The organism is Streptomyces sp. NPDC045678, from assembly GCF_056432085.1.
The window spans coordinates 113,096-169,555 of sequence record NZ_JBWKJS010000003.1; the positions used below are offsets into that span (position 1 = coordinate 113,096).

Sequence of the window (56,460 nt, forward strand, 5' to 3'; positions counted from 1 at the left end):
ATGCCGGTCATGCCGACGAGGAGCCGCCGTCCACGGGGGCAGCGTCTCCCTCGTCCGCGAGGCTGCTCCGGTTCCCTTCGAACGCGCCGCGAGGCACGCACCCGCTCCCGATCGTGGGCACGGACGAGGCCCGCGGAACGAGGGACTTGATGGCGCACCGGCCGCGCAGGCGCCGGGACGACGGACCGAACCGCACCGGGCCCGACGCATAACCCGAGACCACAGTCCGAGACCACGGCCCGAGCGCATGCTCCGAGACCGCGGTCCTGGGCGTGGGCGAATGACGCCCGCTGTCACGTATCCTCCGCTTTCGCCCGTCCGGGCGAACGAGCAGGAAGAGAATGGACAGCTGGTGTCGCGAATATCGCGCGTGTCCCGCCTGGCCGGGGGGTGGTGCCGGAATGCCGTGCTCCACGAGTGGCGGAACATCGTCGCGGCCCCGTGCCGCAGGCTCCGGGAGCGTGGCCCCCTGGGCGTCTCGCTGGCCGTCGTCGCCTGCGCCGCCGTGATCGGCCTGCACGAGTTCCAGCAGACGGCCGCCGGTGCGGGCGTGGTACGCGTACTCAGCGAGGTACGGGCCGACCAGCCGGTCTGGCTGTCCCTGCTCCGCACGCCCGTCTCCCTGTTCGTGCCCGCGGTGGACCTGTCGGCCTGGGGCGGCCTGCCCCGGCTGTTCCTGGCGTTCGCCCTCGCCGAGCTCCTCTTCGGACGCGTACGGACGCTGGTGGTGGCGTACGCCGTCACGCTCGCGGGAACCCTCGGGGCGCGCGTCATGATCGCCCTCGGTCCCGGCCGGTTCGGACTTCCCGCGGAGACCGCGCACACGGTCGACACCGGGGCCTCGGCGGCGATCGTGGGCCTCTTCGCCTGCACGGCCGTGGCGCTGCGGTCCCCGCTGCTCTTCCTCGCCGCGGTCGTACCGACCGTGGCCGGGTCGATCGCCGAGCCGAACCTGGCGGGCCGTGAGCACCTGGTGGCGGTGGCCGTGGCGATGGTGCTCGGCGCCGTCCTGCACGGGACGGCCGCCCGTTGTCAGTGGACGCTGCCAGTATCGAGGCAGTCGATCAGGAGGTCGGACATGGGCGGGAGTCCGGACAGGACGGTTCTCGAAGCCGACGACCCGCTGGCCGTAGCCGTGACGGGCGCGATCCGCGGCGGTGACGTCGCGACGCTGCGCGAGCTGCTCGACGCGCACCCCGGGCTCGCCACCGCGGGCGTCGAGCGGCACGGCGAGGCGGCGGGCACGCGCAGCCTGCTCCACCTCGCCACGGACTGGCCCGGCCACTTCCCCGCCGGACCCGAGGTCATCGCGGTGCTCGTCGCGGCGGGGGCCGACCCCGACGCCCGGTTCGTCGGCGCCCACCGCGAGACACCCCTGCACTGGGCCGCGAGCAACGACGACGTGGCGGCGGTGGACGCGCTGGTCGCGGCGGGCGCGGACATCGAGGCGGCCGGGGCGGTCATCGGGGGTGGCACTCCGCTCGCCGACGCGCGGGGCTTCGGCCAGTGGCGGGCGGCCCGTCGGCTCCTCGAACTCGGGGCGCGGACGACCTTGCAGGACGCGGCCACGCTGGGCTTGCTCGACCGGGTCGCGGCGTACGTCGAGGACGGCCCGCAGGACACCCGCACCGCCCCCGACATCACCAGCGCGTTCTGGGGCGCGTGCCACGGCGGGCATCCGGCGACCGCCCGCTATCTCCTCGACCGGGGCGCCGACCGCGACTGGATCGGGTACGACGGCATGACGCCACTCGACATCGCGATCGAGGCAGGAGCCGACGACGTCGCGGAGTGGCTGCGAGGAGAAGGCGCAAAGAGACGGCGGGAGTTGAGGTAATCCCCCGACGACACGACCCGGCACCGCTCCCAGGCGGACCCACCTACCCCTCAGGGGCCGCGTAACAGTGCAGCACGACGCGCTGTCCCGGCTCCCACTCCTGCTCGGCGACGCCCAGCAGCCGCCACCCCATGCGTTCGTAGAGCGCGGCCGCCGACCGGTCGGAGGACACGACGTCGAGGACCGGATGCAGCCCGCGCCCCCGCGCCTCCCGCACGACCCTCCCCATCAGCAGGGCCCCGATCCCGTGCCCCCGGGCGTCCGGCGCGACGTAAAGACGGCTCACCACCCCCACCGTCCCGATCACCGCCCCCGCCTCCTCGCACCACAGCCCCGGCGCCTCGTCCCCCGGCCCGGGCCGGGCCAGCCCGACGTGGCCGACGACCCGCCCGTCGAGCTCGGCCACCCACGCGCCGACGGCGTCGGCCCCTTCAAGCCACGCCCCCGGCTCCTCCGGCCAGTTGACCGGGTATCCGTCGGTCTTGTGCACGGCCGCGAGCACACCGACGCAGGCCTCCAGGTCGCGCTGGCCGGAACGTTCCCGCAGCCGGAGGACGGGGTGCCCGTCTGCCGCGTCGGCGGCACGGTCTCGTCTCATCGGAGCATCGAATCACAGCGGTCGGCCGCGTACGGGCCGCACGCCCAACTAGACACTTCGACAACAACGTCGTCAGGCGAGCGCGACCAACTCCCGGTACTCGGAGCTCCACATGTCCTCGTCCCCGTCCGGCAGCAGCAGCACCCGGTCCGGGCGCAGGGCGTCGATCGCACCCTCGTCATGGGTGACCATCACGATGGCTCCGGGGTACGTCCCCACCGCGCCGAGCACCTCGTCCCTGGACGCCGGATCGAGGTTGTTGGTGGGCTCGTCGAGGAGCAGGACGTTCGCGCCCGAGTGGACGAGCCCGGCCAGCGCGAGCCGCGTCTTCTCGCCGCCCGAGAGGACCGAGGCGGGCTTGTCCGCGTCGTCCCCGCCGAACAGGAAGGACCCCAGCACGCGCCGCACCTCGCCGTCGGTCAACTGCGGGGCCGCGTCCGCGAGGTTCTCCCGGACCGTCTTCGTACCGTCCAGCGTGTCGTGCTCCTGCGCGAAGTACCCGAGCCGCAGCCCGGGTCCGGCCACCACCCGCCCCGCGTCGGGGAGTTCGCGCCCGGCGAGCAGCCGGAGCAGCGTCGTCTTCCCCGCGCCGTTGAGGCCGAGGACGACGAGCCGGCTGCCGCGGTCGACGGCCAGGTCGACGCCGTGCAGCACGTGATGGGACCCGTACGCCTTGGCCAGTGCCACCGCGCCGAGCGGCATCCGGCCGCACGGCGCGGGCTCGGGCAGCCGGATCCGCGCGACCTTCTCGTTCCGCCGCCCCGACTCCGTACCGGCGAGCATGCGCTCGGCGCGCCGGTCCATGTTCTTCGCCGCGGTGGCGGTGGCGACGTGGGAGCGCATCTTGTCGGCCTGCGCGCGCAGCGAGGCGGCCTTGCGCTCGGCGTTGGCGCGCTCGCGGGTACGTCGCCGCTCGTCGGCGGCGCGCTGTGCTCGGTAGGCGTGCCACCCGGTGTTGTGGACGTCGATGGTGCCGCGCTGCGCGTCGACGTGGAGGACACGGTTGACGGTGTCGGCGAGGAGTCCGGTGTCGTGGCTGATCAGCACGACACCACCCGGGTATCCGGCCAGGTAGGTGCGCAGCCAGGCGACCGAGTCGGCGTCCAGGTGGTTGGTCGGCTCGTCGAGGAGCACGGTGTCGTGGTGCGCGAACAGGATCCGCGCGAGCTCGACGCGGCGCCGCTGCCCGCCCGACAGCTCGCCGACGGGCCGCCCCAGCACGCGCTCGGGCAGCCCGAGCCCGCTCGCGACCCGGGCGGCCTCCGCCTCCGCGGCGTACCCGCCGTACGCCTGGAAGCGGTCGTCCGCGCGGGCGTAGGCGGCCATGGCCCGCTCCTGCGCGGCCGGTCCCGCGGCTTCGGCCATGGCGGCCTCCGCGGTACGCAGCGCCGCCGCGGCCTCGTCGAGGCCGCGCGCGGACAGGATGCGGTCGGTGACGGTGACGGCGGGGTCGGCGGCGCGCGGGTCCTGGGCGAGATGCCCGACGGAGCCGGTGCGGGTGACGGTGCCGTCGGCCGGGGCGGTCCGCCCCGCGAGGATCTTCATGAGGGTGGTCTTGCCGGCGCCGTTGCGCCCGACCAGGCCGACGCGGTCGCCGGGGGCGATGTGGAAGGAGACGTCGGACAGCAGAAGGCGGGCACCGACGCGCACGTCGACACCTCGAACGGTGATCATTGGATAACGCTCCGCAATAGCGAATGGACACACGGGTGGCGTGGAGGCGTGTGTCCTGGCTAGGAAATGCGGGGCGTAGACATACGACGAGGCTAACGCGGGCGACGCCGCCCCCGCACGCCCATTTCCCGAAGGCACCCACCCCCACCGCCCTGCACCGGCAGAACCCCCACCGCTCCGCGCCGGCCACCCCCACCCAAGGCGACCCGCTCCCGGAACCCCTGCCTCCGCCCGTCACCTCCCACCCGGCACAGACTCGTTCGGGCGGTTCGCGTGGACCGGCGTGGACGGAATCGACGGGCTCTCGCTCGCTTCGCCCGCTGTTCCCGGCCGACGAGTTCCCGGTTTGACCCGATTTAAGGCGTCATTTCCCAGGCTCGCACTCCGTCGCCATGGCTGCGCCCGGAGAGCCTTGCCCGGTAGGCTTTCCGTGTGATCTTCAAGCGCATCGGAAACGGCCGGCCGTACCCCGACCACGGCCGGGAAAGCACCCGGCAGTGGGCGGACGTCGCGCCGCGCCCGGTCCGCCTCGATCAGCTCGTCACCACCAAGGGCCAGCTGGATCTGGAGACCCTCCTCGCCGAGGACTCGACCTTCTACGGCGACCTCTTCGCGCACGTCGTGAAGTGGCAGGGCGATCTCTACCTCGAGGACGGCCTGCACCGCGCGGTCCGCGCCGCGCTCCAGCAGCGCCAGGTGCTCCACGCACGCGTGCTCGAACTCGGCTGACCGACCACCGCAGCCAGGCACTCCAGGCACTCGCCGCAGCCAGCCACGCGCCACGCCCACCGCACCCACCGCACCCACCGCCCACATTGACCCTTTCGGGTTGCACTGCCCCCCGGGCAATGATCATTTAGTAGGCATCGCCGCCCCTCCGCACTACGCTGCGCCCATGAGCATGCTCACTCCCCCCGGCATGGGCGGCAAATACCGCATCACGGGGGACAAATATCCACGGATGCGCCGCCCCAGCGGTCGCCGCAGGATCGTGCTCGCGGTCATCGCGTCCGCCGCGGCCGTCGCCCTGATCGGCTGGGGCACGCTGCAGCTCATCGACGTCTTCACCGGCGGCAGCAAGGCGTCCGCGTCGGCCGCGGGCCACGCCTCCCTGGACTGCGACCGCAAACAGGCAGCCGACACCCCCCAGCACCCCTCAACGCAGAAACAGAAGCAGACGCAGAAGCAGAAACCGCTGCCCACCCCGAAGCAGATCACCGTCAACGTCTACAACGCCACGCCCCGCGGCGGCCTCGCCAAGAACACCGCAGACGAGCTCAAGAAGCGCGGCTTCACCATCGGCAAGGTCGGCAACGCGACGAAGGCGTACGACAAGAAGGTCAAGGGCACCGGGCTCCTCCTCGGCGCCAAGTCGGCCGCCGACACCGCGATCCCCGTGCTCGGCACGCAGCTCGCCGACGCCGAGCACCGGTCCGACGCCCGCAAGAGCGGCGAGGTCGACCTGGTCATCGGCACCCGGTTCAAGAGCCTGGCCAAAAAAGAGGACGCCGACAAGGCCCTGGCCGCACTGGCCAAGCCCGAGCCGACGCCCACCGGGTCCGACAAGAAGAACTGCTGAGAGCCGCTACTCCGCGGTCCCGTACATGCGGTCACCCGCGTCGCCGAGCCCCGGCACGATGTACCCCTGCTCGTTGAGCCGCTCGTCGACCGAGGCCGTCACGACCGTCACCGGCGTACCGGCAAGCTCGCGCTCCATGACCTCGACGCCCTCGGGGGCGGCCAGCAGCACCACGGCGGTCACGTCGTCGGCGCCGCGCTTGATCAGCTCCTGGATCGCCGCGACGAGCGTGCCGCCCGTGGCGAGCATCGGGTCGAGCACGTACACCTGACGCCCGGAGAGGTCCTCCGGCATGCGCGTCGCGTACGTGGAGGCCTCGAGCGTCTCCTCGTTGCGGATCATGCCGAGGAAGCCCACCTCGGCGGTCGGGAGCAGCCGCACCATGCCGTCGAGCATGCCGAGCCCGGCACGCAGGATCGGGACCACCAGCGGACGCGGGTACGACAGCTTCACGCCCGTCGTGCCCGTCACGGGGGTCTCGATGTCGACCTGTTCGGTGCGCACGTCCCGGGTGGCCTCGTACGCGAGCAGGGTGACCAGCTCGTCGGCGAGGCGCCGGAAGGTCGGGGAGTCGGTGCGCTTGTCGCGCAGCGTGGTGAGTTTGTGCGCCACCAGCGGGTGGTCGACGACGTGGATCCGCATGACATCAACAGTAACCGGGCTCGGGCCCCACGCCTCTCGCTGGCATCAACACCGCCATCCGAGGGAAGGTGGAGACGTACGAACTGAGGTGGTGTGGCGCATGACGGAGCACAGTCCGGAAGACGAGACCGACACCGAGCGTCGTCGACGGCGCGCCCAGTTCCTGCGTGAACGCACCGAGGCCATCGAGCTCCGCGAGCGCGTGAAGCCGCGCCGCGCCCGGGCGGCACGCATGCGACAGCAGATGCGCATGCGCACGTTCCGCTGGTAGCGACCCGTCGGCCGCCCGCCCGGCGGAGGGCCCCGCGAGACCCACGGAAAAACGCGACGCGGAACACAGCGGCCGGAAGACCTCTCCTGACGGCGCCGTTTCTGCCACGATTCCGAATGGGCGGGGCTTCGTACCGCACTCCCCGCTCCCCGACCTCGCCGGGGGGAACCCAAAACCGCCAACCGGCACTGCCTATGACCAGTGGGAGAGTCACGGTGTACTTCGCCGCACTGCTCGCGCGCACCGAAGACGGGTGGGAAGCGAGCGACACGGAGCTCGACGATGTGGAGACCCTGTCGGATCTGGCCGACCTGGCCCGTGAAGCCACGGCCGATTACGACGACGACACGGTGCTCGTCTTCATCGAACAGGAAGACGCGTGGTTCGGCGTCGTCCGCATCGACGGTGAGGACGACCCTCGTATCTACGTGTCCGACGCGGCCGCGGCCGCCCGCAGCTCGTACGGGGAGATCCTGCTCACCGACGAGATGCTCGGCCGGGCCCCCGACGACGACGGGGCGGTCGACCTGGACGCCCTGGACCTCGACGGCACGGAGGACGGCGAACCGGAGGCGTCGGACGCCGACGCCGAGGGAGACCCGGAATCCGACGACGACTCCGGTACGCCGGGTGCGCCTCCCGGGCCGCTCGGCGACTCGGAGATCCTCGCCGACCTCGGCGTGCCCGAGAAGGATCTGCTCGGCCTGGAGAGCGGCGACGCGCTCAGCGAGATCGCCGACATCCTCGGAGCGGCGGAGGTGCTGGAGACCGTCCGCTAGGTTCCCCGTGTGACCGACCCGACCACCCCGACCGGCCAGACCGGCCAGACCGGCCAGACCGGCCAGACCGACCCGACAAATCCACCCGCCCCGACCCAACCGATCACCCCGACCGATCCCGCATGCGAAGCCGCACGCGAAGCCACATACGAACCCGCATCAGGCCCCGCACCAGGCCCCGCATCCGAACCCGACCCCGTACGCGACCGCTGGCGGGCGCCCATGCGGCTCGCTCTGGCCGAGGCCGAGCTGGCCGGCAAGGGCGGTGACGTTCCCGTCGGCGCCGTCGTGCTGTCCCCGGACGGCACGACGGTGATCGCGGCGGGGCACAACGAACGCGAGGCCGGCGGCGACCCCACCGCGCACGCGGAGGTGCTCGCGCTGCGCAGGGCCGCCGCGGAGCTCGGCGAGTGGCGGCTGACCGGCTGCACGCTCGTCGTGACGCTGGAACCGTGCACGATGTGCGCGGGTGCGCTCGTGCAGTCCCGCGTGGACCGGGTCGTCTACGGAGCGCGCGACGAGAAGGCGGGAGCGGCGGGCTCGCTCTGGGACGTCGTACGCGACAGAAGGCTCAACCACCGGCCCGAAGTCGTCCACGGTGTCCTCGCCGAGGAGTGCTCCGCGCAGCTGACGGAGTTCTTCCGGCACCGCTGAACCGCCGAAACGAGGGGCCGGTCCCAAAGGATTTCTGTCCTCGGCCCACCTTGGGCTAGAGTTCCTCTCGGTAGCGTGTCCGAGCGGCCGAAGGAGCTCGCCTCGAAAGCGAGTGAAGGGTAACCCCCTTCCGTGGGTTCAAATCCCACCGCTACCGCTCTTGATACGAAGGGCCCGTCCTCAGGGACGGGCCCTTCGTCGTGCGCACACCTTCCCGGACACGCGGAGAACCGCGAACGCACAGGGAACCCCGGTACCTGCGAACGCACAGAGAACCCCGGTACCTGTACGGCACCGGGGTTCTCCCTCCCGTAAGGGCGGGGGAAGCGGCATCGGGGGGACAAGCCGCTCCCCCCGACGAGGACCGGCCCTCAAGTCAGCGCCGCCGTCAGGGGGGAAGCAGACGGCGCGGACCCCGCAGTGGGGCCAATCCCTCGCCCCGCGGATTCCTGCCAGATCCGCCGGGCTCACCACCAATCCTGTCCCCCGGGCCGTCCGCGGAGCGCGGGCAAAGGACCTCTGCTGCCGGGCCGTTGGTCCTTAAAAGCCCCGTGAGTACCGTCAAAAGCCCCGTCAGCACCGTCCGGGTTAGACTCGCCGCCGTCACAGGGGTCACACGGGGCACGGCAAGGGGAGGCCAGATCGTGGCAGTGCAGTGGAAGAAGCTCGGCCTTTTCGCGGTGGTCGTCTTCGTGCTCTACGTGATCATCACCGACCCCGCCAAAGCCGCCGACTACGTGCAGATAGGGTTCGAGGGAATTTCGAGCGCCGCTCAGAGCATCGGCGACTTCATGACGTGGGTCGCCAACGGAGGCAAGGACTGAGCGGCTGTCCGGCCGCAGCCCTCTCCAAGGAGTGCCCGTGATCCGCCATCTGGTCCTCTTCAAGCTCAACGACGGCGTCCAGCGCGACGAGCCGCGCGTGGTCGAGGGCGTCGAGGCCTTCCGCGCCCTCGGCGGACAGATCCCGGAGCTCACGTTCTGGGAGTGCGACTGGAACATCACCGACCGCCCCATCGCGTACGACTTCGCCATCAACTCGGCGGTCGAGGACGTCGATGCGCTGAAGCGGTACATCGAGCACCCGGCCCACCAGGCGGGCGTCGCGCTGTGGCGCGAGTTCGCCACGTGGGTGATCGCCGACTACGAGTTCTGAGCCCCGGGCCCCACCGGCCCGCCCCCTCACCTCTCCGGCCCCTGGACGGCCCCGCACCGCGACGGTGCGGGGCCGTTCCCTGTCGTACGCCCCAACTTGCCCTCAACACGTAGTTATCAGGTGCTTGCACACAGTGCACATGTCTTGTGATGCTATGACCGCTTTTGACGGATGAGTTGACCGAGGTCGACCGAGCGTCGATCGAGCTTGACTGAGCCTGACTGACAGTGCCTGTCTGAGAAGGGGTGGCGTTGACCGTGCCGGCCAGTACTGCGCCCGAAGCGCCGCCCGCGAGGACCGCCCAGAGCCCCGGCAGCACCGGAACCGCCGGACCCACCGGAAGCACCGGAACGGCTGGAACCGCCGGGAGCACCGGAACCACCGGGAGCACCGGAAGCACCCGGGGCGCCGACACCCGCGCCCTCACCCAGGTCCTCTTCGGCCAGCTCAAGGACCTGGAGCCGGGCAGCCCGGAACACGGCAGGGTGCGCGGCGCGCTCATCGAGGCCAACCTGCCGCTCGTCCGGTACGCGGCCGCCCGCTTCCGCAGCCGCAACGAGCCGATGGAGGACGTCGTCCAGGTCGGCACCATCGGCCTCATCAACGCCATCGACCGGTTCGACCCCGAGCGCGGCGTACAGTTCCCGACCTTCGCGATGCCGACCGTGGTGGGCGAGATCAAGCGGTACTTCCGCGACAACGTGCGCACGGTCCACGTACCGCGACGCCTGCACGAGCTGTGGGTGCAGGTCACCGGGGCGACCGAGGACCTCACCACCGCCTTCGGGCGCTCGCCGACGACCTCGGAGATCGCCGAGCGGCTGCGCATCACCGAGGACGAGGTGCTCGCCTGCATCGAGGCCGGGCGCTCGTACCACGCGACGTCGCTGGAGGCCGCCCAGGAGGGCGACGGGCTGCCCGGCCTGCTCGACCGGCTCGGCTACGAGGATCCCGCACTCGACGGCGTCGAGCACCGCGACCTCGTACGCCACCTCCTGGTCCAGCTGCCCGAGCGCGAGCAGCGGATCCTCCTCCTGCGCTACTACAGCAATCTGACGCAGTCCCAGATCAGTGCCGAGCTGGGTGTTTCGCAGATGCACGTGTCGCGACTGCTCGCCAGGAGCTTCGCACGCCTCCGGTCCGCAAACCGTATCGAGGCGTAACCGGTTCGAGTGGAGTGCCGTCGGGGCTGTTCCCGACGGCACTCTTTGCTGAAAAGCCCCAGACCCCCTCTTTCCTGCACGGATGTCACCCTTGTTTGTCGACAAGTAACTACAGCGTGTTGCCGACATGTGACATTCTGCTGGAACCGCGTTTGCCGTAGCCCCACCTCCGGTATTCAGGTGGAGGCTGCGTTCCTCCGACGGAGCGCTCGCCGCGACCGTCCGCGACCTCAAGGGGGTGGCATGTCCGCAGACCAGGGCAGCTCGAAGGTGCTCACGCTCACGCTCGTCAAGAGCCCGAGCGAATCCGCGCCCGACGCGCTTCACAGCTCAACAGCCTCGGAAGCCATCGACACCCGGACCCTGTCCCGCTCCCTCTTCCTGCGGCTCGCCACGCTCGCCCAGGACAGCCCGGAGCGCGTCTATGTACGCGACACGCTCATCGAGCTCAACCTGCCGCTCGTGCGGTACGCGGCAGCTCGGTTCCGCAGTCGCAACGAACCGATGGAGGACATCGTCCAGGTCGGAACGATCGGTCTGATCAAGGCGATCGACCGTTTCGACTGCGAACGCGGCGTGGAGTTCCCGACGTTCGCGATGCCGACGGTCGTCGGCGAGATCAAGCGCTTCTTCCGGGACACCAGTTGGTCGGTGCGCGTGCCGCGCCGCCTCCAGGAGCTGCGGCTCGCTCTCACGAAGACCAGCGACGAGCTCGCCCAGCGCCTCGACCGCTCGCCGACCGTGCCCGAGCTCGCCGCCGCGCTCGGCGTCTCGGAGGAGGACGTCGTCGACGGCCTCGCGGTCGGCAACGCGTACACGGCGTCGTCGCTCGACTCCCCGACCCCCGAGGACGACGGCGGCGAGGGCTCTCTCGCGGACCGCCTCGGGTACGAGGACACGGCCCTGGAGGGCGTGGAGTACCGCGAGTCCCTCAAGCCGCTGCTCGCCAAGCTGCCGCCGCGCGAGCGCCGCATCATCATGCTGCGCTTCTTCGCCAACATGACGCAGTCGCAGATCGGCGAGGAGGTCGGCATCTCGCAGATGCACGTGTCCCGGCTGCTGACCCGGACGCTCGCGCAGCTGCGCGAGGGCCTCATCTCGGACTGATCCCGCGCCGATCTCGGGCTGAGGGCGTCAACGCCCGCAGGCGTGGCCCGTGTTGCTGACGGGGTTCCTAAATGACGACCCGTCAGCCACACTGGCGCGATGCGACGTGGCGTACGGAACGTGCTCGGTGCGGGTGCCGCCGTGCTCTGCCTCGGCGGACTGCTGTCCGCCTGCGGCGACGGCGGCGACGAGGGTTACGTGGCGACCGGGGCGGCCCCTGAGCGGGCCCGGGGACAGGCCGTGGGCCCTGGCGATGACGTGAAGTTGGTGCCGCTCGACGAGGCCGGCGACTCCGCCGCCCGCGGGGGCGGGAGGTCCTCCTCCTCTGCGGCGCCACGTGGTGCAGGCGGCTCGGAGGGGAAGTCGCCCGCCAAGACGGGAAGTTCGGCGTCCGGTAGCTCTTCCCCGGATGACGCGTCGGACGACGGACCAGGCTCCGGGCGTACGGAGGGTGGCTCCGGCGGTCCGTCGGCGCCGGGATCGGGCGGTCCCGGAACGGGCGCCCCCGGCTCTCAGAAGCCGAACCCCGGACCGAAGCCTGGACCGAAGCCGGACCCGAGGCCGGATCCGGGGCCGGCCCCGAAGCCCGACCCACCCAGCGGGCCCGCCGCGCTCTCCGTCGGCGACCCCGAGCGGAAGCCCGCGGACAAACGCTGGTGCGAGAACGTCACCCTCGCCTTCCGCAACACCGGTGGCTCACCGGTGCGTTCGGGCACGGTGACCTTCGGGACGCACGTCATCGGCGCGCTCGGCGTCGACTGGGCCACGATCGAGTCGACCGTGAAGCTGCCGGCGCCGATCGGACCCGGGCAGAAAAAGGAGAAAACCTGGCCGGTTTGCGTCGACGCGTGGCGGGTTCCGCTCGGTATGCACGTGGAGACGCGAGACGTCGACGTGAAGTGGCGGTAGCCCTGCCGGGGGGCCTCGCATGCCTGCGGGTGCGTGGGGGCCGGCCGCGCAGTTCCCCGCGCCCCTAGGTGATCCGGAACGATCCCAGCCGCTCAGCGAACCCGAGCGGGACGCCGGCCAGGGGCGCGAGGAACTGCGCGAGCAACCACAACGCACCCGCACCCGAACCCACCCGGCCCTCCTGGCCAGCCCAGGACGAGCCCGACCACTCGGCGAACCCGAGCGAGGCCCCGGTCAGGGGCGCGGGGAACTGCGCGAGCAACCACGACGCACCCGCACCCGGCGCTCCCAACCAGCCCAGGACGAGCCCAGCCGCTCGGCGAACCCGAGCGAGACGCAGGTCAGGGGCGCGGGGAACTGCGCGACCAGCCGCGACACACCCGCACCCGGCACCCCTGGCCAGCCCACGGCCAGCCCGACCACTCGGCGGACCCGAGCAAGGTCCCGGTCAGGGGCGCGGGGAACTGCGCGATCAGCCCCCACACACCCGCACCCGACGACGAGACCGCCGAACCCGCCCAAGCGCCGCTAGGCGAGCGTCAGCCACGCCACCCCGGCCACCACCGCGACCGCGACGATCACGCCGATGATCAGGCCCACGCGCGGGCCGGAGGAAGAAGGAGCCGCCGCCTGGCGGCCACCGCGCGGCGCCTCATCGACGAACGCGCGGAACATCTGCGTGCTGCCTGCGGGATCGGGGTTGCCCTGGTTGCCCTGGGGGTTGTGTGCCATGGAGCAGGACCCTAGCGAATGCAGCGCCATCGGCCCAACCCCCTCTGGCCAGCGACTTTACGAGCGAGGTCCCAACGCTTTGCCGACTCTTTAGCCCGATGGACCCTTTTTAGTTTGCCTGCGGCAACCAACTGCTTCTATCGTTGCCCTAAGCAACAAAAAATTGGAGGTGCCGTGGCCGCGCAGCGTCAGTACGAGGAGCTGGCCCGACAGCTCAGCGCCATCGGTGCCGTGAAGCGCGGTCTCGGACGGGGCCTGCCGCACGACTGCCCCGCCGGATCCGCCGCCGTACTCATCCTGCTCGACCGCCACGGTGCGATGCGGATGAGCAGGCTCGCGGAGCTGCTCGCCGTCGACACGTCGGTGACCAGCCGCCACGTCGCCCATGTCGCGGACAAGGAATGGATCGTCCGCGATCCCGACCCCGCCGACAAGCGCTCCCGGATCCTGCGGCTCACGCCCGGGGGCAGGGCCAAGGTGGACGAGCTCTCCGACCTCTCCATCCGGACGCTCACCCACTACCTGCACGACTGGACCGACGACGAGGTCGTCCAGCTCAGCACGTTGCTGGCGCGCCTGCGCGACAGCTTCGGGGACTGCCGCGCGGCTTCGGCCCGGCTGACCCCTTCCCCCCACGACGTGCGGACCACGTCGGAGACCACCCGTACACCCGCGTAAGAAAAGGAAGTCCATGGCAACAACCACACCAGCCGGTGTGCGGGGCAGCCATGCCAAGCACGGAGCCCACCACGGTCACCACGGTGAGAACGCTCCGATGACGCACCGGCAGATCATGGAAGCGCTGTCCGGGCTGCTGCTCGGCATGTTCGTGGCGATCCTCTCGTCGACGATCGTCTCCAACGCCCTGCCCGAAATCATCGGCGACCTCGGCGGCGGCCAGTCCGCCTACACCTGGGTCGTCACCGCGTCGCTGCTCGCCATGACCGCGACGACGCCCCTGTGGGGCAAGCTGTCCGACCTCTTCAGCAAGAAGGCGCTCGTACAGATAGCCCTGATCATCTACGTCGGCGGTTCGGTCGTCGCCGGTCTCTCGCAGAGCGCAGGGATGCTGATCGCCTGCCGCGTTGTGCAGGGCATCGGCGTAGGCGGTCTCTCCGCCCTGGCGCAGATCGTCATGGCCGCGATGATCTCCCCGCGCGAGCGCGGGCGGTACTCCGGCTACCTCGGTGCGACCTTCGCCGTCGCCACCGTCGGCGGCCCGCTGCTCGGCGGTGTCATCACCGACACCTCGTGGCTCGGCTGGCGCTGGTGCTTCTACGTCGGCGTGCCCTTCGCGATCATCGCGCTGATCGTGCTCCAGAAGACGCTGAAGCTTCCCGTCGTCAAGCGTGACGTCAAGGTCGACTGGGCCGGCGCCTTCTTCATCAGCGCCGCCGTCTGCCTGCTGCTCGTCTGGGTCACCTTCGCCGGTGACAAGTACGACTGGATGTCCTGGCAGACCGGCGCCATGGTCGGCGGTTCGATCGTGCTCGCGCTGATCTTCGTGCTCGTCGAGTCCAGGGCGAGCGAGCCGATCATCCCGCTGCGCCTCTTCCGCAACCGCACCATCACGCTCGCCTCGCTCGCCTCGCTCTTCGTGGGTGTCGCGATGTTCGCGGGCACGGTGTTCTTCAGCCAGTACTTCCAGCTGGCGCGGGGCGAGTCCCCGACGATGTCCGGCGTCATGACCATCCCGATGATCGGTGGTCTGTTCGTCTCCTCCACCGTGTCCGGCCAGGTCATCACCAAGACCGGCAAGTGGAAGGCGTGGCTGGTCAGCGGTGGCGTGCTGGTGACGGCGGGCCTCGGTCTGCTCGGCACCATCCGGTACGACACCGAGTACTGGCACATCGCGATCTTCATGGCCCTGATGGGTCTCGGCATCGGCATGATGATGCAGAACCTCGTGCTCTGCACGCAGAACCAGGTCGCTCCCGAGGACCTCGGCTCCGCCAGCTCCACCGTCACCTTCTTCCGCTCGCTGGGCGGTGCGATGGGTGTCTCGGCGCTCGGCGCGATCATGTCGACGCGGATCACCGACTACGTCAAGGACGGCATCGCCGACCTCGGCCCGAAGGCCGCGGCGCAGTTCGGCCACGGCGGCACCGGTGGCGGCGGCATCCCGGACCTGGAGAAGATCCCGGAGCCGTTCCGCACGGTCATGGAGAGCGCGTACGGGCACGGCATCGCCGATGTCTTCCTCATCGCCGCGCCGATGGCGCTGATCGCCTTCCTGATCACGCTGTTCATCAAGGAGGTGCCGCTGCGGACGTCGGGCGGGCTGGCCCAGGCCGCGTCGGAGACGACGGACGGCTCGGCTCCGGCCGACGCCTCTGCCGCCACGGCCCCCGCGGGCGACGCGGCGGCCACCGCCGAGCAGCCCGTGCTCGCCTCCGTCGCCTCTGGCACCGAGACCGGCCCCGAGGGCACGCAGCGGCTCGCCGCGGTGGCGTCCGCCGCACAGCCCGGCGCGGGCTCCGGTGAGCTCCCGCAGATCACGGGCGGCATTCCGGTACGCGGCTATGTCAGGGGCGCCGAGAGCGCACCGGTCCCGCAGGCCGCCGTCACGCTGATCTCCCTCGGGGGACGGCAGCTCGGCCGCTCGGTCGCGCAGGGCGACGGCTCCTACTCCGTCGACGCCCCGGGTGCGGGTTCGTACGTGCTCATCGCGTCGGCCGACGGGTTCCAGCCGCAGGCCTCCACGGTCGTCGTGGGCGAGGACGCCCTCGCGTACGACATCCTGCTCAGCGGCACCAGCGGGCTCAGCGGTCTGGTGCGGGACGCGGACAGCAAGCTGCCCGTCAGCGGCGCCATGGTCATCGTGACCGACGTGCGCGGCGACGTCCTCGCCACCGGGCTCTCCGGTGAGCAGGGCGAGTTCACCTTCGCCGAGCTGGTCCCCGGCACCGTCACCATCGCGGTGAACGCCGCCGGACACCGCCCGCTGGCGCTGCCCGTCGAGGTCGGCGGCACCGGGGTCACCCGGGTCGAGGTCGAGCTCAACTCCGGCGCGCGGGTGCTCGGCACCGTGCGTGCGGGCGGTGCGGCGCTGAACGACGCGCGCGTCACCCTCGTGGACGCCGCGGGCAACGTCGTCGCCACCGCCACCACCGGGTCGGACGGGGCGTACGCCTTCACCGACCTGGACAGCGGCGACTACACGGTCATCGCGACCGGGTACCCGCCGGTGGCCACGGGCCTGACGGTGGCCGGCAGCGGCATCGACGGCCACGACATCGAGCTCGCCCACCCGGGCGAGTGACGACTCCGGCCCGTGGCCGCGCCCCGAGCGGAGGCGCGGTCACGGGCCGGCTGCGGAGAGGCCCCCGGGCCGGCGGTGGCACACATGGCAGGGGACGGCCAGTCACCGCCGCCGGGGGCCGTCTGCGTATCGAAGCGTGCACTGAGCTCGGACGGGCTCGGACTGTGAGGCTTCCCGAACGGGGAAGCCCGGCAAGGAGTAAACGGGATGGCACTGAACGCTCGGATCCGGACGCGTGACGGATGGGCCGTGCCCCACGCCGTCGTCACGGTGACGGACATGACCGGGACGCAGGTACTGCGGGCCGACGCGGACGACGAGGGCGTCGTACGGGACGGGACCGCCCTCGCGGCCGGGCCGTACACCGTCATCGTGACCGCCGTCGGGTACGCGCCCGTCGCGTCCACCGCGCTCGTCACGGCGAGCGGACGGGCGGAGGTCGGCAACGTCGTCCTCGCCCGGCAGGGCGGCACCGAGCTGCCGCCGCCCGGTCCGTGGACCGTAGACCCGGCCCACTCGACCGTGGGCGCGGTCGCCCAGCACCTCGGGATCACCAGCGTGCACGGCCGGTTCACGGAGTTCGGCGGGCGGATCGAGATCGCCGAGGACGTCGAGAAGTCGCGCGTCGAGGCGGTCATCCGGTCGGCGTCGATCGACACGGGCAACGGCATGCGCGACGGGCACCTGAAGTCGGCGGACTTCCTGGACGTCGAGCAGTACCCGGAGATCACGTACCGGTCGAACGGCCTCACGCCCGCGGGCACGGACCGCTGGACGGTCCACGGCGAGCTCGGCATGCACGGGGTCGTGCGCCCGGTCGACCTGGACCTCAGCTACCTGGGGACCGGCGCGGACCCGTGGGGCGGCACGCGGGCGGCCTTCCGCGCCACGGCGGAGCTGCGCCGCGAGGACTTCGCGATGAACTACAACCAGGTGGTGCAGGCGGGGATCTCGGCGATCGGCACGACGCTGAAGGTCACGCTGGACATCCAGGCCGTGCAGGGGGAGGTCCTGCCGCAGGCGTGACGACGGCCCCGCCCGCCCCTTTCTAGGGGTTCTTGGCCAGCAGGGATTCGATGCCCGCGATCATCAGGTCCAGAGCGATCGTGAAGTCGCGGGCCCACATCTCCTCGACCGTGTCGTCGGCCCGCGCGGCCATCAGCTCGTCCGCGCTCTCCAGCACCCCGTGCGTGGCGAGCTCTTCGCGGACCGTGCCGACGGCCTCGCGGTAGTACGCCTCCGGGGTCATCCCCGCCTCCGCGCACCGCGCGAGGTAGTGGCCCTCGATGGTCCCGAAGCCGTACACGAACTGGAACACCGCCGAGATCACGCCGTTCTGCGTGTACGCGGGCAGCCCCGTGTTGCGTACCGCGTTCTGGATGGCGAGCGCGAAGGCCAGCCAGTTGGGGCCGATGTTGAGGAACCGGCCGACCAGCGGGGACACCCAGGGGTGGCGGATCAGCGCCGCGCGGTACTCGTCGGCCAGGGCGCGGAGCTGCTCGCGCCACCCTTCCGGGGAGGTCTCCGTGTCGGGGAGCCGCATCTCGCCGCACACCGCGTCCAGGGCGAGCTCCAGGAGGTCGTCCTTGGTGTCCACGTACCAGTAGACGGACATCGCCGTGACGTTCAGTTCACCGGCGAGCCTGCGCATGGAGAACTTGTCGAGGCCCTCCGCGTCCAGGAGCCGGACCGTGGCCCGCGTGATGCGGTCCCTGTCGAGTCCGCTCGGCTGGTCGACCTTGCGGCCGCCGCCGCGTGGCGCCTTGTCCTGCAGCCAGACACTCGTCTTCGCCGCGGCTTTCGTGCGGCCGGCTGCCTTCGCCATGGCGCACCTTCCTCGTTGGTCTCTGGCCTGGAGAGGTTCTCTTGATCTCCGGGTGGGCGGCGTGGGGGAGGCCGAGCAGCTCGTACTCGAGCGGAGCCGGGCGATCCGCCTCCCCCTGATGCTATGCCGCTGTCTTACCCACGGAGTCTGCCCTCTCCGCCCTGCGCAGCAACGCGGCAGCCAGGACACCTCCGACGAACACCGCAGCCGCGCCCACGAGCTGGCTCGTCTCCAGTCCCGAGGAGAACGCGTCGGCGATCCGTTCGCGTTCGCCGGACGACTCCGCCGCCGCCACGGCCGCGGGGAACGACGCGGCGGGGACCGCGACGAGGGACGCGAAGCGGGAGTTGAGCACCGCGCCGAGCACGGCGACCCCGAGGCCGTTGCCGAACTCCGCGAGCGTGCCGTTGATGCCCGCGCCCACGCCCGCCTTCTCCGGCGGGATGGCGCTCATGATGGCGTTGGCCATGGCCGGCATGGCCAGCGCGATGCCCGCGCCCATGACGATCAGGCCGAACAGCAGGCCGTTGTAGTTGTCGCCGCCGAGCACCGCGATGGCCGCGAGACCCGCGGCGAGCAGGCTCATGCCGGACACGATGGTGACGGGCGTGCCCATCCTGGCGTGCAGCTTCGCGCCGATGCCGGCCAGGTTCAGGGCGACGATGGTCACCGCGAGCGGCGCCGTGCGCAGTCCCGCCTCCAACGGCTCGTAGCCGAGCACGAACTGGAGGTGCTGGGTGAGCAGGAAGAGCGAGCCGCTCATGCCGAAGGCGACCAGGATGGAGCCCGCGACGGCGCCGACGAAGCGCCGGTCGCGGAAGAAGTGCACGTCCAGCATCGGGTACGGGATCCGCAGCTCCCAGAGCGCGAACGCGCCGAGGACCAGGACGCCGACCGCGGCGGCCACCAGGACCTGCCCGGACGTCCAGCCGTGCTCGGGCCCGGAGATGATCGCGTAGACCACCGAGGCCATGCCGATCGTCGAGAGCAGCGCGCCGAGCAGGTCGGGTCGGTCGCCCTGGGGGTTCTTCGACTCCGGTACCAGCTTCAGGACCGCGGCGAGACCGATCAGCGCCACGGGGATGTTGATCAGGAAGATCGAGCCCCACCAGAAGTGGTCGAGCATGAAGCCGCCGAGCAGCGGTCCCGCCGCGAACCCGAGGGAGCTGACGGTGGCCCACAGGCCGATCGCCTTCACACGCTCCGCGTCGTCGAAGATCTGCATGACCACCGCGAGCGTGGTGGTCATGAGGAGCGCGCCGCCGACGCCCATGCCCGCGCGGGCGGCGATGAGCTGCCCGGAGCTCTGCGCGAGGCCTGCGGCCAGCGATCCGATGCCGAAGAGGGCGAGGCCCACGGCGAGCATCTTCTTGCGGCCGTAGCGGTCGGCGGCGCTGCCCGCGGTGAGCAGCAGGCCGGACTGGACCAGCGAGTACGCGTTGATCATCCACTGGATGTCGGACGTCGACGCGTCCAGTTCCCGGGTGAGGGAGGGGATCGCGACGCTCAGGACGGTGTTGTCGAGCAGCACGGTGAGCTGCGCCAGGCAGATGACGCCGAGGATCAGCCAGCGCTGCGGGTGCCTCTGTGAGGCGGTGGGGTTCTCGGCTGTCGTTGCCGTCATCGGCCCTCCCTTTCCGGGTTTTCTGTTCTACGGTGTACGAGGCGGTGGCGCGACGTACACCGTAGAACAGTTCCCGTACGGCGTACAAGGGAATTAGGGCGAGGGGGCCGTCAGGTCGTAGAACGTGGCGCCGCCCACTGTGGTCTTCTGGTACGTCGACGCCACCCAGGACGTGATCTCGGTGCCGCCTCCGCCCATGCCGCCGCTCGCGATGAAGTAGTGGATGTCGCCGTCCGCCACGTACTTCTTGAACTGCGCGAGGGTCGGTGACGGGTCGCTGCCGTTGAAGCCGCCGATCGCCATCACCGGCTCGCCGGTGGCCAGTTGGTAACTGGCCGCGTTCTGGGATCCGATGGCAGCCGCGGCCCATGTGTAGTCGTCACCGGTGTCCGGCTCCAGGAGGGACTTGGCCTTGGCGGAGACCTGGGCTCCGTTCAGAAGACCGCCCATGCCACCGCCCATGCCACCGCCCGTGCCGCCGCCACGGGCGCGCTCCCCTGTGGGGCCACCACCGGGCATTCCACCGCCGGGCGCCCCGCCGCCGGGCTGCCCTTGCGGGGCGCCGCCCGGACGGGTCTGGCCACCCGGACCGGCGGGGCCGCCACCCGGCCCACCCCCACCGGGCGCACCCCCGCCCCGGGGCCCGCCCATGCCGCCGCCCCCCGCCGAAGCCGGCCCCGCCGTCACGATCGACCCCGTGTGCGCGCTGCCCACCGTCGAGAGGGTGTACGCCACCGGGCCCGCGACGGACGCCGCCATGCCCAGACCGACCGCGGCCAGCGCGAGCCCGCGCCCGAGCCGCCCCACGACCAGCAGCCCCACCGCCCCGACGAGCCCCGCGACAAGCACCGCCCACCGCAGCCAGGGCAGGTAATCCACCGCCCTGCCGAGCAGGGTGTACGCCCAGACCGCCGTGCCCGCGACCGTCACCCCGAGCACCGCGCCCGCCCATCGCGAGGCGCGCTCCTCCCACAGGACCGTGGCGCCCATGCCGACGAGCGCGGCGATGCAGGGGGCGAGGGCCACCGTGTAGTACTGGTGGAAGATCCCCGCCATGAAGCTGAAGACCGCGGCGGTCATCAGGAGCGAACCGCCCCACGCCACGAACGCCGCCCGCGCGGTGTCCGTGCGGCGCGCCTTGCGGGTGACGACGAGCCCGGCGACCAGCAGGATCAGCGCGGCGGGCAGCAGCCACGAGATCTGGCCGCCGATCTCGGAGTCGAACATCCGCCCGAGCCCGGTCTCGCCCCACTGACCACCGCCCCGCCCCCACCGCCGGGGCCGCCGCCGCGGGGCCCGCCGCCGCCCACGCTGCCGTTCTCGTCGCCGTTGAGGCGGCCGAGGCCGTTGTAGCCGAAGGTCAGCTCGAGGAAGGAGTTGTTCTGCGAGCCGCCGATGTAGGGGCGCGAGGACGCGGGCCACAGCTCGACGACCGCGACCCACCAGCCGCCGGCGGCGAGCATCGCCCCCGCGGACAGGGCGAGCTGGCCGAAACGCCTGCGCGGCCGCACCGGGGCGCACACCGCGTAGAGGACCGCGAGCGGCGGCAGGATCAGGAACGCCTGCAGCGTCTTGGTGAGGAAGGCGAGGCCGACCGCGGCGCCCGCCCACACCAGCCACGTGGTGCGGCCGTGCTCCAGGGCGCGCAGGACGCAGTACACCGTGACGGTCATCAGGAGGGCGAGCAGCGCGTCCGGGTTGTTGAAGCGGAACATCAGCGCGGCGACGGGCGTCAGGGCGAGGACCGCGCCCGCGATGAGCCCGGCGGCGGCACTGAACCGGCGCCGCACGGCCGCGTACAGCACGCCGACCGTGGCGACGCCCATGACGACCTGCGGAACGAGCACGGCCCAGGAGTTGAGGCCGAAGAGCCGTACGGAGAGCGCCATGGGCCAGAGCGAGGCCGGGGGCTTGTCGACGGTGATCGCGTTGCCCGCGTCGAGCGAGCCGAAGAAGAACGCCTTCCAGCTCCGGCTGCCGGCCTGGACGGCGGCGGAGTAGAAGGAGTTGGCGTAGCCGGACGCGCTGAGGTTCCAGAGGTAGAGCCCGGCGGTGACGAGCAGCAGCCCGAGGAACGCGGGCCGCGCCCATGGGGGGTCGTCGACCCGCCCGTGCCGGAGGCGCACGAGGGTTCCGCCGCCGCGCCCGGGCGCGGCCCCGCCGTCAGCCGCTCGCAGGGGCTCCGCGGCGTGCGAGGTGATCGTCATCGTGTGTTCCTCGGGTCGTGGGGGGTGGGGGTGCGGGAGGGGGCGTCGGTCCCGCCGTCCGGGAAGACCCACGCCCTGAGCAGCAGGAAACGCAGCACCGTCGCCGCCAGGTTCGCCGCGAGCAGGACCGCCGCTTCCGTGGAGTGCGCGGGGTGGGCCGACGCCGCGTCGAGTGCCGCCAGGGAGCCGCTCGTGAGGGCGAGGCCGATGGCGAGGACGACGAGGCCCTGCGCCTGGTGGCGGACCGCGCGGTCCCGGCCGCGTACGCCGAAGGTGAGCCTCCGGTTCGCTGCCGTGTTGGCCACCGCCGACACCAGGAGGGCGAGCGCGTTGGCTGCCTGCGCCCCCGTGAACGTACGGAATCCGCTGTAGAGGAGGAGGTAGAACAGGGTCGAGAGCGCGCCGACCACACAGAAGCCGACGAGCTGGCGGGTGAGGCCGCCGGGTACGCCGGTGATCCTGCGGTCGCGCGGGTCGTCGCCGAACGGGCGGGCGAGCCGGTCGAGCGGCAGCGCGCCGACCGCGAGCGCCCGCCCCACCCGCCACACGCCCTTGAGGTCGTCCGCGGCCGTCCGCACCAGGTGGACCGTCGAGTCGGGGTCGTCGACCCAGTCGACCGGCACCTCGTGGATGCGCAGCCCGGCGCGCTCGGCGAGGACGAGCATCTCGGTGTCGAAGAACCACCCCGTGTCCTCGACCAGCGGCAGCAGCACCCGCGCCACGTCACCGCGGATCGCCTTGAACCCGCACTGGGCATCCGAGAAACGGGCGTGCAGAGAGCCGCGCAGGATGAGGTTGTACGCGCGGGAGACGAACTCCCGCTTGGGCCCGCGCACCACCCGCGAGCTGCGCGCGAGGCGCGAGCCGATCGCCAGGTCCGAGTGGCCGGAGATCAGCGGGGCGACGAGCGGGAGCAGCGCGTTGAGGTCGGTGGAGAGGTCGACGTCCATGTACGCGAGGACCGGCGCGTCGGAGGCGGACCAGACGGCGCGCAGCGCCCGGCCGCGCCCCTTCCGGTCGAGCCGGACGTGCCGGACCTCGCGGACGGAGCCGGTGAGTTCGGCGGCGACCTGCGGGGTGCGGTCCGTGGACGCGTTGTCGGCGACGGTGATGCGGAAGGGGTAGGGGAAGGTGCGGGCGAGGTGGTCGTGCAGGCGCAGGACGCACGGCCCGAGGTCCTTCTCCTCGTTGTGGACCGGGATCACGACGTCCAGGACGGGTACGTCACGCCCGGTGGCGGGGAGGTGGTCCCGTGACGGCAGCACGTCCGGGTAAGGGTCGGTTCGCATGGCGCCGACCCTCGCCAAGCGGTCTGTCAGGGCTGTGTGGTGAGGCTGTGGCCCGGCTGTGAGGTGGTGGGCGGTGTGTTCCCGGCGCCCGGGAGCGTGACGGCGAACACCGTCCGCCCCGGCACGCTCTCGACGGTCACCGTGCCGTCGTGCGCCGTCACGATGGCCCGCACGAGGGCGAGGCCGAGCCCGGTGGACCCCGCCTGGCGCGAACGGGACGCGTCGCCGCGGGCGAACCGTTCGAAGACGGCGGGCAGGAGACCGGGCGCGATGCCGGGCCCGTCGTCCTGGACCTCCAGATGTACGTGGGGTCCCTCGTGCCGCACCCGGGCCGTGACCGTCGTGCCGGGCGGGGTGTGGGTGCGGGCGTTGGCGAGGAGGTTGGCGACGACCTGGTGCAGGCGCGCGGTGTCCGCGCTCACCGGGGCGGGCTCGTCGGGGAGTTCGAGGCGCCAGTGGTGGCCGGGCCCGGCGGCGCGCGCGTCGCCGACCGCGTCGACGACGAGCGGTGCGAGATCAGTGCTCCGGTACGAGAGCGGCTGTTCCGCGTCGAGTCGCGCGAGCAGCAGCAGATCCTCGACCAGGCCGGTCATCCGCTCGGCCTCGGACTCGATCCGGCCGAGCGCGTGCCGCGTGTCGGGGCCGGTCGACTCCCGCCCGCGGCGCGTCAGTTCGGCGTATCCCCGGATGGAGGCGAGCGGGGTCCGCAGCTCGTGGCTGGCGTCCGCGACGAACTGCCGTACCCGCGTCTCGCTGCGCTGGCGCGCGTCCAGCGCGGAGTGGACGTGGTCGAGCATGCGGTTGAGCGCGGCGCCCACCTGCCCGACCTCCGTGCGCGGGTCGGCGTCGGGCACGCGCTCGTGCAGCGCCACCTCGCCGCTGTGCAGGGGGAGCTCGGAGACCCGGGTGGCCGTGCTCGCGATCCTGCGCAGCGGCCGCAGCGCGACGCCGACCATCGCGGCCCCGGCGAGCGACGCGGCGACGAGGCCGGCCGCGGTGACGCAGACCTCGACGACGACCAGCGTGCCGAGCGTGTTCCGCACCTTGGCAGTCGGCAGCCCGACGAGGAAGTCGCCCTTGTGCCCGCTCGTGTACGTCACGCGGTACTCCCCGAGCCCCGGCAGGTCGACGTTGTGCGCCTGCCCGTCCCTCGGTACGCCACCCAGCGCGGCCAGCTGCGCCGCGTCCAGCTCCGTCGCGTCCGGCACCGTGGCGCCCGCGTCGTCCTCCGTACTGACGAGGGCCCGCCCGACCGAGCCGTCCCGCCCCACCTCCGCGCCGACGGCGCCGATCTCCTGCGGCCCGTGCGTGACGAAGTCCAGCGGATCGCCGTCCCGCGTACCGGAACCTCCGCCGGGCCCCACCCCGGGCGCCGGTCCCGGCGCGACGGCGGGCCCCGAAGCCCGCTGGGCGACCCCGCCGAGCGCGCCGTCCAACTGCTCGTACAGATGGGACTTGAGGGCAAGGGTCGTCACCACACCGATGACCGCGCACACGACGGCGATCAGCGCGACGGCGGAGAGGACCAGGCGCGTGCGGAGGGTGGGTCTCACGAGGTCACGAGGTCACGGGGCGACGAGGTCACGAGGCGGCGACGGGCACCGCGGACTTGATCAGATACCCGGCCCCGCGCCGCGTGTGGATCATCGGCTCGCGGCCCGCGTCGATCTTCCTGCGCAGGTACGAGATGTACAGCTCGACGACGTTGGCCTGGCCCCCGAAGTCGTAGTTCCACACCCGGTCGAGGATCTGCGCCTTGCTGAGCACGCGCCGCGGATTGCGCATCAGATAGCGCAGCAGCTCGAACTCGGTGGCGGTGAGGTGGATGGAGTCCCCGCCGCGCGTCACCTCGTGACTGTCCTCGTCGAGCGTCAGGTCCCCCACGACCAGCGTGCACTCGCTGCGCTTGTCGGCGGCACCGGCCCGCCGGATGAGCCCGCGCAGCCGCGCCACGACCTCCTCCAGGCTGAACGGCTTGGTGACGTAGTCGTCGCCGCCCGCGGTGAGCCCGGCGATCCGGTCCTCCACCGCGTCCTTCGCGGTCAGGAACAGCACGGGCACGTCCGGCATCTCCCGGCGCAGCCTGCCGAGCAGGGAGAGCCCGTCCATGTCGGGCAGCATCATGTCGAGCACCACGGCGTCGGGCCGGAACGCCCGCGCGGTCCGCACCGCGCCCGCCCCGTCCCCCGCGCTGCGGATCTGCCAGCCCTCGTAGCGCAGGGCCATGGACAACAGCTCGGTGAGCGACACCTCGTCGTCCACGACGAGCACGCGGACGGGACTCCCGTCCGCCCTGAGCAGTTCGGTACGCGCCTGGGGCGTGGTCGTGGTCATGCCCCACACCCTGCGCGTCGCCCCTGAGAGCACTCTTGCGCGAACCTGTGAATTCCCTGAGAAAGGCGCGGCCGATCCGGCGGTCACCGTCGGCTCCCGCACCGCCCTCGCTATCACTCCCGCACGAAGCCGTGACTCCTCTCCACCTTCGCGACGTGCAGGACGTACTTCTCGTACCAGTCCTCGCGTCCGCGGCGCTGGGCCGCGCGGTGCTCCAAGTTGCCGCGCCAGGCCTTGATGGACTCCTCGTCGCGGAAGTACGAGACGGTGATGCCGAGGCCGCCGGGCGTGCGGGCCGACTCGGTGCCGAGGAAACCGGGTACGTCCACGACGAGTTCGTCCATGCGGTCGGCGATCTCGCCGTAGCCGTTGTCCCCGTCCGTGCGCAGGGAGGAGAAGACGACGGAGTAGTAGGGCGGTTCGAAGGGTCCGACAGGACCTGTGGCGTGATCGCTCATGGCGTCACACTCGGGCCCGCACCACACCCACGTCCACCCTTTTCGGCCCACTCTTGCCCAACGGTCGACCGGACTTGACCATTCGGTCAGCAAGCCGATGTCCATCGGCCCGCAAGTCGGCCGTACACCCGGCCGTACACCCGCTCGTGCACCCGGTCAGAAGAGCCCGTCCTGCTCGGCACCACCGCCACCGCCACCGCCCCCGGCCTCCACGGCCCGCACCGGCACGGTCACCCCCGCCCCCGCGTGGGCCGCCGCCAGCTCCCACCCCACGAGCACCCGCGTGTCGACCACCAGCACGCTCCCGCCCGCCACCTCCAGGTGAAGGTCGGGCCCCGCCGCCGCGACCAGCCGGCCCGCGACCGTCCCGCCGTCGACCAACTCCCGCACCACGCCACCCGTCGCCGCCGGACCGCCCCGGTCGTCGAGCCCGAACGCCCCCGAGTGGTCGACGGCGGCGAACGGCACCCGCTCCAGCGCCTCCGCCCACCCGCCGAGCGCGACGGCCCGGCCGTGCAGCCCGGCGAGCTCCCGTTCCCGCTCGCCCCACCCGGGCAACGCCCCACGAAGCCCGCGCTTGCGGGCGTACGGCACCCGGTCCGGCACCCCGAGCGCCGCCCGCAGCAGCTCCTCCGTACGCCGTGCCGCCATCAGCGGCCCGCGCCCCAGCCAGCAGAACGCCACGGCCCCCTGCTCCAGGAGCCGCCCCGCGCCCCGCTCCTCCGCCGTGATCCCCACCTTCACGAGCCCGGCGCCGAACCACGCGAGGTAGACCCGGTACGTACGCGGATCGTCGGGCACCCCGTCCGCCGCCACCGAGAACGCCCGGTCGAGCCGCGCGCACTCCGGGCAGCGCGCCTGCGTGGCCGTACCCGGCACGACGGCCCGCAGCGGACACGGATTGCCCCGCGCCCCCACGCACCGCCGCTCCCCGACGGCCCGGAACCCGATGTCCCGCCCGTACGCGAGAACGCTGCGCTGTCCGCCGTCCCACCGCAGCACGGGCTGCCCGCCCGGCCACCCGAGCCCCGCACAACGCCACTCCACAGCCGCGACCCTCCACCGGAAACGCAAGAGGCCCCCGGATGATCCGGGGGCCTCTTGTCCATGTGCACTCGGCAGGATTCGAACCTGCAACCTTCTGATCCGTAGTCAGATGCTCTATCCGTTAAGCTACGAGTGCTTGGTTTTTCTTTTGTTCTCGTCTCCGCTTCCCGGCCCTTCGGCCCGTTCGCGGCGACAGGAAGAACATTACATGACTGCCGCCGCCATGTGAAATCCGTTCGGTGGACCCCTTGTGAGCTGCGGAAACACCGCCCGGAGCGCCCAGAGCGCCCATGACGCACCGAAGCCCCGGTCCAAGAGGACCGGGGCTTCGGATCAAGCTGCGGAGGCGGAGGGATTTGAACCCTCGATGGGATTTAAGTCCCAAACCGCATTAGCAGTGCGGCGCCATAGACCGGACTAGGCGACGCCTCCAGCTTGCACACCTGCGCGAGCGGGGGTGCGTGCAGATGATGACACAGCCAGTGGGTGTGTCACCAATCGCGGCACCCACGGTACTAGGCGTGCTGCCCGCGGGGCAAAGCGTTACGCGGCACCGCAACATCGCGGGGCGAACGGCGTTAGTTCCGTAGAGCCAACCGTCCCGACGTACCCGTGGAGCCAGAAATGCTGCGTCGTCTCGCCCTCACTGCCGCCGCCTCCGTCGCTGCGCTGTCCGCCCTCCCCGTCACCGCCCACGCCACCGCCGACGCCACCGCGGCCGCGACCCTCCCCGCTCCCACCGACCACCTCACCGTCACGGTCACCGGCTCGGGCGGCGACGGCGACGGGACGTACGAACTGAACTGCCACCCGACGGGCGGCACCCACCCGGACGCGGCGGCGGCGTGCGAGCGGCTTCAGGAAGTCACCGTCTGGGGGACCGACCCGTTCGCACCCGTGCCGAAGGACTCGATGTGCACGATGCAGTACGGCGGACCCGCCACCGCACACGTCACGGGAACCTGGCAGGGCCGGCCCGTCGACGCGACGTACGACCGCAGCAACGGCTGCGAGATCTCGCGGTGGGACGGTCTCGTACCGGTACTGCCCGCGACGTCCGCGTGACCAGGCGGTACGGAAAACTCACATCTTCTGCGTGCGACCTCCCTCTCATCCGGCGTCGCGCCCACAACCACTCCCCGTAGACTCCCTCCCGTGACACGCCACGGGCCGAGGGGCAAAATGGCCTGAGCGAGTCGGCAAGCAGCGGTAACCAGGGAGGAAGCGTCGTCGTGAGCAGCAGGCCATCCCGAGGCGCTGCTCGCCTCGCAGCCATACTCGACGCGCTCCCTGACGCGCTGGTCCTCGTCAACGCCAACGGCACGGTCGTGAACGCCAACGCCATCGCGCTCGAGGCGTTCGAGGCACCCGGCACCGCGCTCGTGGGGCGCGGTCTGCTCGATCTGCTGCCGCAGTTCGACTCCCGGCTCATCCCCGGCTCCATGCGGCGCCCGGACACCATCGACGAGCGCGGCCGCACCAAGCCGACCCGGATGATCGCCCGGCGCACGGACGGCATCGAGTTCCCCGTCGAGGTCACGAGCTCCCCGCTCGAGGACGGCAGGGCCGCCTACGACCAGCACGGCTACACGGGCGACGAACTGCTGATGCTCGTCGTACGCGACCTTTCGGGCACCGTGGACACCGAGGCCGAACTCGCGCGTTCGCAGCGGCAGACCGAGATGATCCTGCGGGCCGCGGCCGAGGGCGTCGTCGGCACGGACACCGACGGACGCGTCGTGCTCGTCAACCCGGCCGCCGCTCAGATACTGGGCTTCCGGGCGAGCGACCTCGGCGGGCAGGAACTGCACCCGCTGGTCCTGCACTCGCGCGCCGACGGCGAGCCGTTCCCGTACGACGAGTCCCCGCTCGCCGACACCCTGCGCTCCGGGCGCAAGCACCGGGTGCGCGGGCAGGTCCTGTGGTCCAAGAGCGGCGCCAAGGTGCCCGTCGACCTGACGACGTCACCGGTGCGCGACGGCGACCAGCTGGTCGGCGCGGTGATGACCTTCACCGACCGCAGGCCCTACGACGAACTGAACGAGAAGTACGAGGCGGCCCTCGCCCGGCACGAGGAGGAGCTCGCCGCCGCCGCGGCGGAGCGCGCCGCCGAGATCAAGGCCGCGGAGGAGCAGCGGGCCGAGGAGCTCGCCGCCGAACAGGAGCGGTACGCGGCGCTCGCCGAGCGCGAGAAGGACCGCTTCGAGGAGCTCGCCGACCGCGAGAAGGCGCGGTACGAGACGCTGGCCGCGCGGCACGAGCAGCTGCTCGCCGTCCTCGGTTCGTCGCTGCGCGGGCCCCTGGACGAGCTGCGCTGCGAGCTGAACGCGCTCGCCTCGGACGACGCGGGCCAGCTGTGGCCCGAGGCCAACCAGGTCCTGCACCACCTGTCCGCCGGGTACGCCCGGATGACCACGCTCGTCGACAACGTCCTCAACTACCAACGGCTCGACGCGGGCGACGAACAGCTCTCCCGTACGCCGGTCCTGCTCGACGCGGTCGTCGCCGCCGGTGTGGAGGGCGCGGTCGAGCTGATCGGGCCCGGGCGCGCCCAGTTCGCGGTGCACGCGCCGCCGATCGAGCTCGTCGCCGACGCGGAGCGGCTCGCCACAGCCCTCGCGCACCTCGTCGCGGACGTGGCGGGCATCGACGCGACCGGCAACGCGCGCTCGGACGTCGGCGCGGGCGTCTCCGGCGGCTATGTGGACTCGACGATCGTCGTCGCCGCCGCCCAGCGCGGCGAGGTCGTCCGCATCGAGGTGCGGGGGCCCTTCGCCGGCGGCGACCCGGTGCACGAGCCGATCGTGCGGGGCATCGTGCGGGCGCACGGCGGCGTGCTCCAGACGCACGAGGTGCCGGGCATGGGCAGCAGTGCGTACGTGCTTGAGGTGCCGATCGGGGCGGTTGGCACGGCCGGTGCGGCTGGTGCGGCCGGTGCGGGCTCCGCGAAGGGTGACGGCGGTTCGGCCGTCGTGCCCGCGCAGGCTTCGGGGCCCACGGGTTCGGGTGCGAGTGCGGGGGCCGGTGGTGGGCGTCGGCGGGCTCGGCGGCCCTCGGTGGACTCCTTCCTGGAGAGTGCGATCGCGGGAGCGACGGACTCGGAGACCGGGCAGACGGAGGCCGGGCAAACGGGTACCGGGCAGACGGGTACCGGTCAGGTGGATGTCGGTGAGCCGAGCGGCACGGGGCGGCGCCGGGGTCGGCGTGCGGCGGAGGCCTCTCCGGAGAGCCTCGGCGGTTCCGTGGCCACCGGTCTGGTGGGCCCCCGGACGGGCGGGCCCGGTGTGACACCGCAGGCCCCGTCTCCGGAGACTTCGGGTGGCGCCCCCGGCGGCGGTACGGGACGGCGGCGCGGTCGGCCCAGTGCGGCCGAGGGTGCCGTGATGACGGCGGCGGAACACGCGGCCGGATCCGCCGCGTTGGGCGAGACGGTGCCGCCGCAGGGCGTGCCCGTGCCCGACGGGGCGTCGGGACGGCGTGCCCGTCGCGCCGGTGAGCAGCACGCGCTGCCCGCGCTGGCTTCGGGCCCCGCGGAGACGCCCGGTGCCGGGCAGGGCGAGGGCGCGGGGAAGCCCACGGGACGGCGTGCGCGGCGTGCGCTGGCCGCCGCCAAGGAGCGTGCCGCGGCCGAGGAGGCGAACAACGGACGCGTCTTCGCGCTGCCGCCCGCCACGGCCGACCGCGCCCCGGGGCAGGAGTACGCGGGCCAGGAGAGCGTGGCCGTCCAGGGCGGCGGCGTACAGGGCGGCGGCGTACAGGGCGGCCCCGGACACCACGGCGCGGCCGTGCGCGGCGAGGACGACCACACCCCGCCGCAGCCGCACCCGACGCAGGGCCCGACGGGCCGCCGCTCCCGCCAGGCGGCTCCGGGCGCCCCGGCTCCGGCCGCCCCGGCGTCGACCGCCCCGGCGTCGACCGCTCCCGCGGATCAGACGGCCCCCGTCCAGGATCCGAGGAACCCCAGGCAGGCAGGTCCGGACGCCGAGCCCGGCCCGCTGCCCGCGCCGCAGCCGTGGCCCGAGGGCACGACTCCGCCGGGCGGCGTGCCCGCGCAGGGCACCCCGCACTCCGCCGGTACTCCCGCGCACGGCATCCCCGCGCCGGGCCGGGGCGCCGCGCTCCCGCCCGAGCGCGGTACGCAGGCACAGACACAGGCACAAGCACGGGCGGCCCAGCCGCTGCCCGCCGAGGCCGCGCCCGGTGACCCCAACTCGACGCAGGGGCGCGCGATCAGCGTGCGTACGCTCGGGCAGGGCGTGCCGTTCGGCCAGCAGATCGCCGAGCAGCAGGCAGGGCCGCAGCAGGGCGCGCCACAGGCTGCGCCGCAGGGTGGTGCCGCCATTCCCGGGCAGGGCCGCGCGCCGCAGCAGCCGCCACAGGCGCCGCAGGCTCCACAGGGGCAACAGCCGCCCCGGGCCCCCCACATCCCCCAGTCACCGCAGCCGCCGCAGGCTCCGCAGCCCCCGGCGGCCGCCGCGGCGGGACCGATGCCTGCGCCGGAGGCACCCGCCCCCGACCCGGTCGCGGACCCGCAGCAGTCCCAGGCGGCCCCCGCCGCCCCGCAGTCGCACACGCTCGGCGGCTCCGGGCGCCGGCGCAGGCTGGCCACGCCGCCCGACCCCTCGGCCGACGAGCGCCCCGAGACCTCGGCGCGCCCGCACCCGCAGCCCCAGCCCCAGCCGTCGGGGGTGCCGGCCCAGCACCCGCAGTCCCGTATCGCGTCGGCGTCCGAGGGCGCGGGCCGTTCGTACGCGATCGGCGCCCCGGACGAGGACGCCGACGAGGGTCCGGAGCCGCTCGACGGGCCCGGCGGCGCCGTGGAGGTCGCGAACCGGCCGCAGCCCCGGCCCATGGACGACGAACTGCCGCCCGAGCCGCTGGACAACCCGCGCCGCCTCCTGGTGTGGCCCGCGCCGGACGTCACCACGCAGCAGGCGCTGAGCGACCGCGGCTACCGTCCGGTGATCGTCCACTCGCGCGAGGAGGTCGACGCGCAGATCGCGGCGTTCCCCGCGGCGCTGTTCGTGGACCCGCTGACCGGGCCGATCACGCGCACGGCGCTTCAGTCGCTGCGGCAGGCCGCCGTGGCCGCCGAGGTGCCCGTCCTCGTGACGGCGGGTCTCGGACAGGCGACGCGCGAGGCGGCGTACGGCGCCGATCCCGCCGTACTCCTGAAGGCCCTGGCGCCGCGCGACAGCGAGCAGCACCCCTCGCGCGTCCTGCTCATCGAGGAGCACGAGGAGATCGCGCTCGCCCTGACGGCCACGCTTGAGCGGCGCGGCATGCAGGTCGCGCGGGCCGAGAGCGACGCGGACGCGGTGACGCTGGCGGCGCAGATGCGGCCGAACCTCGTGGTGATGGACCTGTTGCAGGTACGTCGCCGCAGGGCCGGAATCGTCGACTGGCTGCGCGCGAACGGCCAGTTGAACCGCACTCCGCTGGTCGTCTACACCGCGGCCGTCGACGAGACCGAACTGCCGAAGCTCGCCGCGGGCGAGACCGTCCTGTTCCTGGCGGAGCGGTCCACGAGCGCGGAGGTGCAGGGCCGGATCGTGGACCTGCTGGCGAAGATCGGCACGAACTAGACCGAACCGAAGGAGACCGGCGCGAACCGGACCGGCCCGCACCGCATCGCATCGGTACGGGCCGGTCGGCACGGTCGGCGTCAGAGCCGCGTGACGTCCAGTTCCCCGGCGGCGTACTGCCTGCGCAGGACCTTCTTGTCGAACTTGCCGACGCTGGTCTTCGGGACCGCGGGGATGAGCGTCCAGCGCTCCGGGAGCTGCCACTTGGCGATGCGTCCTGCGAGGAACTCACGGAGGGCCGCGTAGTCGGCCGTCGCGCCCTCCCGCAACACCACGGTGGCGAGGGGGCGCTCGCCCCACTTGTCGTCGGGCACGGCGACGACCGCGGCCTCGGCCACGTCCGGGTGGGACATCAGGGCGTTCTCCAGCTCGACGGAGGAGATCCACTCGCCGCCCGACTTGATGACGTCCTTGGCGCGGTCGGTGAGGGTCAGGAACCCGTCGGCGGTGATGACGCCGACGTCGCCCGTCTTCAGCCAGCCGTCTTCGCTGAACTTGTCGTCGGGGCGCAGGAGATCGCCGCCCGCGCCGCCGTAGTAGGCGCCCGCGATCCAGGGGCCGCGCACCTCCAGCTCACCGGCCGACGTACCGTCCCACGGCAGGTGCTCCCCGCCGGGGCCGACGAGGCGGGCCTCGACGGAGGCGGGGAAGCGGCCCTGCGTGAGCCGGTAGCCGAACTCCTCCTCGGTGCCCGCGGCGTGGGCCGGCGGGCGGGCGACCGTGCCGAGCGGGGACGTCTCCGTCATGCCCCACGCGTGGCAGACCCGCATGCCGAGCTTGTCGAAGGCCTCCATGAGGGAGGGCGAGCAGGCGGAGCCGCCGATGGTGACCTGGCCGAGTGAGCTGACGTTGCGCGGCTTCGCGGTGAGCTCGGCGAGCAGGCCCTGCCAGATGGTGGGGACGGCGGCCGCGTGCGTGGGCCGCTCCTTCTCGATCATCTCGGCGAGCGGCGCGGGCTGCAGGAAACGGTCCGGCATCAGCATGTTCACGCCGGTCATGAGGGTGGCGTGGGGCAGCCCCCACGCGTTGACGTGGAACTGCGGGACGACGACCAGCGACGTGTCCGCGTCCGTGAGCCCCATCGACTGGGCCATGTTGACCTGCATGGAGTGCAGGTAGATCGAGCGGTGGGAGTAGACGACGCCCTTGGGGTCGCCGGTGGTGCCGGAGGTGTAGCACATGGCGGCCGCGGACCGCTCGTCGAGCTCGGGCCAGTCGTACGCGGTGGGCTTGCCGGCGAGCAGCTCCTCGTACTCGTGCACCTGCGCGTGCGAGCCCGCGAGCAGCGAACGGTCGCCGGGGCCCGAGACCACCAGGTGCTCCACGCTCGTCAGCCGCGGGAGGAGCGGCGCGAGCAGGCCGAGCAGGGAACCGTTGACGATGATGACGCGGTCGGCGGCGTGGTTGACGATCCACACCAGCTGGTCCGCGGGCAGCCGCAGGTTGAGGGTGTGCAGGATCGCGCCCATACAGGGCACGGCGTAGTAGGCCTCGACGTGTTCGGCGTTGTTCCACATGAAGGTGGCGACGCGCTCGTCGTCCGTGACGCCGAGGTCCTCGCGCAGGGCGTGCGCGAGCTGGGCCGTGCGCTCCCCGATCTCGCGGTAGCTGCGCCGCTGCGGCTCGCCTTCACCGGTCCAGGTCGTGACCTGCGACGTCCCGTGCACGGTCATGCCGTGCCGGAGGATACGGGTGACGGTCAGCGGTACGTCCTGCATCGTGCTCAGCACGGCGTCCTCCTGGGGCGACATCGCTGCGCGGCAGATCGCCTGCGCGGCAGTAAGGGGGGCTGCGCTGATTCTGCGCGCATACCGCGCGGTATGTCACTAGTCCAGGGGATGATCGATCATCGTCTGCCGCTTTGGTGCTGACTCCGGCGTCGGCTCCGGCGCGGCTCGGCTCAGCGGACCGGCGTCAGCTCCGGGTCCTCGCGGAGCTTGCCCAGCGCGCGCGACACCGCGCTCTTCACGGTGCCGATGGACACCCCGAGCACCTCGGCGGTCTGCGCCTCGCTCAGGTCCTCGTAATACCTGAGGACGACCATCGCCCGCTGCCGCGCCGGCAGCTTCATGATCGCGCGCCACATCGCGTCCCGGAGCACCTGCTGCTCGGCCGGGTCCCCCGCCGGCGTCACCTCCGGCTCCGGCAGCTCGTCGCACGCGAACTCGTCGACCTTCCGCTTGCGCCACTGCGACGTACGCGTGTTCAGCAGGGCGCGGCGCACGTAGCCGTCGAGCGCCCGGTGGTCCTCGATCCGGTCCCACGCCACGTACGTCTTGGTGAGCGCGGTCTGCAGCAGGTCCTCGGCATCGCTCGGATTCGCGGTCAGCGAGCGGGCGGTGCGCAGCAGTACGGGCTGGCGTGCCCGTACGTAGGACGCGAACGACGGGTAGGCGGAGGGCCCGGTGGCCCTCGTCGGACCCGTGCCCCGCGTCGCGGCCTTCGATGCGCTGGTGCACACGGTCACCATGGATGCGGTCATGGCTCCACGCTAGAAGCGCCCCCTACTTCAGCGGATCGGCCGCAGGTCCCGAAGCCGTGTCCGCCTCAGGTTGTACGAGTAGGGCTGGCTCCACCTCCTACAGGTGGAGGAGGTGGAGCGGCCCCTGAGGGTTCACCCCTGAGAACCGCCCCGGTCCGGCGCCCCCGCACCGGGTGCTCCGTCTAGCCGACGCGCGCCACGGGAGCGTGCATCAGATTGCGGTCGATCACCAGCGTCCGCCCGCCGTGCCGCTCCTTCTTGTTCCCGGCGTACTGGTGGACACGCCGTGCCGGACGCCACGCGTCCGCCGCCAGCGCGGGCTCCCGGTACAGGTGGGGCTTGGTGTGCCAGCGCGCGAACCACATCACCGACGGCAGATCCCGCACGCCCGCGCGCCGCGCCGCCTCCATGTGCCGCACCCCGAAGTCGGCGCTGCTGTAGAACCCGGGGACGTACCCGAGCCTGCGCACCTCGCGGTTCCAGGACCTGACGAAGGAGAGCGTCGTACTCGCGCACGCCTGCTTCTTGTAGGTGTACGCCTCCATGTCGAGGTAGAGCGGGCTGTGCTGCCGGACCCCGATCGCCTTCGCCGCGCGGACCGCGTCGAGTCCTTCCTGCCTCCCCTGCTCCCAGGGGTGCTTTCCCATACGGACGTGCTTCTTGTTCTTCGCGACGACGCACGGCGACTGCGACCCGACGTACACCGGGAGGACCCGCCAGCCCATCTGCTTCACGGCGCGCATCCAGGCGTGGTCGAGATGCGGCTGCCGCTTGCAGGCCCGGCCGCGGCCTCCGTAGTACACGCCGACGGCGCGGTACTTGGAGTCGCGCCAGCGCCGCATCGTGTCGGTGGACTGGGTGAGGCAGGTGTCGAAGGCCCAGCCGCGGAAGGTCGTCACCTTGGCGGGCGCGCCTGCGGCGGCTCCTGGTGCGACGGCTCCTGGTGCGACGGGGCCCGGCGCGGCGGTGCCTGGTGTGATGGTGCCTGGTGCGGCGGTGCCTGGTGGTGATGCGGTCAGGTCCATGGTCAGGGCCGTCAGGACGAGGACGAATCCAATGATCATCTTTCGGATGTGCATATGGCGAGTGAAAGCCCGCGGGCCCGCCCCGCCGCCGGGACACGCTCCGCGTTCAGCCGTCCGACCCCAGAATCAGCCCCGATGTGGGGACCCCCGTGCCCGCGGTGACCAGCGTGCGCGCGACGCCCGGCAGCTGATTCACGGAGGTGCCGCGCACCTGGCGGACCGCCTCCGCCACGCCGTTCATACCGTGGAGGTAGGCCTCCCCGAGCTGCCCGCCGTGCGTGTTCAGAGGCAGCACCTCCCCGGCCACGAAATCCGCGGCCTCACCCGGCCCGCAGAACCCGAACTCCTCCAGCTGCATCAGCACGAACGGGGTGAAGTGGTCGTAGAGGATCCCCACGTCGATGTCCGAGGGAGCAAGGCCCGAAGTACGCCACAGCTGTTTCGCCACCACCCCCGTCTCCGGCAGCCCCCGCAGATCGTCGCGGTAGAAGCTGGTCATCTGCTCCTGCGCCCGGCCCGCGCCCTGGGCCGCCGCGACGATCACGGCCGACGGGTGCCGGAGGTCGCGGGCCCGCTCCGCGCTCGTGACGACGATCGCCTGGGCGCCGTCCGTCTCCTGGCAGCAGTCCAGGAGCCGCAGGGGCTCGACGATCCAGCGGGACGCGGCATGGTCCTCCAGCGTGATCGGTTTCCCGTGGAAGTACGCCGCGGGGTTGGTGGCCGCGTACTTCCGGTCCATGACGGCCACGTGCCCGAAGACCTCCGGCGCCAGACCGTACGTGTGCAGGTAGCGCTGGGCTGCCATCGCCACCCAGGAGGCGGGCGTCAGCAGGCCGAACGGGAGGGCCCAGCCGAGCGCGGCGCCTTCGGCAGAGGGTTCGCGATGCTGCACCCCGGAGCCGAACCTGCGCCCGGAGCGTTCGTTGAACGCGCGGTAGCAGACGACGACTTCGGCCACCCCGGTCGCCACGGCGAGGGCCGCCTGCTGGACGGTGGCGCAGGCCGCACCGCCGCCGTAGTGGATGCGGGAGAAGAAGGACAGCTCCCCCATGCCGGTCGCCTGGGCGACCGTGATCTCCGGGTTGGTGTCCATGGTGAAGGTGACCATGCCGTCGACGTCCTCCGGAGTGAGCCCGGCGTCCGAGAGCGCCGCCCCGACCGCCTCCACGGCCAGCTTGAGCTCGCTGCGGCCCGAGTCCTTGGAGAACTCCGTCGCCCCTATGCCGACGATCGCGGCCCTGCCGCCGAGACTGTCGCGCGAACGGACACTCATGCGGGGCCGCCTTCGGGGTGCTCGGGTTCTTGGGGTTTTACGGGTTGCTCGGGATCTTCGGGTTCTATGGGTCCTACGAGTTCTATGAGTCCTACAGGTTCTACGGGTTCTACGGGTTCTACGGGTCCCGCGGGGACGGTCACCGTGACTGTGCCGGTGACGTGGTTGCCGATGGCGTTGGCGCCGACGACCCTGACCACGGCCGTCGCCCCTTCGCGCGAGCTCTCGAGCCGCTCGACCGTCCCGCTCAACACCATCGTGTCTCCGGGGTAGTTGGGCGCTCCCAGCCGTATCGCCACCTTGCGCAGCACGGCCGTCGGCCCGAAGTGGTCCGTGATGTACCGCCCGACCAGGCCGTTCGTCGTCAGGATGTTCATGAAGATGTCGGGAGAGCCCTTGGCCCGCGCGAGCTCCGCGTCGTGGTGCACGTCCTGGTAGTCCCGGGAGGCGATCGCCCCGGAGACGATCAGAGTGCGGGTGATCGGGATCTCCAGCGGAGCCAGTACCTCACCTTGCGTCGTCTTCGCCATGCGACCCTCCCCCTCGCGCGACCAACTCGCCCAGCTGCTCGAGCACTTCGCTCCCGCACCCCAGGTACGCGTCCAACTGCCGCCCCCACAGAAAGTGCCGGTGCACGGGGTGGTCGAGGTCGGCTCCCGCGCCTCCGTGCAGATGCTGGCCCGCGTGGACGACGCGCTTGCCCGCCTCCGACGCCCACCACGCGGCGGTGAGCGCGTGCGTGTCGTACGGCAGGCCCGCGTCCCTGCGCCAGGCCGCTTCGTAGGCCGTGACGCGTATGGCCTCCGTGTCCATGTGGGCGTCGGCGGCCCGCAGCTGCACGGCCTGCTTCGCGGCGAGCGGGCGGCCGAACTGTTCCCGCTCGTTCGTGTGGGCCACCGCGCGGGCCAGCGATCCCGCGCACACCCCGGCCTGCAGCCCCGCGAAGGCGATCCGCGCTACCGCCAGCACGTCGTCGTACGCCCCGAGGCCACCCAGACGCTCCCCCGGCGTGCCGTCGAGAACGAGCCTGCCCGCGGCCCAGGGCGCGGTCAGCTCCACCGGTTCCACCCGCGCGTCGGCGACCCGCACCAGCCACAGGGTGCGGTCGGCCGCCGCCACCAGGACGACGGACGCATCCCTCAGCCACGGCACCCACCCCACCGTGCCGCTCAGCGTCCCGTCCGCCGCCGACGTCGTCCCGCCCGCCGCCGGTGTCCCGCCCGCCGACGCCGTCACACCGCCTCGCGCCGGGAACGCCCCCGTCGCGACCGAGCTCCCCTGCCGGAGCGCGGGCAACAACCGGTCCCGCTGTTCCGCCGTACCGTGTGCGGCCACCGCCAGCACCCCGTAGACACAGCTCGCCGCGAACGGGACCTGCGCCGTCACCCGCCCCTGCTCCTCAAGGAGCAGCACGAGCCCGAGCAGCCCGATGTCCTCCACCGCGCCCGGCAGGCCGGCGGCGCGCAGCGCCTTCCACAGTTCGGCGTCGGAACCGGTGCCCGTCGCCGCGAGCCGCTCCGGTGTGGCCAGGTCGGCGAAGATCTCCGCGGCGAGGTCACGCGCGGCGGCCTGTTCCTCCGTGGGCGTGAAGTCCATGTCAGCCCTCACCCTCGTCCTCGCCCTCGTCCTTGTCCTCGTCCTCGCCCTCGTTCTCGTCCTCGTCGATCCGGAACACCGGCAGCTCGACGTCCGCGTCCACCCGCAGGAACTCGAGCCGCACCGGCATCCCTATCCGCACCTTGTCGTACGGCACCCCGACGATGTTGCTGACGATCCGGACGCCCTCCGCCAGTTCGACGAGTCCCACGGCGTAGGGAGGGTCGAACGCGGGGAACGGCGGGTGATGCATCACCACGTACGAATAGACCGTGCCCTCACCGCTCGCCTCGACCGTGTCCCACTCGGGCGAACCGCATGCGTTGCAGCCGGGCAGCCAGGGGAAGCGCGGCGTGCAGCAGCCGCCGCAGCGCTGGATCAGCAGCCGGTGCCCGGCGACGCCCTCCCAGAACCCCGCGTTGTCGCGATTGACGACCGGACGAGGCCGCTGGGCCACCCCCTTCGACCTCAGCTCCGACTCCGGCTCCGACTTCGCCGGGGCGTACTTGAGGATGCGGAAGCGATGCGTCCCCGCGAGCGCGCCTCCCGCGTGGATGTCCATCCGTGTCGTGACGAAGTGCCCCGTCCCGAGCTTGGTCGTCTTGCGCTCCGACACCGACTCGATCACCGCGTCGAACGTGATCTCGTCGCCGGGCCGCAGCGCCCGCACGTACTCCTGCTCGCAGTCCGTGGCGACCACCGAGGTGTACCCGGCGCCGTCGAGCAGCGCGAACAACTCGTCGTACGCCGCCGAGCGGTCGTCGTGGCCGGAGAGGCCACCCATCGTCCAGACCTGCAACATCGTCGCGGGCGCCACGGGGTCCGCCCCCGCGTAGGCAGGGTTGGTGTCGCCCATCGCCTCGCACCAATGCCTGATCATGGGCGCGTTGACCCGGTCCTTGCCCCGGCCCGCCGCCGCGGCGACCCTGCCCTCGAACGCCCGCAACTCCTCGTACGCGATCTCCTTCACCGCCGCCCCCGGGTCGCACGCCATGCCCTTCACCGCCGTCCCCTCCGCATGCCGAGCCGCATCGTCGCGACGATCTCGCGCTGCACCTCGCTCACCCCGCCCCCGAACGTATTGATCTGCGCGGCCCTGTTCATCCGCTCCAGCTCGCCGTCCCCGAGCCCGCCCGGCGAACCGGCCCGCACGAGCCCCGCCTCGCCCGCGATCTCCTGACACATGCGGTACACCTCGACCGCCGACTCGGTTCCCACGAACTTCACGCCGCTCGCGTCGCCGGGGGCCAGCCGGTCCGCCCCCACGTCACCCACCAAACGCCAGTTGAGCAGGCGCGATGCCGCGAGCCGCGCATGCACCTCGGCCAGTCTCGACCGCACCCACGGCGCGTCGATCCGACGCTCGCCGGTCGCCGGGTCGGGTGTACGTGCCCGGTCGAGTGCCGCCGCGCAGAAGTCCTCGGCCTGCATGCCGATGGCGGCGAGCGCCACCCGCTCATGGTTGAGCTGGTTGGTGATGAGGCCCCAGCCACCGTTCTCCTCGCCGACGAGGTTCGCGGCCGGCACGCGGATTCCGTCGTAGTACGTCGCCGTCGTCGTCAGCCCGCCCACCGTGTCGATCGGGGTCCAGGAGAAACCGGGGGCGTCGGTGGGGACGAGCAGGATGGAGATGCCCCGGTGTTGGGGAGCGTCGGGGTCGGTGCGGCAGGCCAGCCAGATCCAGTCGGCGTTCTGCGCGTTCGAGGTGAAGATCTTCTGGCCGTCGATCAGCCAGTCGTCGCCGTCGCGCACGGCCCTGGTGCGCAGTGCCGCCAGATCGGTGCCGGCGGACGGTTCGCTGTAGCCGATCGCGAAGACGAGGTCGCCGCTGAGGATGCGGGGCAGGAAGGTGTCCTTCTGCTCCGCGGTCCCGTACTTCATGAGGGTCGGCCCGACGGTGTTCAGGGTGACCATGGAGACGGGGGCGCCGGCGCGGTGGGCCTCGTCGAAGAAGACGAACTGCTCGTCGGCACCGCGCCCCTGTCCGCCGTATTCGACGGGCCAGCCGATGCCCAGCATGCCGTCGGCGCCGATGCGCCGCAGGAGGCGCCGCTGCCCCTCGGCGTCCGTGCCGTCGGGCGGCCCGTCGGGCATCACGTCCCGGAAGTAGGCGCGCAGGTCGGCGCGGAGTCGGCGTTGGCGTTCGGTGGGGGCGAGGTGCACGGGGGCGGCCTCTCCATCTCGTACCGACAAGGGTTTCTGACTGTCCGTCAGATACGGCGCCGCTGTCAAGAGACCCGGACACACCTGTGCGGCGGCGCCGAAGCACCGCCGCACAGGACGTCACACCCCACGGTTCGTTCCCCCGGAAGCCGTCCCGATCGGCTCCCGGGGCTACCGGCTCACCAGAGCTGGGCGAAGTTGACCGCGACGTTCTCGTTCGACTGGTCGAGCGCCGTGAACCCCGAGCCGTTCACCTGCGCCGAGTTGTTCTGGTTGGACGCTCCGTTGCCGACGGCCTGCTGCTGCGTGGTGGACGAGTTGCCCGAGTTGTCGTCACCGACGCCACTTCCGTTCACGGTCGCCACACCGGCGTTCGATCCGTTGTTCGCGAAGGCGCCGTTGTCGGCCAACGCGACGCCCGAGAAGAGCGCGGCGGCCAGCGGTACGGCAGCGGCGGCAGCGATGATGCGGGCGGTACGGATGCTTGCCATGTCTTTTTCCTCCAGAGCAGGAGGCACGCGCCGGCCGGAACCGTGCGTACCCGAAGTATGGCTGTTGCCCGGGCAGTTGGCCGACCGCCTCGGGGTGCTGCACAACGTCGCGACTCCAGAGTTGCCCACCGAATCCCCGGCGAACCACCCCGGAAGCCGCGATTCCCCCGCAAGCGTGAGGACATGTCGATAAACCCGCCGCGCGCCCCACCGGCTGATCCACGACCTCCGCCGACCGCCGTCGAGACGCAGCTCAGACCAGGCGCCGCAGGGGAAGAAGCGTTACGGCAACACTCACCCCCGGGCCCGCCCGCCGGGGCGCCGCCCCTCCGAAAGGCCCCCTTCCGACCCCGAACCGCATCGCTCCCTCTTCCCTTCTTCGAACATACGTACGAGCATGGAGCCATGGCCACCACCGACCGCCATGCCACCGCCCTCGCGCTCGCCCACGCGCTGTCCGCCGCCGAGCGCGGGCTCGCGGTGATCCCGCTCTCGCGCTCCAAACTTCCCGCCCTGCGCTCCCCCCACCACGAGGACCCCCACCCCACCGCCCTCTGCCACGGCCAATGCGGCCGTCTCGGACACGGGGTGTACGACGCGTCGACGGACCCGCGGCGCATCCGCGAGCTCTTCGCCGCGGCCCCCTGGGCCACCGGGTACGGCATCGCCTGCGGGCTGCCGCCCCACCACCTGATCGGCATCGACCTGGACACGAAGTCCGGTACGGACGCGTCGGCGGCCCTGCGCGAACTGGCGCTGCGCCACCTCTTCACGATCCCCGGCACCGTCGTCGTGAGCACGCCCAGCGGAGGGCGCCACATCTGGCTGGCCGGGCCGCCCGACGCCGTGGTCCCCAACTCGGCGGGCCGGCTCGCCCCCGGCATCGACATCAGGGGCGCGGGCGGCTACCTGGTGGGCCCCGGCTCCCGCACGGAACACGGCGTCTACAGCACCGTTCCCGGCACGGCGCACCTGCCACCCGCCCCCTGTCCGCCCGCCCTACTGCGCCTGCTCACCCCCTCGCGCCGCGCACACCGGCACGCACCCCCGCACTCCGCGCCGTCGCCCGTAGACCACCCGCCCCACGACCCGCCCCCGCACCATTCGCCCCATCCGCACCAACCGGGCCAGGGCCTGGTCCAGTTCGTACTCGCCGCACACGAGGGCCAACGCAACACACGCCTCTTCTGGGCGGCCTGCCGCGCCTACGAGAACGGCATCGGCGAGACCCTGTCCCCCCAACTCACGGACGCCGCGATCCACGTCGGCCTCACCGCACGCGAGGCCCACTCAACAATCGCCTCAGCGGCCCGCCTCACGGGTTACGCGTGAGCCACGCGTAATCGAACGCGTCCTCATGCCCCTCGGACGTACCCCGGCCTCGCGGTGCACTCGTCCGCGCCGTTGCCGTCAGGCCAGAAGGCCGTCACGCCGAGGCGTCGGAGTGAGGTCAGAACGGGACTCCCACCGGCTGCACCGCGACATTGATCCTCTTCAACTCGACGAGGCGCGGATGCTGAACCGGTTTGCATCTAGGGCCTGTTTCGTCAGTGGTGACGGTCCGCTGCTCCTCGAGCATTTCCGTCGCAGTGGTGCTCAGGAGAGTCACGGACTCTGGGCCGTGCCGCGGGCCAGAACGGCCAGTCGTTCCGCGTCCGAGGTGCCGGGTTCGGCCGACCAGAGCACAAGTTGCTGTTCTGGGGCACCGGCGTAACGGAAGGTGTCCCAGTCGAGGGTGAGTTCGCCGACGGTGGAGTGAGTAATGCGTTTGCTGCCGAAGTCCTGGTGCGCGACGCGGTGCTCGGCCCACCAGACGCGGAATTGCTGATCGGCAACGGCCAGCTCGCCCACGATAGCTGTGAGGGCCGGATCCGTCGGATTCGTTCCGGCTTCCATCCGCAGGACCTCGACGCAGGTACGGGCCACGTCCTCCCAATCCGGGTAGACGTCGCGCATCACCGGGTCGGTGAAGACCATGCGGACATAATTGCGCTCGGACTCGGGCACGGCCGCGAAGTCGCACAGCAGCTCCGCTGCCAGTGGGTTCCACGCGAGGATGTCGAGCCGTGGGCCGAAGACGATAGCGGGTGTGCTGGTGAGCTGGCCGAGCAGCCGGGTCAGGTGCGGGTGCACGTGGGGGCGAGGGGAGCGACGCGGTGTCTTGCGGTGTCCGGCCCGCGCGGCCTGGGTGGCCAGACCTTCCACGTACGTCCTTTGATCGCCGTCCAGCCGAAGTTCGCGTGCGAGGGATTCGAGCACCGGCGGTGACGGTGCCAGTCGCCCTTGCTCGATGCGTACGTAGTAGTCGGTGCTGATCGCGGCCAGCTCGGCCACCTCCTCGCGGCGCAGCCCCCGCACACGGCGCTGGGTGTGCGCGCGCTCGGGAAGCCCCACCTGCGCCGGTGTGAGCTCGCCACGGCGGTGCCTGAGGAACTCACCGAGCTCACGAAGATGCGCGGAACCAGTCACCTCTCCAGCATGGCACCAGGGCAGGGGCCCTGCCTGGGAAAGATCCTTCCTAGGAAGCAACGCGACCTTCCTGCGCCCGGCTGCCGGCCGGACAGTGGATGCAGGCCCGCAGATCGCCGGCCCCCCACGATCCCGCAGGAGCAGACAATGAGGACTGACGTCCGCTTCCCGACCAACAGCCTGCAGCTCGCCGGCCACCTCTACCTTCCCGACGGCGACGACGGCCCGCTCGCCGCAATCGTCGTCGGCCACCCCACGACCGGAGTCAAGGAGCAGGCGCCGGCGGCGTACGCGACGCGGCTGGTTAAGGAGGGATTCGCCGTCCTGACCTTCGACGCCGCCTTCCAGGGCGAATCCGAGGGCATGCCCCGGGGCCTGGAGGACCCCTTCCAGCGTGCCGAGGACTTCCGTGCGGCCGTCTCGTACCTCACCACCCGGCCCGAGGTCGACCCCGACCGTATCGGCGTGATGGGCGTGTGCGGCTCGGGCGCCTACGTGCCCTACGCCGCGCAGACCGACCACCGCATGAAGGCCGTGGCCGGCGTGTCCGGTACCGACGTCCCCAGCTTCTTCCGCGGCGCCGACCCCGAGGGCTGGCAGCAGATGGTGGCGAACTCCGGAAACCTCCGCAGCGCCGAAGCCGCCGGCGAGCCCGCGGCGACCTTCGCCGTGCTTCCCGAGACCGCCGATGCCGACACCCCCGCCCCGACGGCCGAGTTCGTCGACTACTACAAGACGCCCCGCGGCAGGCACCCGCGCTCCACCGGAGACATGGTCGTGCGCAGCGCCGATCTCCTCGACCAGTTCGACTCCTTCGCCGACGTCGCCAAGATCGCACCCCGCCCGCTGCTCATGATCGCCGGTACCGAGGCGGTGACCCGCGGGTTCTCCGAGAAGGCCGTCGCCGACAGCCCCGGCAACGCCGAGCTGTTCCTCGTCGAGGGTGCCACCCACGTCGACCTGTACGACCGCGACCAGTACGTGACTCCTGCCGTCACCAAGCTGGCCGAGTTCTTCAGCAAGCACCTCGGCTGAGTCGGCGAGCCTGAGTGGTCAAGGGCCGGGAGGGTGCTGGTCGCAGCCACTCTCCGATGGTCGCGACCAGCACGACGGCCTCATAGCGGACGGCTAACTTGTCGTATCTCGTAGGGACCGCGCGATGTCGCTTGAGACGGTTGATCCCGCACTCGACAGCATGGCGCTCGCGATAGTCGGCCGGATCGAAACGCGGAGGTCGGCCGCCGCGGGAGCCGAGCTTCTGGCGGTTGCGTGCCTGGTCAGCCTTGTCGGGAATGGTGCATCGGATTCCTCGGCAGCGCAGGTAGGCCCGGTTTCTGCGGGAGGCGTAGGCCCTGTCGGCCCGCACACGGTCGGGGCGGACGCGTGGCCGGCCCGGCCGTGTGCGGGGCACGCGGACCTTCGCCAGCACAGGCTCGAACTGTGGTGAGTCCCCCCGCTGTCCTGCCGTGACCACGATCGACATGGGCTTCTGACCTTGCTCGACGGCCGGGTGGAGCTTGGTGGTGAACCCGCCACGCGAGCGTCCCAGCCCGTGATCGCGGGGCTCGATGAAGACGCCGCCCGGTGATTCCTTCTGTCGGTCGCCTTGTTTGCGAGCCCCGGCCGCGTGCTGATGGGCGCGGCAGACTGTGGAGTCGACGCTCAAGTCCCACACGATCGCACCTTCTGCATCGGCCAAGGATTGGAGCTGTGTGAGAATCCGATGCCAGGTCCCGTTCCGCTGCCACCGGTGGAACAGGTCGTAGACCCGGCCCCACGGCCCGTACCGCTCCGGTACGTCCCGCCACGGCACACCAGTCCGGACCCGGAACCGTATGCCGTTGATCAGCTGCCGCCGAGGCCAGACCGGCGGCCGGCCCGCCTTCGTGCCCTTCGGTAGCAGCGGCTCCAGCATCGCCCACTGCCAGTACTTGGCATAATGCTCGAATGGATCCAGGTGGGACAGCGTCAATTGCCGGTGTCGCAGCCATAGTTGGCGCTGGGCTTGGCGCCTTCGGGGTCGTACATGCGGCGAAGAACACCACTGCTCGTGCTGTGAGCGGCGCTGCGAGTTCCCTTGGGTCATTTCCGCGTTCTGGCACGATCTGCCCTGGGTGATCCAGACGGCGCCTTGGGGCAGCGGCCCTAGGGCGCTTCTTTCGGATCACTGTGCTCTTCGCCGATTCTCAACTGGCCGTAGGTCGAGGCGAGGCTGGGGGCAGCCGCCGCTGCGGTCTCCCTGGGGAAGCCGTGGCCTGCTCGCAAGGTTCGCGTGTCGGCGCAAACAAGCCTGAATGCGAGAGGATTCCGTCATATCGGTGCCAGAAGGGCGGGATCGTCGTGATCGGGCGGACGGTGGACACGTCACGTTGGGATGCTGCGTTGGCGCACCGGAGCCCGTAGAGGCTGGGGGCCTCACGGGGGACCCCGGGGTGGCTGGCAGTACGCCTTGTCCGCCAGGACCGTGGTCGGTCGGGTACGGGGACGGCCACTGGGCCGGGGGACACGCAGTGCAGCCATGACAGCGCCGAAAGCGGGCGCGTCCCCCGCCTGCCCAGCGTTAAGGACGAAACACAGCGGTCGGCAACGGCTGTCGGCAGTCAGGTGGATCTTGGTCGTCAGCCCGCCGCGCGAGCGTCCAAGAGCATGGTTGCCCGGCTCTCGGGCGGGGACTCCTTCTTTCCGGGCACCGGACGCATGCTGGTGTGCGCGCACGACGGTCGAATCGACCGCAACCACCAAGCCCAGACATCAGGCGCTTCGGCGCTGCCCCGGACGGCCGGATCTTCCGTGCAGCCCTCGGGGGGCGAGTCACGTCGAACGAGTACTGCGCGGTCTGGGACGCGGCCCGCGAAGCGGTCCTGAGCCCTGCCGAACTCAAGTCGGGGCTGGCCAAAGTGACGTACTGCCTTCGTCATGCCGCCATTTCACCGAGGATCAAGCGCGGCGTGGACCCCGTGGAGGTCGCGTACCGCGCGGGCCACAGCGTCGCCGTGCTGTATCGCTTCTACGCCAAGATCCTGAAAGGGGGGTCGACTCATGCCAACCGCCCTAACCAGGAGGGGCTTGAGGCTGAGGACGAGTGACGATTCTGGCCCACGTATGGCCCACACGCCCTGGTCAGACCCGGGACACGGGCGAGTACGGGTGAGACAGGCTGAACACCAGAAGGGGTGCCCCTCATTGAGGGGCACCCCTTCTGACCAGTCAATACGCTGACCTGCAAGCGGTGGGTGTGGGATTTGAACCCACGGTGGCGTGAACCACGACGGTTTTCAAGACCGTTCCCTTAGGCCGTCGGGGATCTCGTCTCCGTGCCCCCCACCTGCTAGGCAGCGCTCGCCGGCCGCCAGCCACACACGCTTCATGGAGAGGGTGGTCCACACGGGGTCCAAACGGCAGAGTAGGAGCAAGATCGGCTCGTGCAACCTTCTGATCCGGAGGATCGGGCACCCCCGCATAGGCAGTAACCCGGGCCGCACAATCTGATCGCTCAGCACAACGGTCATGTGCGGCTGTAGTTGCAGTTGCAGTTGCCGTCACGACTGCCGTCAACGCCGACCGGGCGACAGTGCCTGGGACTTGTGAGAGTCCAAAGACGGGCAGCTGGTCAACTTCCACCGGCACTCTTGAAGTCACGACAAATTCCGTCATGCTTATCTGGCATACCACCACTGCCCATGCTCATCGACGCGGGGAGAGGGATCTTGGTCGAGCCAGCCGTGCCGAGGTTCACTGCTGAAGAGGTCACACGGCAACTGGGCGAACAGGCCACATTTTTGGGGGCCGGTTCCTTCGGAGACACGTGGCACGTAGGCGACGACGCAATCAAGATCATCTGTACTGACGACTACTCCGCAGCGCGCTTAGAGCGAGAGGTCGAGGGCCTGCGGCGCGTGGACTCGCCTCACGTCGTCGCCTTCCGCGGCTCCATGACGCTCCGACTAGGCGACAAACCGAGGCCTGCTCTGAGGTTCGAGTACATCAATGGTGGCGACGTTGAGGGACGGCTGAATGCGAACTCACTGCTTCCCACAGAGCACGCCGAGGAATTCCTGCGATGTTTACTAACCGGCGTACAGGCCCTTCATAGAGCTTCAACAATTCACCGCGACATAAAGCCCGCCAACATTGCCTTACGAAACGGACGCTGGCAAGATCCGGTAATTCTAGACCTTGGTCTAGCCAAACAGCTAGATGCGAGCACCATCACTGTCTACCCTGGCCACATCGGCACCTTTCCTTACATGGCCCCAGAGCAATTGATAGGGCAAAGAGCGAGAAAGGCTGCCGATCTGTGGGGGATTGGCGTTACCACCCGCCAGGCGCTGACAGGGCGGCATCCATTTTACGAGGTTGGTGAACAGTTCAACGTGGATGAGGCGTATAGACGTCTATCAGAAGGTCCACGACCTTTGGAGAACACCTGCCCGGAACGCGTATCAACAGTTTTACAGCGGCTTACCTCGATGGTCGAACATGAACGAGGTAGCGTCACAAGCAACCTAATACGCCTGAATCGTCAAAACTAACTGGGGGGGATCATGCATCAGGACGAGCCAGATCCTATGCCGGAAGAGGATCTCGATTGGTCTACGGGTGTGGATGATGAACTTAATTGGTCTGCTGTAGACGAGGAAGAATTAGAAAATGCGACACTTGATGCCTACTTAGATGCCGATGACGAATATGCAGCACTCCCAAGCGAGGATGGATTCCTCATACTCAGCGGGGATGCCGCAGGGAGCGTGGTTAGCGCCCCACCGGCAGGAGCGGTAGTAAGTAAGTCGCGTAGCGTGCCTCCTAGAATTGGTCGCGACGAGGCACTGGCCGGCCACCTACCCATTTACCTGGTTCAGCGTGGCAGCAAGAATTACAAGTACATTCCTCGCGTTCTAGCTGGCCTACATGCCTCCTACGGCGATGACCTGGCTCTTGGGATTATTGCCAACATTCCTGCAGCCACAACTCAGGCGCACCGAGCCTTCTTTAACCTTTCGTCGGTGTCTGCGCTTAAAATTGCGGATCCCCAATGCTTCCTTCTGGATACAGGAATCTTGAGGCTAAGCAAAGAGCCGATTTCCGCACGCGGATACAGGTACGCCCCTTACCTTCGCTTCGGGGAGTCATCCGACTGGTTGCATCGCGTGCTTGAAGCGCAGCGAGCCACTGGCGCGAATCTTCTGCTAACGCCAGGTAGAGCAATCGACCCTGATGACCCTCAACCATCGCTTGATAGCACATGTGAGCAAGGTGACGACGCACTATCGCTGTTGGAACAAGGCGAGCGTCTCGCGCTTAATCTCACACTACCGTCCCGTTGGCTCTCCAACGAGGCCCTCAGGGATCGCCTGCTGAACCAGATATTGGACCAGGACCAGTTCCACACTTTGTACGTGCGTGTGCAGTGGTCACAGGGTAAGTCCTTCACGCCCCCTGACGATGCGGCATTAGTCACGGGTATAAAAAAGCTCTCCAACCTTTGTGCCGATGAGGAGCGAAGTCTTCTACTTCCCCAGACAGGACTGACCGGATGGTACGCCCTAGCGCACGGTGCTTCAGGGTTCGGGCTCGGGGCCAGCGGAACAGATCAAGCATTCGCTGAGTACGCCTTCCGTGGGCGTTCAAAGGGTTCCCAGCCAGTCGAGAGGTACTTCGAAAGGCAGTTACTGCACACACTGGACCGGAGTACACACGCGGCACTGATCAAAGCACCTGGATACGTTAATTGCGCCTGCCCGTACTGTCCCGCACTTCTAGCAAGCGAGCCGTGGTCTCACGTACTTTCCGCTCTCCACTACCTCCACAGCGTCGGAGAACTTACAGCCAAAGTGCAACGAGACTCGGTTCGTAATGGCCGGCATGCGGCAGTCAGGAGAATAGTGGCAGCCGCCTCAAAATACGCAAGCGGCCTGCTGCTCAGCGCCGAGGAGTCTCCAAGACATCTGCGCGCCTGGGGTCAGGCCCTGTAGAAGTTGTGAGATCGCTTCCGAAGACTTGCCGGATGGGGCCGCTCACCTCTCCTCGCATACACAACTCTGCGGCCCGCTCCACCAGAAGTTCTCGGTACACATTTACACCCGGGCGCGACCTACCTGATTTTGCGTGGATCAGCGGCTGAAGCCCCTTTGCCTGGCTAAGGGACGCCAGGCCGATGCCCGAATTAGAGAACCAGTCCCAATAATTAAGGGCTGGCGCACACGACTCGGAATCAACCACCAGCCACGCTTCGTCAGCCGCCAAACCGTGGCGAAGGGTCTGTTGATATCCACCACGCCAATCTCGGATCTTGGCCTCAACCGTGCAAATTCGAGAGGCTAGGCTGCGAAAACGATGCGCCGCCAGCCACCTTCCCCGAGATTGTTTTACTACATGCCCACCCTCTGCGAGCTTTGGCAGGATCGACGAAGAGATACGCCCGGGGCTCAAATGAGTACACTTTGCAATCTGCAGAGGTGAAAGCGAGTCATCCAAAGATCGCTGCAAAGAAGACAGAACACTCATACTGGAAAGATCCAGAATCAAGCCCTGCGCCCGCGCGCGACGTTGGCTTAAGGCACTCTCATCGAAACACACAAGAACCACATCAGGAATACCGGATGTGGTTTGGACCTCGAAAAATACCTTGCTGTCGAAGTTAACCAGCCTAGAAGCTTGATTTACTATGGGCCCGAGCATGTCGGCTTCTCGCAAAAATTGAGCTTTCGGCACTAGCGCAACCCCTCTCAGTTTGCAATACAGGCCAGGCTGCCGCGAGAATCCTACCGGGATGGGCCTTGATATTCGACTAACAATACGGCTAAATCGAAAACCCTCATAGAGGTGCACCCACACAGCCGAACATCAATCAGAGGTGGCCAAAGTTGAACGGAAGCGCAAGAAACGCCCTATAGGTTGACTTGGCAAACGCGACGCCGCCGACTCATGGGCCTCTGGAAAGAATCGTAAGACCGTTCGCGAACCGATTTCAGCGTCGGTTAGCCAAGATACGGACGCTCGCGTTGCTCCAAGAAGTGCTGAAGCCTGAGATGCTGGGTGTGATGCATCGGCAGGTCCTCAAGCTCCTCCGGTCGGACGAAGCGAAGTTCAGTCGACTCGTTGGAGATCGCGAGCTGTCCGCCAACGGTTCGGGCGGTGAAACAGACGTTGAACTGTCGTCGCACCTCTCCGTCTGAATACTCGATGATGTGCTTCGGGTCGGTGTACGTGCCGACCAGGCCCGTGATCTCGACGTCGAGGCCGGTCTCCTCCTTGACCTCGCGAACCGCCGTGCCGGGCAGGGAATCAGTGAGGTCCATGCCGCCGCCCGGCAGCGCCCACAAGTCGTTGTCCCGGCGGCGCTGAAGCAGAATGCGCCCCTGCTCGTCCGTGACGACCGCTGAGGCCGCTACAACCATGCTGTTCGGCTTCGGGGCGTTCGGGTCATCGTAGTACTCGGTGCGCGCCATGGTCACTCCTCCTGCTGTACCGGCTTCGCCGTCGCCCAGACCGCGTCGAAGCTCTGCCCGTAGGTGTCGAACATGCCGCCTTCCCCGTTACGGCGGAGGTGCCACACCGGGGCACCGTACGCGTTCGCTCCCCAGACGTGGGCGTTGACCAGGAGCTGGTCGTCGGCGCGGTACAAGGAGTTGTAGAGCGTCGTTTCGTGGGTCCTTATCTCGATGCCGGATACCCCGACGAGAGGTCGGTAGTGCATGAGGGCCAGTCGGCACCGGGACTCGATGCCGTGCCCGAACCGCTCCTCCTGGCCGCGTGCTTGGACGTTCGGGCTTTCGGCATCGCCTACTGCGATGCGTACGGAACAACCCTCGGCAGCTCGTTCGCGCAGCAGTTCGTTGAGCCGCGGGTATGCCTCGTGCAGGAAGACGGCCGCGTAGACCAGGACGTCGATGCGCTCGCGGGCCTGGGTCATCATGTCGACGAACGCGGATACAGGGAGGTCGGCTCGTTGTTCGTAGAGGGCGACGAGTTCCGGGCTGATCGCGCGGGCGGCGCGGGCCTGTCGAAGCGCCGGCCAGAGTGCGTGCACGTCTTCTCCTAGGGCTTCAGCTGCCTCCAAGGCTGTGGCACGGCGCGGCGTACGGCCCAGATTCACCCAGCGCTCAACCGACTTGGGGTCGACCTCAACGGCCTTCGCGAGTCCGGCGTACGTCCAGCCTCCGGCCGCCATGACGGCTCGTAGTCTCTCGTTCTGCATGAGTCTCCCCCTGAGTCTCGGGACGGCACTAGGGACGTTTTACCCGACGCGGGACGTCCCGAAGTGGGGTTTGGGGGTTGTTCCAAGGTCCCCCCTGTTGACCCGATGCTTCTGCGCACGAGCACGGATGGATACCGACTGCTTGCGGGGCGACGCGGACGCTCCGATTTGGCGTCAATCCACTCCGTCGGCGAGTAGGAGGCAGAAGTGATCGACGACGCGTCCCTTCCGGCTGTCGGCACCCTCATGGTCGATACGCGCACTGGCAAGACGGGCATAGTCACGGGACACGAGGGCCCGTACGTGCAGCTTCGTCCGTCTGGTGGAGGCACCGAGTGGGACGTCCCTCCCGACGCGCTTCGACAACCCACCCAATCCGAAGGGATGAGCTCCAAAGTGGCGGTCGCCAACAGGCGGTGGGGACTGTGAGCCCCCGGGCGGTTCTGAGGTTCGAGAATTGGACCCTCGAACCCGACGCCGAGCCCGACTCGGAGCCAGTCACCTACGCCATGCAGTGCGCTGTGGACGAGGAGACGTCACCGGCCAGCGAGGACTGGGTGACGCCTCAGGACTGGGTTCTGAAGCACTGCGGCAAGCATCCCTCCCACCACACCTACCGCGAGATCATCACCCGCCCCTGGCGGGCCTGGAGGCGGCCCTGATGCGACGAGTGATCACGAGACTGGGGCAGTTCACCGGACCGCTGATGATCATCATGATCTCCGGCTCCTGCGGCCTGGTCATCGGCTTCACGCTGGCGTCCGGCGCCCTGCCTCTCTGAACCCTCACCCGACAACAAAAGACCGGACCACCCCTCAGCCTGGACAGCATTCCGGGTGGTCCGGTCGAGGAATCCCTGTTCAGGACCCCGGTGCCGATGGTACCGGGGTGATCGGCGTGCCCGAACGCGGGTTCGGCTGCAACCCCGGCTCCACACAGTCGAGTCGGAGAGGAACAACCTTGCGCAGCGGCCCGTGCATCCCCAGTTCTGACCTCAGCCACCGAAAGTCAGCCACGACGGCGGGACGGCCGAACGAGCACCCGCCACGTATGCCTCCAGCAACCCCGTGCCGGTCTCAGCCACGCTGCCTCAATGCGTCACGGCCCGCACCGCCGACCGACCTTGGCGCTTCGGACGCGGCCTCGGTTCGGTGCTCGTCGGCCTGGTCCTGGTGCTCGAAGTGGTCGAGTTGCTTCCTGGTCCCCTCGACCGTCTCGGCGTTGTTGCGCGCTGAGTGGCGGGAGGCCGCCGGAGCGGTGGCGGAGACATGGAGCGGCGGCGGCCCCCGGCCGCCAGCGCGCGCGGCACGCCGCAGGCGGGCCGCCTTGATCCAGTAAAGAAACTCTGAACAGCTCGCCTCCTCGGGCCTTCTCAACTCGTCGAGGTCGGCATGTCACACGGACGGACCGGAGCACACCTCTATGGGTGCAGCACGGTAGATCAGCGCGCGATGGAGGGCGGGACCTGGTGGACGAGACAGGGATAGCGGCACTGGACGACGAAGTGACGCGCCTTGCCGTGGAGTTGGCCGAAGTGGCGTCACTGTTGGAGCAGGTACGAGAAGAGGTCAGGCACCTCCTTGACCGTCCCCGCCCTTCAGCAACTGCCTTCGGTATGCAGTGGAGCGGGAGTTGCTGACGACGCTCCCCCTCGACAAGGTCGATTGGACCGCCCCGGAAACGGACGACGAGATCGACTTCCGGTTCGTGCCGGGCCCGAAGCTGGCGCGGAAGCTGATCGAAGCAGTTGGGGCCCAGGGGCAGCGTGGCCGCCACCTGATGGCCTTCTTTGGCTGCCTGTACTACGCGGCCAACCGACCGGGCGAGGCGACCAGCCTGCGAGAGCAGGACTTCACTCTGCCCGAAGAGGGCTGGGGTGAGGTCCTGCTGTCCTCTAGCACGCCCCGGGTCGGTTCCGCGTGGACAGACACCGGGGAGTCCTTCGACTCACGCGGCCTGAAGAAGCGCGCCCGCAAGGCGACCCGTGCCGTGCCCATCCCGCCCGTCCTGGTCCGCATGATCCGCGACCACATCAAGGAGTTCGGCGCCGCCGAGGACGGCCGACTGTTCCGCGCGGTCCAGGGCGGCCACCTCCTGTCGAAGGAGTACGGGGAGCTGTGGAAGGCTGCCCGCCTCGCAGTGCTATCGGAGTCCGATGCCGCCTCGCCCCTGGCCGAGGTGCCGTACTCGCTACGGCATGCGGGCGTCTCGCTCTGGCTGGAATCGGGAGTCTCCCCGGCAGAGGTCGCCCGGCGCGCGGGCCACAGTATTGCGGTCCTCTTCCGCTTCTACGCCAAGGCGATTCATCGCAACCAGCACCGCTCCAACCAGCAGATTGAGCAGGCTCTCGACGCATCGGAGGCAGATGAGGTGTAGTCGAACCGCCCACCTAAGGCCTGCCTGAAAATCCTTGGCGAAGCTCCTCTCGCGCGTACCTAGACGAGAGGAGCTTCATTGTGGGACCTGGCAAAACCAATCCACAGCTGGGCAGTCCGGTCTGTACGCTCCGTTCATGACCAGCACGCCCCGTGAACGGTTCTCTGTGCGCCTCGGCATCCGCGAGTCATTTGATGCCGCCCCCTATGACGGCGTGCCGCCGCATCTTCGGCAACCGCTCGAGGACTGGGTCGCCACTCGTGTCCGTGTTGGCGGCGGCGCCTATGCCGTCGAGCTATGCCTCCGTCTCCGGATCGTCCCAAAGCCTTTCGAGACTCCCCCCGACGCACTTCAGTCTGCGGACGCTATGACCCTGCTTGACGCCGTCGACGCCATCCTGAACTCGGAGGATGAGCGCGCGGGAGGTGACCCCGGTGGTTATCTCGCTCGCATGCTTGATACCGCCGGTTCCGCTTATCGAGTCAACGAAGCCAAAGACGGGCTGGAGTTGAGGGTCGACCCAGCAGTACGCGAGTCGGTTGGCCAGGCAGTCTCAGACGCGCAGAACAACCCTTCTTCCGGCTCCGGAGCGGAGCACCTTGCCGCCGCTTGGCAGGCGTCCTACGGGCTGCACCCCGATCCCGTCCGGGCTTACAGCGAAGCCATCAAAGCCGTGGAGTCCGCCGCACACGGAGTCATCCAGCCCAACCACGCACGCGCCACGCTCGGCACGATGCTGGGCGAGATAGGCAATGCCCGGGAGAAGTTCGTAACCACGCTCTCCACGCCTGCTGGGAAGGACCCCCTCGCCCCGGTAGAGGCCATGATGCGCGCATTGTGGGACGGGCAGACGTCCCGCCATGGCAAGCAGACCGCGACCGTGCCGGAGACCCTCGAATCAGCACGTTCCGCTGTGCATCTCGCTGCCACGCTTGTTCAGTGGTTCGCTTCGGGGGGCGTTACTCGTAATCCCTGACGTGGTCCACGCCTGGTCCACACACTGTGATCAACAACGCGACAGACGTGGATCAGGGCGAGACAGCGATCACCAAGAAGGGGTGCCCCAGGTCTGAGGCACCCCTTGTGACCAGCACATACGCTGACCTGCTGCGGTGGGTGTGGGATTTGAACCCACGGTGGCGTGAACCACGACGGTTTTCAAGACCGTTCCCTTAGGCCGCTCGGGCAACCCACCCCGCGCCGTCGTCCAACGGAAACGGGACCGGAGGGACCGGAACCGGACGGCGCGGGAACAAGACTAGCGGGTCAGCTGTCGCCCTTGCGCTGGCCCAGCGTCACGTCGACCGTGTGCTCCTTGCCGTCGCGCTCGTATGTGATCTTGACCTTGTCGCCGGGCTTGTGGGTCCAGATCTGGCCGATCAGGGTCGGGCCGCTGTCGATCACCATGTCGTCCAGCTTCGTGATGACGTCGCCGGGCTTCAGGCCCGCCTTGTCCGCGGGACCGTTCGGAGTGACCGGCTCCGAGCCGCTCACGGCCTTCTCGGAAATCGTCGCGCCGTTCTTGCTCTCCTGCTGGAGGGAGACCGACGCGCCGATGACGGGGTAGACCGGCTGGCCGGTCTTGATCAGCTGCTGGGCGACCTGCTTGGCCTGGTTGACCGGGATCGCGAAGCCCAGGCCGATGGAGCCCGACTGG

The 56,460-nt window shown here is 70.2% G+C and carries 51 protein-coding genes, 5 tRNA genes and 3 pseudogenes (2 of these 59 only partly in view); 27 read left to right on the forward strand and 32 right to left on the reverse strand.

Annotation, left to right across the window (positions count from 1 at the left end):
• Together AC07DO_RS11415 and AC07DO_RS11420 are read left to right on the forward strand one after the other, a co-directional pair.
• Window positions 1-212 carry the end of a hypothetical protein gene (locus AC07DO_RS11415; RefSeq protein WP_479058758.1) on the forward strand. The gene continues 301 nt to the left of window position 1, outside the view, so the window shows 212 of its 513 coding nt (coding positions 302-513); its start codon lies beyond the left edge, outside the window; its stop codon occupies window positions 210-212.
• A 194-nt stretch (window positions 213-406) separates the two neighbouring features.
• Entirely contained in the window at window positions 407-1,837 is a 1,431-nt protein-coding gene (locus AC07DO_RS11420; protein ID WP_479058760.1) for an ankyrin repeat domain-containing protein, read from the forward strand.
• Window positions 1,838-1,880: 43 nt separating this feature from the next.
• On the opposite strand, the gene AC07DO_RS11425 is transcribed toward AC07DO_RS11420, so the two are convergent.
• Window positions 1,881-2,435, reverse strand: coding sequence for a GNAT family N-acetyltransferase (locus AC07DO_RS11425; RefSeq protein WP_479058762.1), 555 nt, complete (start codon window positions 2,433-2,435; stop codon window positions 1,881-1,883).
• A gap of 72 nt (window positions 2,436-2,507) precedes the next feature.
• Window positions 2,508-4,109, reverse strand: a complete 1,602-nt coding sequence (locus AC07DO_RS11430; protein ID WP_479058763.1) for an ABC-F family ATP-binding cassette domain-containing protein — start codon at window positions 4,107-4,109, stop codon at window positions 2,508-2,510.
• Window positions 4,110-4,541: 432 nt separating this feature from the next.
• On the opposite strand from AC07DO_RS11430, the gene AC07DO_RS11435 reads away from it, so the two are divergent.
• Window positions 4,542-4,838 (forward strand): type II toxin-antitoxin system VapB family antitoxin, encoded by a 297-nt coding sequence (locus AC07DO_RS11435; protein WP_003955420.1) that lies wholly within the window; start codon window positions 4,542-4,544, stop codon window positions 4,836-4,838.
• 166 nt (window positions 4,839-5,004) lie between these two features.
• Window positions 5,005-5,688: a LytR C-terminal domain-containing protein gene (locus tag AC07DO_RS11440; protein WP_479058765.1), complete on the forward strand. Its 684-nt coding sequence runs from the start codon at window positions 5,005-5,007 to the stop codon at window positions 5,686-5,688.
• Between the two features lie 6 nt (window positions 5,689-5,694).
• On the opposite strand, the gene upp is transcribed toward AC07DO_RS11440, so the two are convergent.
• The gene (upp, locus tag AC07DO_RS11445; RefSeq protein ID WP_098243516.1) at window positions 5,695-6,330 is read right to left on the reverse strand and encodes a uracil phosphoribosyltransferase; all 636 of its coding nucleotides are present in this window, start codon (window positions 6,328-6,330) and stop codon (window positions 5,695-5,697) included.
• A gap of 100 nt (window positions 6,331-6,430) precedes the next feature.
• On the opposite strand from upp, the gene AC07DO_RS11450 reads away from it, so the two are divergent.
• The 9 genes from AC07DO_RS11450 to AC07DO_RS11490 all read left to right on the forward strand — a co-directional run bounded on the left by AC07DO_RS11450 (window position 6,431) and on the right by AC07DO_RS11490 (window position 12,368).
• Window positions 6,431-6,601 (forward strand): hypothetical protein, encoded by a 171-nt coding sequence (locus AC07DO_RS11450; RefSeq protein ID WP_165283766.1) that lies wholly within the window; start codon window positions 6,431-6,433, stop codon window positions 6,599-6,601.
• Window positions 6,602-6,795: 194 nt separating this feature from the next.
• Entirely contained in the window at window positions 6,796-7,380 is a 585-nt protein-coding gene (locus AC07DO_RS11455; RefSeq protein WP_479058767.1) for a tRNA adenosine deaminase-associated protein, read from the forward strand.
• 222 nt (window positions 7,381-7,602) lie between these two features.
• Window positions 7,603-8,034 (forward strand): tRNA adenosine(34) deaminase TadA, encoded by a 432-nt coding sequence (gene tadA, locus AC07DO_RS11460; RefSeq protein WP_479059710.1) that lies wholly within the window; start codon window positions 7,603-7,605, stop codon window positions 8,032-8,034.
• A 69-nt stretch (window positions 8,035-8,103) separates the two neighbouring features.
• Window positions 8,104-8,191: transfer RNA gene (locus AC07DO_RS11465), tRNA-Ser, on the forward strand.
• Between the two features lie 487 nt (window positions 8,192-8,678).
• The gene (locus AC07DO_RS11470; protein WP_150169725.1) at window positions 8,679-8,858 is read left to right on the forward strand and encodes a hypothetical protein; all 180 of its coding nucleotides are present in this window, start codon (window positions 8,679-8,681) and stop codon (window positions 8,856-8,858) included.
• Between the two features lie 37 nt (window positions 8,859-8,895).
• A complete protein-coding gene (locus AC07DO_RS11475; RefSeq protein WP_150217546.1) occupies window positions 8,896-9,189 on the forward strand; it encodes a Dabb family protein in 294 nt (97 codons plus the stop codon).
• Window positions 9,190-9,446: 257 nt separating this feature from the next.
• A complete protein-coding gene (locus AC07DO_RS11480) occupies window positions 9,447-10,352 on the forward strand; it encodes an RNA polymerase sigma factor SigF (protein ID WP_479058768.1) in 906 nt (301 codons plus the stop codon).
• Between the two features lie 243 nt (window positions 10,353-10,595).
• Window positions 10,596-11,459: an RNA polymerase sigma factor SigF gene (locus AC07DO_RS11485; RefSeq protein ID WP_150169731.1), complete on the forward strand. Its 864-nt coding sequence runs from the start codon at window positions 10,596-10,598 to the stop codon at window positions 11,457-11,459.
• Window positions 11,460-11,558: 99 nt separating this feature from the next.
• Window positions 11,559-12,368: a hypothetical protein gene (locus tag AC07DO_RS11490; protein WP_479058770.1), complete on the forward strand. Its 810-nt coding sequence runs from the start codon at window positions 11,559-11,561 to the stop codon at window positions 12,366-12,368.
• Window positions 12,369-12,432: 64 nt separating this feature from the next.
• On the opposite strand, the gene AC07DO_RS11495 is transcribed toward AC07DO_RS11490, so the two are convergent.
• Both AC07DO_RS11495 and AC07DO_RS11500 read right to left on the reverse strand, forming a co-directional pair.
• On the reverse strand, window positions 12,433-12,630 hold the full coding sequence (locus AC07DO_RS11495; RefSeq protein ID WP_479058771.1) for a hypothetical protein: 198 nt from the start codon (window positions 12,628-12,630) through the stop codon (window positions 12,433-12,435).
• Window positions 12,631-12,896: 266 nt separating this feature from the next.
• Window positions 12,897-13,100 carry a hypothetical protein gene (locus AC07DO_RS11500; protein WP_479058773.1) on the reverse strand — a complete coding sequence of 68 codons (204 nt, stop codon included), beginning with the start codon at window positions 13,098-13,100 and terminating at the stop codon, window positions 12,897-12,899.
• 174 nt (window positions 13,101-13,274) lie between these two features.
• On the opposite strand from AC07DO_RS11500, the gene AC07DO_RS11505 reads away from it, so the two are divergent.
• The 3 genes from AC07DO_RS11505 (at window position 13,275) to AC07DO_RS11515 (ending at window position 17,388) form a co-directional block, all read left to right on the forward strand.
• Complete coding sequence (locus AC07DO_RS11505; RefSeq protein ID WP_479058774.1) at window positions 13,275-13,778, forward strand: MarR family winged helix-turn-helix transcriptional regulator; 504 nt, start codon at window positions 13,275-13,277, stop codon at window positions 13,776-13,778.
• Window positions 13,779-13,875: 97 nt separating this feature from the next.
• The gene (locus AC07DO_RS11510) at window positions 13,876-16,362 is read left to right on the forward strand and encodes an MFS transporter (protein WP_479059712.1); all 2,487 of its coding nucleotides are present in this window, start codon (window positions 13,876-13,878) and stop codon (window positions 16,360-16,362) included.
• A 207-nt stretch (window positions 16,363-16,569) separates the two neighbouring features.
• Entirely contained in the window at window positions 16,570-17,388 is an 819-nt protein-coding gene (locus AC07DO_RS11515) for a YceI family protein (protein ID WP_479058776.1), read from the forward strand.
• 22 nt (window positions 17,389-17,410) lie between these two features.
• Here the strand turns inward: AC07DO_RS11515 and AC07DO_RS11520 are convergent, their stop codons facing one another.
• From AC07DO_RS11520 to AC07DO_RS11565, 10 genes and pseudogenes are all read right to left on the reverse strand, one after another.
• Complete coding sequence (locus AC07DO_RS11520; protein WP_479058778.1) at window positions 17,411-18,187, reverse strand: TetR/AcrR family transcriptional regulator; 777 nt, start codon at window positions 18,185-18,187, stop codon at window positions 17,411-17,413.
• Between the two features lie 121 nt (window positions 18,188-18,308).
• A complete protein-coding gene (locus tag AC07DO_RS11525) occupies window positions 18,309-19,811 on the reverse strand; it encodes an MFS transporter (protein WP_479058780.1) in 1,503 nt (500 codons plus the stop codon).
• A gap of 93 nt (window positions 19,812-19,904) precedes the next feature.
• Window positions 19,905-22,018, reverse strand: a pseudogene (locus AC07DO_RS11530) (ArnT family glycosyltransferase).
• Entirely contained in the window at window positions 22,015-23,307 is a 1,293-nt protein-coding gene (locus AC07DO_RS11535; protein WP_479058781.1) for a bifunctional glycosyltransferase family 2/GtrA family protein, read from the reverse strand. The pseudogene AC07DO_RS11530 and the gene AC07DO_RS11535 overlap by 4 nt, the downstream one beginning before the upstream one ends.
• Window positions 23,308-23,333: 26 nt before the next feature.
• The gene (locus tag AC07DO_RS11540) at window positions 23,334-24,860 is read right to left on the reverse strand and encodes a sensor histidine kinase (protein WP_479058782.1); all 1,527 of its coding nucleotides are present in this window, start codon (window positions 24,858-24,860) and stop codon (window positions 23,334-23,336) included.
• A gap of 28 nt (window positions 24,861-24,888) precedes the next feature.
• Entirely contained in the window at window positions 24,889-25,641 is a 753-nt protein-coding gene (locus tag AC07DO_RS11545) for a response regulator transcription factor (RefSeq protein ID WP_479058783.1), read from the reverse strand.
• 113 nt (window positions 25,642-25,754) lie between these two features.
• Window positions 25,755-26,099, reverse strand: coding sequence for an antibiotic biosynthesis monooxygenase family protein (locus AC07DO_RS11550; RefSeq protein ID WP_479058785.1), 345 nt, complete (start codon window positions 26,097-26,099; stop codon window positions 25,755-25,757).
• A gap of 156 nt (window positions 26,100-26,255) precedes the next feature.
• Window positions 26,256-27,146 carry a DUF2797 domain-containing protein gene (locus AC07DO_RS11555; protein ID WP_479058787.1) on the reverse strand — a complete coding sequence of 297 codons (891 nt, stop codon included), beginning with the start codon at window positions 27,144-27,146 and terminating at the stop codon, window positions 26,256-26,258.
• A gap of 63 nt (window positions 27,147-27,209) precedes the next feature.
• A tRNA-Arg gene (locus AC07DO_RS11560) sits at window positions 27,210-27,282 on the reverse strand.
• A gap of 205 nt (window positions 27,283-27,487) precedes the next feature.
• Window positions 27,488-27,578 (reverse strand) — tRNA-Ser (locus AC07DO_RS11565).
• 192 nt (window positions 27,579-27,770) lie between these two features.
• On the opposite strand from AC07DO_RS11565, the gene AC07DO_RS11570 reads away from it, so the two are divergent.
• Both AC07DO_RS11570 and AC07DO_RS11575 read left to right on the forward strand, forming a co-directional pair.
• Window positions 27,771-28,211 carry an SSI family serine proteinase inhibitor gene (locus AC07DO_RS11570; RefSeq protein ID WP_479058789.1) on the forward strand — a complete coding sequence of 147 codons (441 nt, stop codon included), beginning with the start codon at window positions 27,771-27,773 and terminating at the stop codon, window positions 28,209-28,211.
• Between the two features lie 167 nt (window positions 28,212-28,378).
• Window positions 28,379-32,731, forward strand: a complete 4,353-nt coding sequence (locus AC07DO_RS11575; RefSeq protein WP_479058793.1) for a hybrid sensor histidine kinase/response regulator — start codon at window positions 28,379-28,381, stop codon at window positions 32,729-32,731.
• Between the two features lie 80 nt (window positions 32,732-32,811).
• Here AC07DO_RS11575 and AC07DO_RS11580 read toward each other — a convergent pair whose 3' ends face one another.
• The 9 genes and pseudogenes from AC07DO_RS11580 to AC07DO_RS11620 form a co-directional block, all read right to left on the reverse strand.
• On the reverse strand, window positions 32,812-34,482 hold the full coding sequence (locus AC07DO_RS11580) for a long-chain fatty acid--CoA ligase (protein WP_479058795.1): 1,671 nt from the start codon (window positions 34,480-34,482) through the stop codon (window positions 32,812-32,814).
• Between the two features lie 149 nt (window positions 34,483-34,631).
• The gene (locus AC07DO_RS11585; RefSeq protein WP_398977675.1) at window positions 34,632-35,213 is read right to left on the reverse strand and encodes a SigE family RNA polymerase sigma factor; all 582 of its coding nucleotides are present in this window, start codon (window positions 35,211-35,213) and stop codon (window positions 34,632-34,634) included.
• A gap of 182 nt (window positions 35,214-35,395) precedes the next feature.
• A complete protein-coding gene (locus AC07DO_RS11590) occupies window positions 35,396-36,292 on the reverse strand; it encodes a DUF1906 domain-containing protein (RefSeq protein ID WP_479058796.1) in 897 nt (298 codons plus the stop codon).
• Between the two features lie 52 nt (window positions 36,293-36,344).
• Window positions 36,345-37,511 (reverse strand): lipid-transfer protein, encoded by a 1,167-nt coding sequence (locus tag AC07DO_RS11595; protein WP_479058797.1) that lies wholly within the window; start codon window positions 37,509-37,511, stop codon window positions 36,345-36,347.
• A 125-nt stretch (window positions 37,512-37,636) separates the two neighbouring features.
• Window positions 37,637-38,041 (reverse strand): annotated as a pseudogene (locus AC07DO_RS11600) (MaoC/PaaZ C-terminal domain-containing protein); the annotation flags it as partial.
• On the reverse strand, window positions 38,019-39,107 hold the full coding sequence (locus AC07DO_RS11605) for an acyl-CoA dehydrogenase family protein (protein ID WP_479058799.1): 1,089 nt from the start codon (window positions 39,105-39,107) through the stop codon (window positions 38,019-38,021). The pseudogene AC07DO_RS11600 and the gene AC07DO_RS11605, both read right to left, overlap by 23 nt.
• A 1-nt stretch (window position 39,108) precedes the next feature.
• Complete coding sequence (locus tag AC07DO_RS11610; protein WP_479059713.1) at window positions 39,109-40,101, reverse strand: bifunctional MaoC family dehydratase N-terminal/OB-fold nucleic acid binding domain-containing protein; 993 nt, start codon at window positions 40,099-40,101, stop codon at window positions 39,109-39,111.
• Between the two features lie 5 nt (window positions 40,102-40,106).
• Window positions 40,107-41,270 carry an acyl-CoA dehydrogenase family protein gene (locus AC07DO_RS11615; RefSeq protein WP_479058801.1) on the reverse strand — a complete coding sequence of 388 codons (1,164 nt, stop codon included), beginning with the start codon at window positions 41,268-41,270 and terminating at the stop codon, window positions 40,107-40,109.
• Window positions 41,271-41,449: 179 nt separating this feature from the next.
• Window positions 41,450-41,761: a hypothetical protein gene (locus AC07DO_RS11620; RefSeq protein WP_479058803.1), complete on the reverse strand. Its 312-nt coding sequence runs from the start codon at window positions 41,759-41,761 to the stop codon at window positions 41,450-41,452.
• 405 nt (window positions 41,762-42,166) lie between these two features.
• On the opposite strand from AC07DO_RS11620, the gene AC07DO_RS11625 reads away from it, so the two are divergent.
• Window positions 42,167-43,093 (forward strand): bifunctional DNA primase/polymerase, encoded by a 927-nt coding sequence (locus AC07DO_RS11625; protein ID WP_479058804.1) that lies wholly within the window; start codon window positions 42,167-42,169, stop codon window positions 43,091-43,093.
• A 273-nt stretch (window positions 43,094-43,366) separates the two neighbouring features.
• Here AC07DO_RS11625 and AC07DO_RS11630 read toward each other — a convergent pair whose 3' ends face one another.
• On the reverse strand, window positions 43,367-44,230 hold the full coding sequence (locus AC07DO_RS11630; RefSeq protein ID WP_479058806.1) for a helix-turn-helix domain-containing protein: 864 nt from the start codon (window positions 44,228-44,230) through the stop codon (window positions 43,367-43,369).
• 147 nt (window positions 44,231-44,377) lie between these two features.
• On the opposite strand from AC07DO_RS11630, the gene AC07DO_RS11635 reads away from it, so the two are divergent.
• A complete protein-coding gene (locus tag AC07DO_RS11635; RefSeq protein WP_479058808.1) occupies window positions 44,378-45,265 on the forward strand; it encodes an alpha/beta hydrolase in 888 nt (295 codons plus the stop codon).
• Here the strand turns inward: AC07DO_RS11635 and AC07DO_RS11640 are convergent.
• Window positions 45,246-46,145, reverse strand: coding sequence for an IS5 family transposase (locus AC07DO_RS11640; protein ID WP_479059714.1), 900 nt, complete (start codon window positions 46,143-46,145; stop codon window positions 45,246-45,248). The two genes, AC07DO_RS11635 and AC07DO_RS11640, sit on opposite strands and share 20 nt — an antisense overlap.
• Window positions 46,146-46,672: 527 nt before the next feature.
• Window positions 46,673-46,966, reverse strand: a pseudogene (locus tag AC07DO_RS11645) (transposase); the annotation flags it as partial.
• On the opposite strand from AC07DO_RS11645, the gene AC07DO_RS11650 reads away from it, so the two are divergent.
• The gene (locus AC07DO_RS11650; protein ID WP_479059753.1) at window positions 46,936-47,316 is read left to right on the forward strand and encodes a hypothetical protein; all 381 of its coding nucleotides are present in this window, start codon (window positions 46,936-46,938) and stop codon (window positions 47,314-47,316) included. The pseudogene AC07DO_RS11645 and the gene AC07DO_RS11650 overlap by 31 nt on opposite strands.
• Window positions 47,317-47,460: 144 nt before the next feature.
• On the opposite strand, the gene AC07DO_RS11655 is transcribed toward AC07DO_RS11650, so the two are convergent.
• Window positions 47,461-47,534, reverse strand: a tRNA-Ser gene (locus AC07DO_RS11655).
• 376 nt (window positions 47,535-47,910) lie between these two features.
• Here AC07DO_RS11655 and AC07DO_RS11660 point away from each other — a divergent pair.
• Complete coding sequence (locus AC07DO_RS11660; protein WP_479058809.1) at window positions 47,911-48,762, forward strand: serine/threonine-protein kinase; 852 nt, start codon at window positions 47,911-47,913, stop codon at window positions 48,760-48,762.
• A 2,445-nt stretch (window positions 48,763-51,207) separates the two neighbouring features.
• Here AC07DO_RS11660 and AC07DO_RS11665 read toward each other — a convergent pair.
• Together AC07DO_RS11665 and AC07DO_RS11670 are read right to left on the reverse strand one after the other, a co-directional pair.
• Window positions 51,208-51,678 (reverse strand): NUDIX domain-containing protein, encoded by a 471-nt coding sequence (locus AC07DO_RS11665; protein ID WP_479058811.1) that lies wholly within the window; start codon window positions 51,676-51,678, stop codon window positions 51,208-51,210.
• A gap of 2 nt (window positions 51,679-51,680) precedes the next feature.
• Window positions 51,681-52,427, reverse strand: a complete 747-nt coding sequence (locus AC07DO_RS11670) for an XRE family transcriptional regulator (RefSeq protein WP_479058812.1) — start codon at window positions 52,425-52,427, stop codon at window positions 51,681-51,683.
• A 246-nt stretch (window positions 52,428-52,673) separates the two neighbouring features.
• On the opposite strand from AC07DO_RS11670, the gene AC07DO_RS11675 reads away from it, so the two are divergent.
• The 5 genes from AC07DO_RS11675 (at window position 52,674) to AC07DO_RS11695 (ending at window position 55,779) form a co-directional block, all read left to right on the forward strand.
• Window positions 52,674-52,856, forward strand: coding sequence for a hypothetical protein (locus AC07DO_RS11675; protein ID WP_150477940.1), 183 nt, complete (start codon window positions 52,674-52,676; stop codon window positions 52,854-52,856).
• Window positions 52,844-53,089, forward strand: a complete 246-nt coding sequence (locus AC07DO_RS11680) for a DUF7848 domain-containing protein (protein WP_479058813.1) — start codon at window positions 52,844-52,846, stop codon at window positions 53,087-53,089. Before AC07DO_RS11675 ends, AC07DO_RS11680 begins: the two co-directional genes overlap by 13 nt.
• Window positions 53,090-53,494: 405 nt before the next feature.
• Window positions 53,495-53,662: a hypothetical protein gene (locus AC07DO_RS11685; RefSeq protein WP_479058814.1), complete on the forward strand. Its 168-nt coding sequence runs from the start codon at window positions 53,495-53,497 to the stop codon at window positions 53,660-53,662.
• Between the two features lie 397 nt (window positions 53,663-54,059).
• A complete protein-coding gene (locus AC07DO_RS11690) occupies window positions 54,060-54,803 on the forward strand; it encodes a hypothetical protein (RefSeq protein WP_479058815.1) in 744 nt (247 codons plus the stop codon).
• 136 nt (window positions 54,804-54,939) lie between these two features.
• Window positions 54,940-55,779, forward strand: a complete 840-nt coding sequence (locus tag AC07DO_RS11695) for a hypothetical protein (protein WP_479058816.1) — start codon at window positions 54,940-54,942, stop codon at window positions 55,777-55,779.
• A 134-nt stretch (window positions 55,780-55,913) separates the two neighbouring features.
• Here the strand turns inward: AC07DO_RS11695 and AC07DO_RS11700 are convergent.
• Window positions 55,914-55,998 (reverse strand) — tRNA-Ser (locus AC07DO_RS11700).
• A gap of 71 nt (window positions 55,999-56,069) precedes the next feature.
• Window positions 56,070-56,460: the 3' end of a S1C family serine protease gene (locus AC07DO_RS11705; protein WP_479058817.1), read on the reverse strand. 1,223 nt of this gene lie beyond the right edge of the window; 391 of the gene's 1,614 nt are visible here — the last part of the coding sequence; its start codon lies off the right edge, out of view — the gene reads right to left on this strand; its stop codon occupies window positions 56,070-56,072.

Excerpts from the sequence above, each read along its gene's own strand:
- AC07DO_RS11635 (WP_479058808.1), top strand. The coding sequence starts at position 44,378 with ATGAGGACTGACGTCCGCTTCCCGACCAACAGCCTGCAGCTCGCCGGC.
- AC07DO_RS11620 (WP_479058803.1), bottom strand. The coding sequence starts at position 41,761 with ATGGCAAGCATCCGTACCGCCCGCATCATCGCTGCCGCCGCTGCCGTA.
- AC07DO_RS11665 (WP_479058811.1), bottom strand. The coding sequence starts at position 51,678 with ATGGCGCGCACCGAGTACTACGATGACCCGAACGCCCCGAAGCCGAAC.
- AC07DO_RS11455 (WP_479058767.1), top strand. The coding sequence starts at position 6,796 with ATGACCAGTGGGAGAGTCACGGTGTACTTCGCCGCACTGCTCGCGCGC.
- AC07DO_RS11670 (WP_479058812.1), bottom strand. The coding sequence starts at position 52,427 with ATGCAGAACGAGAGACTACGAGCCGTCATGGCGGCCGGAGGCTGGACG.
- AC07DO_RS11490 (WP_479058770.1), top strand. The coding sequence starts at position 11,559 with ATGCGACGTGGCGTACGGAACGTGCTCGGTGCGGGTGCCGCCGTGCTC.
- AC07DO_RS11590 (WP_479058796.1), bottom strand. The coding sequence starts at position 36,292 with ATGCACATCCGAAAGATGATCATTGGATTCGTCCTCGTCCTGACGGCC.
- AC07DO_RS11595 (WP_479058797.1), bottom strand. The coding sequence starts at position 37,511 with ATGAGTGTCCGTTCGCGCGACAGTCTCGGCGGCAGGGCCGCGATCGTC.
- upp (WP_098243516.1), bottom strand. The coding sequence starts at position 6,330 with ATGCGGATCCACGTCGTCGACCACCCGCTGGTGGCGCACAAACTCACC.
- AC07DO_RS11640 (WP_479059714.1), bottom strand. The coding sequence starts at position 46,145 with ATGCTGGAGCCGCTGCTACCGAAGGGCACGAAGGCGGGCCGGCCGCCG.
- AC07DO_RS11550 (WP_479058785.1), bottom strand. The coding sequence starts at position 26,099 with ATGAGCGATCACGCCACAGGTCCTGTCGGACCCTTCGAACCGCCCTAC.
- AC07DO_RS11695 (WP_479058816.1), top strand. The coding sequence starts at position 54,940 with ATGACCAGCACGCCCCGTGAACGGTTCTCTGTGCGCCTCGGCATCCGC.
- tadA (WP_479059710.1), top strand. The coding sequence starts at position 7,603 with ATGCGGCTCGCTCTGGCCGAGGCCGAGCTGGCCGGCAAGGGCGGTGAC.
- AC07DO_RS11485 (WP_150169731.1), top strand. The coding sequence starts at position 10,596 with ATGTCCGCAGACCAGGGCAGCTCGAAGGTGCTCACGCTCACGCTCGTC.
- AC07DO_RS11625 (WP_479058804.1), top strand. The coding sequence starts at position 42,167 with ATGGCCACCACCGACCGCCATGCCACCGCCCTCGCGCTCGCCCACGCG.
- AC07DO_RS11660 (WP_479058809.1), top strand. The coding sequence starts at position 47,911 with ATGCTCATCGACGCGGGGAGAGGGATCTTGGTCGAGCCAGCCGTGCCG.
- AC07DO_RS11440 (WP_479058765.1), top strand. The coding sequence starts at position 5,005 with ATGAGCATGCTCACTCCCCCCGGCATGGGCGGCAAATACCGCATCACG.
- AC07DO_RS11605 (WP_479058799.1), bottom strand. The coding sequence starts at position 39,107 with ATGGACTTCACGCCCACGGAGGAACAGGCCGCCGCGCGTGACCTCGCC.
- AC07DO_RS11545 (WP_479058783.1), bottom strand. The coding sequence starts at position 25,641 with ATGACCACGACCACGCCCCAGGCGCGTACCGAACTGCTCAGGGCGGAC.
- AC07DO_RS11585 (WP_398977675.1), bottom strand. The coding sequence starts at position 35,213 with ATGACCGCATCCATGGTGACCGTGTGCACCAGCGCATCGAAGGCCGCG.
- AC07DO_RS11535 (WP_479058781.1), bottom strand. The coding sequence starts at position 23,307 with ATGCGAACCGACCCTTACCCGGACGTGCTGCCGTCACGGGACCACCTC.
- AC07DO_RS11570 (WP_479058789.1), top strand. The coding sequence starts at position 27,771 with ATGCTGCGTCGTCTCGCCCTCACTGCCGCCGCCTCCGTCGCTGCGCTG.
- AC07DO_RS11500 (WP_479058773.1), bottom strand. The coding sequence starts at position 13,100 with ATGGCACACAACCCCCAGGGCAACCAGGGCAACCCCGATCCCGCAGGC.
- AC07DO_RS11580 (WP_479058795.1), bottom strand. The coding sequence starts at position 34,482 with ATGTCGCCCCAGGAGGACGCCGTGCTGAGCACGATGCAGGACGTACCG.
- AC07DO_RS11430 (WP_479058763.1), bottom strand. The coding sequence starts at position 4,109 with ATGATCACCGTTCGAGGTGTCGACGTGCGCGTCGGTGCCCGCCTTCTG.
- AC07DO_RS11450 (WP_165283766.1), top strand. The coding sequence starts at position 6,431 with ATGACGGAGCACAGTCCGGAAGACGAGACCGACACCGAGCGTCGTCGA.
- AC07DO_RS11515 (WP_479058776.1), top strand. The coding sequence starts at position 16,570 with ATGGCACTGAACGCTCGGATCCGGACGCGTGACGGATGGGCCGTGCCC.
- AC07DO_RS11525 (WP_479058780.1), bottom strand. The coding sequence starts at position 19,811 with ATGACGGCAACGACAGCCGAGAACCCCACCGCCTCACAGAGGCACCCG.
- AC07DO_RS11520 (WP_479058778.1), bottom strand. The coding sequence starts at position 18,187 with ATGGCGAAGGCAGCCGGCCGCACGAAAGCCGCGGCGAAGACGAGTGTC.
- AC07DO_RS11510 (WP_479059712.1), top strand. The coding sequence starts at position 13,876 with ATGACGCACCGGCAGATCATGGAAGCGCTGTCCGGGCTGCTGCTCGGC.
- AC07DO_RS11675 (WP_150477940.1), top strand. The coding sequence starts at position 52,674 with ATGGTCGATACGCGCACTGGCAAGACGGGCATAGTCACGGGACACGAG.
- AC07DO_RS11610 (WP_479059713.1), bottom strand. The coding sequence starts at position 40,101 with ATGGCGTGCGACCCGGGGGCGGCGGTGAAGGAGATCGCGTACGAGGAG.
- AC07DO_RS11425 (WP_479058762.1), bottom strand. The coding sequence starts at position 2,435 with ATGAGACGAGACCGTGCCGCCGACGCGGCAGACGGGCACCCCGTCCTC.